The organism is Microvirga zambiensis WSM3693 (assembly GCF_016735695.1).
GTDB lineage: Bacteria > Pseudomonadota > Alphaproteobacteria > Rhizobiales > Beijerinckiaceae > Microvirga > Microvirga zambiensis.
The window spans coordinates 1-56356 of record NZ_JAERQD010000009.1 but is presented as its reverse complement, the minus strand read 5'-3'; the positions used below and the strand labels follow the sequence as shown (position 1 = coordinate 56356).

The 56356-nt window shown below is 64.6% G+C and carries 54 protein-coding genes (1 of these 54 cut by a window edge); 30 read left to right on the top strand and 24 right to left on the bottom strand.

Features of this window, described 5'->3' with window-relative positions; all coding sequences use genetic code 11:
• Nucleotides 1–629, bottom strand: partial view of an HlyD family secretion protein gene (locus tag JKL46_RS09470; protein ID WP_201832237.1) — the 5' portion only. The gene continues 622 nt to the left of window position 1, outside the view; only the first 629 of its 1251 coding nucleotides appear in the window; the start codon lies at nucleotides 627–629; the stop codon falls past the left edge of the window.
• Between the two features lie 360 nt (nucleotides 630–989).
• Nucleotides 990–1367, bottom strand: a complete 378-nt coding sequence (locus JKL46_RS09465; RefSeq protein ID WP_246529222.1) for a hypothetical protein — start codon at nucleotides 1365–1367, stop codon at nucleotides 990–992.
• A 215-nt stretch (nucleotides 1368–1582) separates the two neighbouring features.
• Between JKL46_RS09465 and JKL46_RS09460 the strand changes: the two genes are divergently transcribed.
• From JKL46_RS09460 to JKL46_RS09440, 5 genes are all read left to right on the top strand, one after another.
• On the top strand, nucleotides 1583–2047 hold the full coding sequence (locus JKL46_RS09460) for a MarR family winged helix-turn-helix transcriptional regulator (RefSeq protein ID WP_201832235.1): 465 nt from the start codon (nucleotides 1583–1585) through the stop codon (nucleotides 2045–2047).
• Nucleotides 2048–2102: 55 nt separating this feature from the next.
• Nucleotides 2103–2501, top strand: a complete 399-nt coding sequence (locus JKL46_RS09455; protein WP_201832231.1) for a DUF1398 family protein — start codon at nucleotides 2103–2105, stop codon at nucleotides 2499–2501.
• A gap of 973 nt (nucleotides 2502–3474) precedes the next feature.
• On the top strand, nucleotides 3475–5283 hold the full coding sequence (gene aspS / locus JKL46_RS09450) for an aspartate--tRNA ligase (RefSeq protein ID WP_201832433.1): 1809 nt from the start codon (nucleotides 3475–3477) through the stop codon (nucleotides 5281–5283).
• On the top strand, nucleotides 5280–6152 hold the full coding sequence (locus tag JKL46_RS09445) for a glycosyltransferase family 2 protein (protein ID WP_201832228.1): 873 nt from the start codon (nucleotides 5280–5282) through the stop codon (nucleotides 6150–6152). The genes aspS and JKL46_RS09445 overlap by 4 nt, the downstream gene beginning before the upstream one ends.
• Nucleotides 6149–7246, top strand: a complete 1098-nt coding sequence (locus tag JKL46_RS09440) for an acyltransferase family protein (protein ID WP_201832226.1) — start codon at nucleotides 6149–6151, stop codon at nucleotides 7244–7246. Before JKL46_RS09445 ends, JKL46_RS09440 begins: the two co-directional genes overlap by 4 nt.
• Here JKL46_RS09440 and JKL46_RS09435 read toward each other — a convergent pair.
• Nucleotides 7218–7838, bottom strand: coding sequence for a CatB-related O-acetyltransferase (locus tag JKL46_RS09435; RefSeq protein ID WP_201832223.1), 621 nt, complete (start codon nucleotides 7836–7838; stop codon nucleotides 7218–7220). The two genes, JKL46_RS09440 and JKL46_RS09435, sit on opposite strands and share 29 nt — an antisense overlap.
• 99 nt (nucleotides 7839–7937) lie before the next feature.
• Between JKL46_RS09435 and JKL46_RS09430 the strand changes: the two genes are divergently transcribed.
• On the top strand, nucleotides 7938–10241 hold the full coding sequence (locus JKL46_RS09430) for an NADP-dependent malic enzyme (RefSeq protein WP_201832220.1): 2304 nt from the start codon (nucleotides 7938–7940) through the stop codon (nucleotides 10239–10241).
• A gap of 173 nt (nucleotides 10242–10414) precedes the next feature.
• On the opposite strand, the gene JKL46_RS09425 is transcribed toward JKL46_RS09430, so the two are convergent.
• Together JKL46_RS09425 and erpA are read right to left on the bottom strand one after the other, a co-directional pair.
• Nucleotides 10415–12274: a hypothetical protein gene (locus JKL46_RS09425; protein ID WP_201832217.1), complete on the bottom strand. Its 1860-nt coding sequence runs from the start codon at nucleotides 12272–12274 to the stop codon at nucleotides 10415–10417.
• 31 nt (nucleotides 12275–12305) lie between these two features.
• Complete coding sequence (gene erpA, locus JKL46_RS09420; protein ID WP_201832215.1) at nucleotides 12306–12632, bottom strand: iron-sulfur cluster insertion protein ErpA; 327 nt, start codon at nucleotides 12630–12632, stop codon at nucleotides 12306–12308.
• An 88-nt stretch (nucleotides 12633–12720) separates the two neighbouring features.
• Between erpA and JKL46_RS09415 the strand changes: the two genes are divergently transcribed.
• The 14 genes from JKL46_RS09415 to JKL46_RS09350 all read left to right on the top strand — a co-directional run bounded on the left by JKL46_RS09415 (nucleotide 12721) and on the right by JKL46_RS09350 (nucleotide 27117).
• Nucleotides 12721–13935, top strand: coding sequence for a deoxyguanosinetriphosphate triphosphohydrolase (locus JKL46_RS09415; RefSeq protein WP_201832432.1), 1215 nt, complete (start codon nucleotides 12721–12723; stop codon nucleotides 13933–13935).
• A 199-nt stretch (nucleotides 13936–14134) separates the two neighbouring features.
• A complete protein-coding gene (gene argS / locus JKL46_RS09410) occupies nucleotides 14135–15895 on the top strand; it encodes an arginine--tRNA ligase (protein WP_201832213.1) in 1761 nt (586 codons plus the stop codon).
• Nucleotides 15896–16002: 107 nt separating this feature from the next.
• Nucleotides 16003–17427 carry an SPOR domain-containing protein gene (locus tag JKL46_RS09405; protein WP_201832211.1) on the top strand — a complete coding sequence of 475 codons (1425 nt, stop codon included), beginning with the start codon at nucleotides 16003–16005 and terminating at the stop codon, nucleotides 17425–17427.
• 70 nt (nucleotides 17428–17497) lie between these two features.
• Nucleotides 17498–18517, top strand: a complete 1020-nt coding sequence (gene nagZ, locus JKL46_RS09400) for a beta-N-acetylhexosaminidase (RefSeq protein WP_201832210.1) — start codon at nucleotides 17498–17500, stop codon at nucleotides 18515–18517.
• Nucleotides 18518–18556: 39 nt separating this feature from the next.
• The gene (locus JKL46_RS09395; protein WP_201832209.1) at nucleotides 18557–19357 is read left to right on the top strand and encodes a segregation and condensation protein A; all 801 of its coding nucleotides are present in this window, start codon (nucleotides 18557–18559) and stop codon (nucleotides 19355–19357) included.
• A 13-nt stretch (nucleotides 19358–19370) separates the two neighbouring features.
• Entirely contained in the window at nucleotides 19371–20096 is a 726-nt protein-coding gene (gene scpB / locus JKL46_RS09390) for an SMC-Scp complex subunit ScpB (protein ID WP_425493248.1), read from the top strand.
• Entirely contained in the window at nucleotides 20093–21217 is a 1125-nt protein-coding gene (locus JKL46_RS09385; protein ID WP_201832206.1) for an ABC transporter ATP-binding protein, read from the top strand. Before scpB ends, JKL46_RS09385 begins: the two co-directional genes overlap by 4 nt.
• A gap of 57 nt (nucleotides 21218–21274) precedes the next feature.
• Nucleotides 21275–21529, top strand: coding sequence for a twin-arginine translocase TatA/TatE family subunit (locus tag JKL46_RS09380; protein ID WP_201832205.1), 255 nt, complete (start codon nucleotides 21275–21277; stop codon nucleotides 21527–21529).
• A gap of 74 nt (nucleotides 21530–21603) precedes the next feature.
• A complete protein-coding gene (gene tatB / locus JKL46_RS09375) occupies nucleotides 21604–22209 on the top strand; it encodes a Sec-independent protein translocase protein TatB (protein ID WP_201832203.1) in 606 nt (201 codons plus the stop codon).
• Nucleotides 22206–23009, top strand: a complete 804-nt coding sequence (gene tatC / locus JKL46_RS09370) for a twin-arginine translocase subunit TatC (RefSeq protein ID WP_201832201.1) — start codon at nucleotides 22206–22208, stop codon at nucleotides 23007–23009. The genes tatB and tatC overlap by 4 nt, the downstream gene beginning before the upstream one ends.
• A gap of 100 nt (nucleotides 23010–23109) precedes the next feature.
• On the top strand, nucleotides 23110–24471 hold the full coding sequence (serS, locus tag JKL46_RS09365; RefSeq protein ID WP_201832197.1) for a serine--tRNA ligase: 1362 nt from the start codon (nucleotides 23110–23112) through the stop codon (nucleotides 24469–24471).
• Between the two features lie 3 nt (nucleotides 24472–24474).
• Nucleotides 24475–25239 (top strand): 5'/3'-nucleotidase SurE, encoded by a 765-nt coding sequence (surE, locus tag JKL46_RS09360; protein ID WP_201832195.1) that lies wholly within the window; start codon nucleotides 24475–24477, stop codon nucleotides 25237–25239.
• A 13-nt stretch (nucleotides 25240–25252) separates the two neighbouring features.
• On the top strand, nucleotides 25253–25936 hold the full coding sequence (locus tag JKL46_RS09355; protein WP_201832188.1) for a protein-L-isoaspartate O-methyltransferase family protein: 684 nt from the start codon (nucleotides 25253–25255) through the stop codon (nucleotides 25934–25936).
• 170 nt (nucleotides 25937–26106) lie between these two features.
• A complete protein-coding gene (locus JKL46_RS09350) occupies nucleotides 26107–27117 on the top strand; it encodes a peptidoglycan DD-metalloendopeptidase family protein (protein WP_343074034.1) in 1011 nt (336 codons plus the stop codon).
• A 1078-nt stretch (nucleotides 27118–28195) separates the two neighbouring features.
• Here JKL46_RS09350 and JKL46_RS09345 read toward each other — a convergent pair.
• Together JKL46_RS09345 and JKL46_RS09340 are read right to left on the bottom strand one after the other, a co-directional pair.
• Nucleotides 28196–28708, bottom strand: a complete 513-nt coding sequence (locus tag JKL46_RS09345; RefSeq protein ID WP_201832429.1) for an RNA pyrophosphohydrolase — start codon at nucleotides 28706–28708, stop codon at nucleotides 28196–28198.
• Nucleotides 28705–29823: a M20 family metallopeptidase gene (locus tag JKL46_RS09340; RefSeq protein ID WP_201832186.1), complete on the bottom strand. Its 1119-nt coding sequence runs from the start codon at nucleotides 29821–29823 to the stop codon at nucleotides 28705–28707. The genes JKL46_RS09345 and JKL46_RS09340 overlap by 4 nt, the downstream gene beginning before the upstream one ends.
• A 197-nt stretch (nucleotides 29824–30020) precedes the next feature.
• Between JKL46_RS09340 and JKL46_RS09335 the strand changes: the two genes are divergently transcribed.
• Nucleotides 30021–31451, top strand: coding sequence for a calcium-binding protein (locus tag JKL46_RS09335; RefSeq protein ID WP_201832185.1), 1431 nt, complete (start codon nucleotides 30021–30023; stop codon nucleotides 31449–31451).
• Nucleotides 31452–31504: 53 nt separating this feature from the next.
• Here JKL46_RS09335 and JKL46_RS09330 read toward each other — a convergent pair whose 3' ends face one another.
• Together JKL46_RS09330 and ssb are read right to left on the bottom strand one after the other, a co-directional pair.
• Nucleotides 31505–31732, bottom strand: a complete 228-nt coding sequence (locus tag JKL46_RS09330) for a DUF6894 family protein (RefSeq protein WP_201832426.1) — start codon at nucleotides 31730–31732, stop codon at nucleotides 31505–31507.
• 297 nt (nucleotides 31733–32029) lie between these two features.
• Nucleotides 32030–32569 carry a single-stranded DNA-binding protein gene (ssb, locus tag JKL46_RS09325; RefSeq protein ID WP_201832184.1) on the bottom strand — a complete coding sequence of 180 codons (540 nt, stop codon included), beginning with the start codon at nucleotides 32567–32569 and terminating at the stop codon, nucleotides 32030–32032.
• A gap of 228 nt (nucleotides 32570–32797) precedes the next feature.
• On the opposite strand from ssb, the gene JKL46_RS09320 reads away from it, so the two are divergent.
• Nucleotides 32798–34132 (top strand): calcium-binding protein, encoded by a 1335-nt coding sequence (locus JKL46_RS09320; protein ID WP_201832183.1) that lies wholly within the window; start codon nucleotides 32798–32800, stop codon nucleotides 34130–34132.
• A 110-nt stretch (nucleotides 34133–34242) separates the two neighbouring features.
• Here the strand turns inward: JKL46_RS09320 and JKL46_RS09315 are convergent, their stop codons facing one another.
• The gene (locus tag JKL46_RS09315) at nucleotides 34243–34593 is read right to left on the bottom strand and encodes a hypothetical protein (RefSeq protein ID WP_201832181.1); all 351 of its coding nucleotides are present in this window, start codon (nucleotides 34591–34593) and stop codon (nucleotides 34243–34245) included.
• A 235-nt stretch (nucleotides 34594–34828) separates the two neighbouring features.
• Here JKL46_RS09315 and uvrA point away from each other — a divergent pair, with 235 nt between their 5' ends.
• Entirely contained in the window at nucleotides 34829–37816 is a 2988-nt protein-coding gene (gene uvrA / locus JKL46_RS09310) for an excinuclease ABC subunit UvrA (RefSeq protein WP_201832180.1), read from the top strand.
• A gap of 67 nt (nucleotides 37817–37883) precedes the next feature.
• Here uvrA and JKL46_RS09305 read toward each other — a convergent pair whose 3' ends face one another.
• Complete coding sequence (locus JKL46_RS09305; protein WP_201832177.1) at nucleotides 37884–38072, bottom strand: hypothetical protein; 189 nt, start codon at nucleotides 38070–38072, stop codon at nucleotides 37884–37886.
• Between the two features lie 282 nt (nucleotides 38073–38354).
• The gene (locus JKL46_RS09300; protein WP_201832175.1) at nucleotides 38355–39470 is read right to left on the bottom strand and encodes an NADH:flavin oxidoreductase/NADH oxidase; all 1116 of its coding nucleotides are present in this window, start codon (nucleotides 39468–39470) and stop codon (nucleotides 38355–38357) included.
• Between the two features lie 231 nt (nucleotides 39471–39701).
• On the opposite strand from JKL46_RS09300, the gene JKL46_RS09295 reads away from it, so the two are divergent.
• Together JKL46_RS09295 and JKL46_RS09290 are read left to right on the top strand one after the other, a co-directional pair.
• On the top strand, nucleotides 39702–40487 hold the full coding sequence (locus JKL46_RS09295) for a DUF4336 domain-containing protein (RefSeq protein WP_201832173.1): 786 nt from the start codon (nucleotides 39702–39704) through the stop codon (nucleotides 40485–40487).
• A gap of 95 nt (nucleotides 40488–40582) precedes the next feature.
• Nucleotides 40583–41392: a class I SAM-dependent methyltransferase gene (locus tag JKL46_RS09290; RefSeq protein ID WP_201832171.1), complete on the top strand. Its 810-nt coding sequence runs from the start codon at nucleotides 40583–40585 to the stop codon at nucleotides 41390–41392.
• A 61-nt stretch (nucleotides 41393–41453) separates the two neighbouring features.
• Here the strand turns inward: JKL46_RS09290 and JKL46_RS09285 are convergent, their stop codons facing one another.
• From JKL46_RS09285 to JKL46_RS09270, 4 genes are all read right to left on the bottom strand, one after another.
• Nucleotides 41454–42383, bottom strand: coding sequence for a hypothetical protein (locus JKL46_RS09285; protein ID WP_201832168.1), 930 nt, complete (start codon nucleotides 42381–42383; stop codon nucleotides 41454–41456).
• A gap of 266 nt (nucleotides 42384–42649) precedes the next feature.
• A complete protein-coding gene (locus tag JKL46_RS09280) occupies nucleotides 42650–42892 on the bottom strand; it encodes a DUF6894 family protein (RefSeq protein ID WP_343074033.1) in 243 nt (80 codons plus the stop codon).
• A gap of 67 nt (nucleotides 42893–42959) precedes the next feature.
• Nucleotides 42960–43391, bottom strand: coding sequence for a hypothetical protein (locus JKL46_RS09275; RefSeq protein WP_343074032.1), 432 nt, complete (start codon nucleotides 43389–43391; stop codon nucleotides 42960–42962).
• Between the two features lie 266 nt (nucleotides 43392–43657).
• Nucleotides 43658–44782 carry a GGDEF domain-containing protein gene (locus JKL46_RS09270; RefSeq protein WP_201832163.1) on the bottom strand — a complete coding sequence of 375 codons (1125 nt, stop codon included), beginning with the start codon at nucleotides 44780–44782 and terminating at the stop codon, nucleotides 43658–43660.
• Between the two features lie 205 nt (nucleotides 44783–44987).
• On the opposite strand from JKL46_RS09270, the gene JKL46_RS09265 reads away from it, so the two are divergent.
• The gene (locus JKL46_RS09265; RefSeq protein WP_201832161.1) at nucleotides 44988–45275 is read left to right on the top strand and encodes a porin; all 288 of its coding nucleotides are present in this window, start codon (nucleotides 44988–44990) and stop codon (nucleotides 45273–45275) included.
• A 30-nt stretch (nucleotides 45276–45305) separates the two neighbouring features.
• On the opposite strand, the gene JKL46_RS09260 is transcribed toward JKL46_RS09265, so the two are convergent.
• On the bottom strand, nucleotides 45306–45626 hold the full coding sequence (locus tag JKL46_RS09260; protein WP_201832160.1) for a hypothetical protein: 321 nt from the start codon (nucleotides 45624–45626) through the stop codon (nucleotides 45306–45308).
• An 87-nt stretch (nucleotides 45627–45713) separates the two neighbouring features.
• A complete protein-coding gene (locus JKL46_RS09255; protein ID WP_201832159.1) occupies nucleotides 45714–46520 on the bottom strand; it encodes a hypothetical protein in 807 nt (268 codons plus the stop codon).
• 279 nt (nucleotides 46521–46799) lie between these two features.
• On the opposite strand from JKL46_RS09255, the gene JKL46_RS09250 reads away from it, so the two are divergent.
• On the top strand, nucleotides 46800–47684 hold the full coding sequence (locus tag JKL46_RS09250) for a calcium-binding protein (protein WP_201832158.1): 885 nt from the start codon (nucleotides 46800–46802) through the stop codon (nucleotides 47682–47684).
• A gap of 267 nt (nucleotides 47685–47951) precedes the next feature.
• Entirely contained in the window at nucleotides 47952–48107 is a 156-nt protein-coding gene (locus JKL46_RS09245; protein WP_201832157.1) for a DUF1127 domain-containing protein, read from the top strand.
• Between the two features lie 164 nt (nucleotides 48108–48271).
• On the opposite strand, the gene JKL46_RS09240 is transcribed toward JKL46_RS09245, so the two are convergent.
• Nucleotides 48272–49030: an SDR family oxidoreductase gene (locus JKL46_RS09240; protein WP_201832156.1), complete on the bottom strand. Its 759-nt coding sequence runs from the start codon at nucleotides 49028–49030 to the stop codon at nucleotides 48272–48274.
• A gap of 85 nt (nucleotides 49031–49115) precedes the next feature.
• Here JKL46_RS09240 and trmFO point away from each other — a divergent pair, with 85 nt between their 5' ends.
• Nucleotides 49116–50534 (top strand): methylenetetrahydrofolate--tRNA-(uracil(54)-C(5))-methyltransferase (FADH(2)-oxidizing) TrmFO, encoded by a 1419-nt coding sequence (trmFO, locus tag JKL46_RS09235; protein ID WP_201832155.1) that lies wholly within the window; start codon nucleotides 49116–49118, stop codon nucleotides 50532–50534.
• A gap of 218 nt (nucleotides 50535–50752) precedes the next feature.
• On the opposite strand, the gene JKL46_RS09230 is transcribed toward trmFO, so the two are convergent.
• The 5 genes from JKL46_RS09230 to yajC all read right to left on the bottom strand — a co-directional run bounded on the left by JKL46_RS09230 (nucleotide 50753) and on the right by yajC (nucleotide 54919).
• Entirely contained in the window at nucleotides 50753–51598 is an 846-nt protein-coding gene (locus JKL46_RS09230; RefSeq protein WP_201832153.1) for a phytoene/squalene synthase family protein, read from the bottom strand.
• A 1-nt stretch (nucleotide 51599) separates the two neighbouring features.
• Nucleotides 51600–51986 (bottom strand): Mth938-like domain-containing protein, encoded by a 387-nt coding sequence (locus JKL46_RS09225; protein WP_201832151.1) that lies wholly within the window; start codon nucleotides 51984–51986, stop codon nucleotides 51600–51602.
• Nucleotides 51987–51990: 4 nt separating this feature from the next.
• Nucleotides 51991–52932, bottom strand: coding sequence for a protein translocase subunit SecF (secF, locus tag JKL46_RS09220; RefSeq protein ID WP_201832150.1), 942 nt, complete (start codon nucleotides 52930–52932; stop codon nucleotides 51991–51993).
• Between the two features lie 12 nt (nucleotides 52933–52944).
• The gene (secD, locus tag JKL46_RS09215; protein ID WP_201832149.1) at nucleotides 52945–54552 is read right to left on the bottom strand and encodes a protein translocase subunit SecD; all 1608 of its coding nucleotides are present in this window, start codon (nucleotides 54550–54552) and stop codon (nucleotides 52945–52947) included.
• 88 nt (nucleotides 54553–54640) lie between these two features.
• A complete protein-coding gene (gene yajC / locus JKL46_RS09210; RefSeq protein ID WP_201832422.1) occupies nucleotides 54641–54919 on the bottom strand; it encodes a preprotein translocase subunit YajC in 279 nt (92 codons plus the stop codon).
• Nucleotides 54920–55253: 334 nt separating this feature from the next.
• Here yajC and JKL46_RS09205 point away from each other — a divergent pair, with 334 nt between their 5' ends.
• Complete coding sequence (locus JKL46_RS09205) at nucleotides 55254–56144, top strand: ATP-binding protein (protein ID WP_201832148.1); 891 nt, start codon at nucleotides 55254–55256, stop codon at nucleotides 56142–56144.
• The last annotated feature ends 212 nt before the right edge of the window (nucleotides 56145–56356 follow it).

Genomic DNA, 56356 nt, shown 5'->3' with positions numbered 1-56356 from the left:
GCCAGAGCCTGCCGCCGGGCGAGCAGGGCCTCGTCCTGCTCCTGCAGGGCGGTGCGGGTGGAATGGCCCTGCTGCGTCAAGCGGGCGACGGTGCGGCGCCTGTCTTCCGTCACCTGGACGCGTTCGGCCATGAGACGGCGCTGGGTTCCAAGCGCCTCCCGCTCCGTCGTCACAGAGGCGATCGTCGCGTCGAGACGCCGGATCTCGTTGGCGACGCGCTCAGGATCGGCCGCGATCTGCTCCTTCAGAATCCTGATCTGGGTATCGAGGGAGGCGAGGACCGCGCCGTCGAGGGTGCCGCCGGCCTCGAGGCCCTGGCGCGAGGCGATCGTGAAGAGCGGCTGGCCCGCAACCACCCGGTCGCCTTCCTGCACCCTCAGCTCGGTGACCACGCCGCCGCGCAGGGCGCTGACGCGCACGGCGCCACCGGCCGCGACGAGCGCCCCGCCGGCCGTCTCCTTGCGCGCATATTCCGCCGTGCCGAGGAAGATCACGACCGCAACGACGCAGGAAAGGATGAAGCCGCCCAAAACCTGCCAGGACATCGGCGCAACCGGCAGCGACACGGACGAATGCTCGCCCGAGGCAGCCGTCACGGCCTGCGGCCGGAACAGGGATTGCAGCGCCAATTCGATCCCTCAACGCAACTTTGTATCATTGCTATGTTGCAGAAAGGGCAGGTCGGCACAAGGAAAAGGGGAACGAGGCGACCGGCCTCTGTGTCGCAGAACGCGGCAATCCAGTGCTAGCCGTAGATCCGCTCATCAATCCGTATCCCACCCTGAGAGGCTGGCTCATAGATCTCTCGCCTCATCCTGAGGAGGTCGCGCAGCGACCGTCTCGAAGGAGGGTCCAGAGAGCACTGGAGACGCCATCGTCCTTCGAGACGCCGCCTTTGGCGGCCCTCAGGATGAGGGCTCGGGGATCAGCAACGTGATGAGTCGGACTTTGAGAAGGCCTCAGAGGACGAGGACGTATCGGACCGTCTTTCAGACGCCAGGTTGGAAGCGGGCGAGATATTTGCGCCGCTCGCGGGCTTGCCGCTCGGCGCGCTTCATGAGCCAGTCGAGGATGTTGCGGTCGACCACGAGGCCGGTCTCCGCATCCTCCAGCCGCTCGATGCGATCGACCCTGAAGCCGCGATAGCCGTCATCGGCCATATCGATGCCGCCGAGCAGCATCTTGCCCGGTCCGACCTTCAGCTCGCGCGCGATCAGCCAGCGCCGGCTCTGGTTGCCGGCCTGATCCATGTAGTCGAGCTCCAGCGCGCCCTCCAGCGGATAGACGCGCCAGTTGCCCTCGACCCGTTCCTCGACAGGAGCATTCCGGGCCGGTTTCAGCAGGGATGTGGCGAGAGTGCTAACCATAGGAAGTATATGGATATTCATGCTTTGTTCTGCAAGGTGCCCGTCACCTGGAAATGCAGGGAATATGTTGAAAATTAAGGGTTTGTATGCGCCCAAGCCGCGACCGCCGGATTTAGGGCCGGCGCTCGTTCGCCAGGGCATCGAACAGGCCGGAGAAATACGGTTGACTAGGAAACTAGATCGATCTAGTTTCCTAGTCAACAAATGAGGAGCCGATGCCGAACGATCCTGCCTCCGTGAGCCCTTTGGAGGCTCATCTGGGTTATTGGCTGCGCTTCGTCTCGAACCAGGTGTCGCATGCCTTCAGCCTCAAGCTGGCGGTCCACGACGTCACCGTTGCCGAGTGGGTCGTGATGCGCGACCTGTTCGATGCGAAGGCCGTCGCGCCGAACAAGCTCGCCGAGCGGCTCGGGATGACCCGGGGGGCGATCTCGAAGCTCGTCGACAGGCTCGCGGCCAAGGGGCTGGCGGTTCGGAAGGCCGACGACGAGGACCGGCGCGCGCAGCGTCTCGCGCTGACGGAGGAGGGCCGCACCCTGCTGCCCGTTCTCGCTGCGCTTGCCGACGAGAACGACAAGGAATTTTTCGGGCATCTCGACCACGCCGAATGGACTGCCATCGAGACAGCCATGAAGGAGATCGTCCGGCGGCAGGGATTACGAAGCGCCCCGGTCGCGTGAGCGGATCGGCCGTTTCGGACAACGAGCGAAACTGCAACGTGGAAAGGAGCACCTCATGGAGACCCGTGGGAAGGATGTCGTGCGCGCGATGACGGAGGCCTCGGATGAGGAGCGGATCACATTTCCGGAGGTGGTCACGGCGCTCTCGGAGATCGGGATCGAGCGCTATCACGCGGATCTCGTCTGTGCGACCAAGACCTATTACCAGGCGGACGGATCGTTCGAGACCGTGCCCTGTCGCTCCGTGAGTTCTCCGGCCAAGGCTTTCTCATCCGAGGGTGTCGAGGCCGCAATCCGCGCCAGCCAGGGCGGGGTGATCAAGTACCGGGAATTCTGCGAGCGCATCGCCGCCGCCGGCTGCGTCGGTTATTTCGTCACGCTCGCCGGCCGCCGCGCCGTCTATTACGGCCGCACGGGCGACAGCCACACTGAATGGTTTCCTGGCGCGAGCTAGCACCTTACTGTGCCAGGACGACGCTACCCTTCATGCCAATCTCCACGTCATCACCGGCCCTGTGCCGGTGATCCCGATACGGTGAAGCGCGGCGCTTGTTCGATCGGGATGGCCATGACGCGCCGCGCGAACCCTCCCCCCTCTGCGGGGGAGGGTGGCGAACGCCAGTGAGCCGGGAGAGGGGGCGTTGGACGTCGAGCACGGCCCCTCTCCCCGCCCCCTCTGCCGTCATGCCCGCGCTTGTCGCGGGTATCCACGTCTTGTGCAGCGTCGCGGTTCTTAAAGACGTGGGTGGCCGCAACCAGTGCGGCCATGACGTGGAGGGTGTCATCCCCGGCGGCCGCAGGCCGGGAATGACAAGGCCCCTCACGGCACCCTCTCGGTCATGCGACCCTCTGCTGTCATCCCATCCGCCGCCGTCGTGATATCCACCGCGTCATGCCCGGGCTCGTCCCGGGCACCCACGTCTTGGGAGGCGCGGCGCCTCACCGCATTGAGGTCACCGGCACTGATCCCCGGAACAAGTCCGGGGAGGTGACGACATGGGAGGGCGAGGATTCCGGTCTCGAAGACGTGGGTCCCCGGGACAAGCCCGGGGATGACGAGGGAGGATGTGATGACAGCGGAGGGAAACATCCTCCCGGGAGGAGTGTCGTACTGTCATCCCGGACGAAGCGGAGCGGAGATCCGGGATCCATAGCCGCCGACGCTGCAGAACCATGCGCGACACGGATCGTCTCGTCCTGAGACGGCGTGGGTCCGGATCCCCGCCCGCGCGGGGATGACAATGTCGAGGATCAAGGACCTCGTTCTAAGAACGATCCCGGATCGCCTGCGGCGCCCGGAATGACGGCGGCCCCGCCCCTAGGAGCACCCCGTGTGGCCCCATTTCCTCCTTCGTCCTTGACTTCCCTGGCCTCCCATGGATGTTGCGCTTCAAATCGAACCAGCAGGCTTGCCCATGTCCGCCTCCATGCACCGTTACCGCTCCCACACCTGCGGCGCGCTCCGCGAATCCGATGTCGGCCAGGTTGCCCGGCTCTCCGGCTGGTGCCACCGCATCCGTGACCATGGCGGCGTGCTGTTCATCGACCTGCGCGACCATTACGGCATGACGCAATGCGTGATCGATCCGGATTCCCCGGCCTTCAAGCAGGCCGAGGCGGCCCGTTCGGAATGGGTGATCCGGGTCGACGGCAAGGTGCGCAAGCGTCCGGCCGGAACCGAGAACGCGGAACTCCCCACGGGCCTGATCGAAGTCTACATCACCGATATCGAGGTGCTGGGCCCCGCGGCCGAGCTGCCGATGCCGGTCTTCGGCGACCAGGAGTATCCGGAGGAGACCCGTCTCACCTACCGCTATCTCGACCTGCGCCGCGAGAAGCTGCACAATAACATCATGAAGCGCGGCGCGATCATCGATGCGCTCCGCTCGCGCATGAAGTCGAGCGGCTTCTTCGAGTTCACGACGCCGATCCTGACGGCCTCGTCCCCGGAGGGCGCGCGCGACTTCCTGGTGCCCTCGCGGATCCATCCCGGCAAGTTCTATGCTCTGCCGCAGGCGCCGCAGCAGTTCAAGCAGCTGATCATGATCTCCGGCTTCGACCGGTATTTCCAGATGGCTCCCTGCTTCCGCGACGAGGACCCGCGCGCCGACCGTCTGCCGGGCGAGTTTTACCAGCTCGACGTGGAGATGAGCTTCGTCACGCAGGAAGACGTGTTCCAGACCATGGAGCCCGTGATCCGCGACACCTTCAAGGATTTCGCCGACGGCAAGCCGGTGACCGAGGTCTTTCCGCGCATCCCGTATTTCGAGTCCATGCTGAAATACGGCAACGACAAGCCGGACCTGCGCAACCCGCTGATCATCGCCGACGTGTCGGAGGTGTTCACCCGTGAGGACGTGACCTTCAACGCGTTCAAGAACGTGATCAAGTCGGGCGGCGTCGTGCGTGCGATCCCGGCGACCGGTGCCGCCTCGCAGCCGCGCTCCTTCTTCGACAAGCTCAACGACTGGGCCCGCACGGAAGGCGCGCCCGGCCTCGGCTACATCGTGTTCGAGGAAGAGGGCGGGCAGATCCAGGCCAAGGGTCCGATCGCCAAGTTCATCCCGGAAGCGGCGCAAGCCGTGATCCGCGAGAAGGCCGGCATCAAGGCGGGCGACGCGGTGTTCTTCTCGGCCGGCGCCGAGGACAAGGCGGCCTCGCTCGCCGGCAAGGCGCGCACCCGCATCGGCGACGAGCTCGGCCTCATCGACAAGGACCGCTTCGAATTCTGCTGGATCGTCGACTTCCCACAATACGAGTGGAACGAGGACGAGAAGAAGATCGACTTCTCGCACAACCCGTTCTCCATGGCCGATTACGACCACGACGAGTTCATGGCGCTCGACCTCTCGGACAAGGACAAGATCCTCAAGATCACGGCCTTCCAGTACGACATGGTCTGCAACGGCTACGAGATGGCGTCGGGCTCGATCCGCAACCACCGTCCCGACCGGATGGTGAAGGCCTTCGAGATCGCCGGCTACGGCGAGAAGGAGGTCATGGAGCGGTTCGGCGGCATGTACCGTGCGTTCCAGTACGGCGCGCCGCCCCACGGCGGCATGGCGGCGGGCGTGGACCGCATCGTGATGCTGCTCTGCGGCGCGCATAACCTGCGCGAGATCACGCTGTTCCCGATGAACCAGAAGGCGGAAGACCTGCTCCTCGGCGCGCCCTCCGAAGCGACTCCGAAGCAGCTGCGCGAGCTGCACATCCGGACGAATTTGCCGGAGAAATGAGAAGCGACGACGTCACCGCCATCGTCGTGACCTTCGACAGCGCCCATGCGCTGCCGGAGTGTCTCGGCGCATTGCAGGCGGATGGCGTCCCCGCGCTCGTGGTCGACAACGCCTCGGCGGACGCCACCCCCGCGATGGCCGAAGGGCAGGGGGCGCGGGTGATCCGCAATGCCCGCAACGAGGGTTATGGCCGCGCCAACAACATCGGCGCGCGGGCGGCAGAGAGCGAGTTCCTGCTCGTCGTCAATCCGGACTGCGTCGTCGAGAACGGCGCGGTCGCGTGCCTCGTCGATGCGGCGCGGCGCTATCCCGATGCGGTGCTTCTCGCGCCGCAGATCGTCGAGCCCGACGGGCGCGTATTCTATCAGCCGCGTTCGCTGCTCGCGACCTCGCTGACCAATCCCGACGGCAAGCTCGTGCTCCCCGAGGGCGAAGCCTGCGCGCCGTTCTTCTCCGGCGCCTGCTTCCTCATCCGCCGCGACGTGTTTCTCGCGCTCGGCGGTTTCGACGAGAGCATCTTCCTGTTCTACGAGGATGACGATCTCTGCCGCCGCATCGCGGATTCCGGCGCCGCTCTGGTCTATGTGCCGCAAGCCATCGTGCGCCATGGCCGTGGGCGCTCGAGCGGCGAGAAGCGCGGTCGCATCTTCACCTCGCGCTGGCATCAGGCCTGGTCGCGGGCCTATGTGAGCCGCAAATACGGGTTGCCGAACCCGGCGCCCGGCATGTTCGCGATCAATGCGTTGAAGGCGGCGGCTGCGAGCCTGACCTTCCGGCGCAAGCTCGTCGAACGCTATGCCGGCTCGGCGGCGGGGGCACTCGCTTTCCTGAAGGGCGAGAAGGCGCTGGAGCGCGAAAATCTGTCATGAGCATATTGGCATTTCTCAACGGCGCTCCCAGCGTCTCGACAGCCTTAGGCCACGAGAAGAACAATTTCGGCCTGATCAGGCTCGCCCTGGCGCTCGCCGTCGTCCTGTCCCATGCATTCAGCGTCACCACCGGCACCATCACCGACGAGCCTCTGACCACCTCCACCGGCTTCACCCTCGGCGAGCATGCGGTGAACGGCTTCTTCGCCATCTCCGGTTTCCTCGTCACCATGAGCTTCGATCGGCGCGGCTGGCGTGATTATGCCATCGCCCGAACCCTGCGCATCGCACCGGGGCTGATCGTGGCGGTGCTCGCGGTGTCGCTTCTCCTCGGCGCCGCAATGACCACGCTGCCGGCCGAAGAATATTTCGTCAGCCCCGGCCTGCGGCGCTTCATCCAGTCGACGCTTCTGAGCTTCAAGACCAACATCGCCCTGCCGGGTGTGTTCGCCGATAATCCCTTCTCGTTTCCCATGGGCACGGTGTGGACCCTCAAATACGAGGTCATGTGCTATGCGGGCGTCTTCCTCATCGGCCTTGTCGGGCTGCTGCGGTCCCGCATCGCCGCGCTCGGCCTCGTGGTCGGGCTGGCGCTCGGTCTTGCCGGGCTGGATCTTCTGCGGCCCGATGCGCCGAAGGGCATGGAAACGGCGCTTCGCCTGCCGCTGATCTTCGCCTTCGGCGGCGCGCTCTACGTCTGGCGCGACCGGGCTCGCCTCTCGGGTTCGGTCGTGCTGGCGCTGATCCTCGTCACCTGGCTGAGCGCCGACACCTTCCTCTATAAAACGCTGCTCTTCACCGGAACGGCCTATGGCATCCTGTGGCTTGCCCTGGCGCCCGCGGTGACCCGCTTCGCCTATGAGCCCAAGGCCGATCTGTCCTACGGCACTTACCTCTACGGCTGGCCGATCCAGCAGAGCCTGCACGCGCTCTGGCCGAGCGCCGCCGCCGGTCTGCTGCTGGCGCCTTCGCTCGCGATCACGCTTATGGTCGCGGCCCTGTCCTGGACCCTGATCGAGAAGCCGGCTCTCGGCTTGAAAGCCAAAGCGCTCGGCCGCCGGACGCTCAGGACGGTTGAGCCCGCAGCACCCTGACCGCCGCGACCAGTTCGCGGATCCGGTCGCTCTGCAGCAGTGGGATCAGGGTCGCGATCTTGTCGCGCGGCAGATCCCACCATTGAGCGTCGAGCAGGGCGGCGACGGTCTCCTCGTCGAAGCGATAGCGGATGACCTTGGCGGGGTTGCCGCCGACGATGGCGTAGGGCGGCACGTCCTTCGTCACGACGGCATGGGCTGCCACGACGGCGCCATGCCCCACCGTCACGCCAGACATGACGATCGCGCCTGAGCCGAGCCAGACGTCGTGGCCGATGGTCACGTCGCCGCGGGAGGTGTGATAGTCCTCGCTCCGAGGCGCGGACGGCCAGAGATCCGGGAAAGCGGAGAAGGGATAGGTCGTGCCCCATTCGGTGCGATGGTTGCCGCCGAGCAGGATCTCGACCTTGTCGGCGATGGAGCCGTAGCGGCCGATGGTGAGCTTTTTGCCCGACTCGGGAAAACGCACCTTCGGCTTGCCGTAGGTATATTCGCCGATCTCGTAGCCGTAGCGGCCGGCCATGCGGGCGAGATGGACGCGGGTCTGGTTGTGCGGGTTGCGCCAGTTCTTCAGGCGGTGCCGAAGCTTCATCGTGCGGCCTCGAAAGGCCGGAGAAGAACATTGACGAAGGGGGGCAGCACGCGCACAAGGGCCTCCGGATTGGTTTGGTCGTTGCAAGGAGCGTCGGGGATGGGAGACAACATCTCGCAGGATCTGAAATCGGGTGCGATGTTCTACCATCAGTATCCGCGCCCCGGAAAGCTTGAGATCCAGCCGACCAAGCCTCTCGGCAACCAGCGCGACCTGGCGCTGGCGTATTCCCCAGGCGTCGCCGCCCCCTGCGAGGCCATCGCCGCCGATCCGGCCGAGGCCGCCAACCTCACCTCGCGCCAGAACCTGGTGGCGGTGATCTCGAACGGCACGGCCGTTCTCGGTCTCGGCGATATCGGCCCGCTCGCCTCCAAGCCCGTGATGGAGGGCAAGGCGGTCCTGTTCAAGAAATTCTCCGGCATCGACGTGTTCGACATCGAGGTGGCCGAGACCAACGTCGACAAGCTCGTCGAGGTGATCGCGGCGCTCGAGCCGACCTTCGGCGGCATCAATCTCGAGGACATCAAGGCGCCGGAATGCTTCGAGGTCGAGGAGCGGTTGAAGGCCCGCATGGGCATCCCGGTCTTCCACGACGACCAGCACGGCACGGCGATCATCGTCGGCGCCGCGGTGACGAACGCGCTCGAACTCGCCGGCAAGCGCATCGAGGACGTGAAGATCGTCACCTCGGGTGCAGGCGCCGCAGCGCTCGCCTGCCTCAATCTCCTCGTGTCGCTCGGCGCCAGGCGCGAGAACATCTGGGTCACGGACATCAAGGGTGTGGTCCATGAGGGCCGCAACGAGCTCATGGACCGCTGGAAATCGGTCTATGCGCAGGACACCGACGCCCGCACGCTCGCCGACGTGATCCCGAACGCCGACGTTTTTCTCGGCCTCTCGGCCGGCGGCGTGCTGAAGCCGGAACTGCTCGCCCAGATGGCGCCGCGCCCGCTCATCATGGCGCTCGCCAATCCATACCCCGAGATCATGCCCGAAGAGGCGGAGGCCGCGCGTCCCGACGCGATGATCTGCACCGGGCGCTCGGATTATCCGAACCAGGTCAACAACGTCCTGTGCTTCCCCTACATCTTCCGCGGCGCGCTCGATGTCGGCGCGACCACGATCAACGAGGAGATGAAGGCGGCGGCCGTGAAGGCCATCGCCGGGCTCGCCCGCGAGGCGCCATCCGAGGTGGTCGCCCGCGCCTACGGAGGCGAGGCGCATCCTTTCGGCGCGAAGTCCCTGATTCCGAGCCCGTTCGATCCGCGCCTCATTCTGCGCATCGCGCCGGCGGTGGCGAAGGCGGCGATGGATTCCGGCGTCGCCACGCGGCCGCTCGCGGATCTCGAGGCTTACGCCGAATCCCTCGGCCGCTTCGTGTTCCGCTCCGGCTTCATCATGAAGCCCCTGTTCTCGCAGGCGAAGGCCGATCCGAAGCGCGTGATCTATGCCGAGGGCGAGGACGAGCGCGTCTTGCGCGCGGTGCAGGTCATCGTCGAGGAGGGCATCGCCAAGCCGATCCTGATCGGCCGCCCGAGCGTCGTCGAGGCACGCATCAAGCGCTTCGGCCTGTCCATGGAGATGGGTAAGCATTTCGAACTGGTGAATCCGGAGGACGATCCGCGCTATCGCGACTATGTCGCGACCTATGTGGAGGCGGCGGGCCGCAAGGGCATTACGCCGGATGCGGCAAAAACCCTGGTACGCACCAACTCCACCGTCATCGGCGCGCTCGCCGTGCGGCGAGGGGATGCGGATGCTTTGATCTGCGGCATGGAAGGGCGCTTCCAGTCCCGCGTCAAGCACATCAAGGACATCATCGGGCTGGCGCCCGGCGTGCACGAGATGGCGGCCCTGTCGCTCGTCATCACGTCGAAGGGCGCGTACTTCCTCGCCGACACCCATGTGCAGTTCGATCCGACGGCGGAGGAGATCGCCGACATGACGATCGCCTGCGCCAGCCATGTGCGCCGCTTCGGCATGGAGCCCAAGATCGCGCTGCTCTCGCATGCGGATTTCGGCGCCGCCGACACCCGCTCGGCGGTGAAGATGCGCAAGGCGCTCGCCTGCATCAACGAGCGTGCTCCCGAACTCGAGGTCGACGGCGAGATGCAGGCGGATGCGGCGCTGTCCCAGATGATCCGCGACCGCATCTATCCCGGCTCGCGCCTGAAAGGCGAAGCGAACGTGCTGATCATGCCGAACCTGGACGCTGCCAACATCGCGTTCCAGTTCACGAAGGTTCTCGCGGATTCGCTGCCCGTCGGCCCGATCCTCATCGGTCCGGCCAAGCCCGCGCATATCCTGACGCCGTCGGTGACGGCGCGCGGCATCGTCAACCTCACGGCCATCGCGGTCGTGGAGGCGCAGGCGGCGGAAGCGGATCAGCCGACGCTGATTTGATGTCTTGACGCTCTGCGGCGCTCCTAGATGGAGGTCCCACCACCACGTCATCACCGGCCTCGTGCCGGTGATCCCGATTGAATGAGGCGCGGCGCTTTTCCGTATCGAGATGGCCGGGACAAGCCCGGCCATGACATCTAAACAGAGTGAAGCGTGCTTGCGCGAAGCGGTTACTACTCCGCCTTCGCGCTCACATTCAGCTGATCGAAGATCGCCTTCGGATCCGGCATCAGTACCGCTTCCACGATGCCGAAACCTGACGGGTCCTTGGGCGTGGCGTTGATGGTGAGCTTGCCGGGCTTGGCGATGAAGCGGGCGATGGCCTGGCTCAGATTGCGGGCGGGCTCGGAGCTGCCGATCATGGCCGGCACCACGAAGGCCGCGCCGGCGGCATAGGTGCGGCGCAGCGATTCCGGCTTGGTCTTCTGCTCCTTCGCGGTCTTGTCGAGATAGCGCTCGAACAATCCCTTGTTCTCGACCGTGATATCGAGCGCCTTCGCCCGCGCTCCTGCAAGCGCCACGGCCGCGATGGCGGTGTCGGCATCGAAAAGGTCGCGGCCGACATTCCCGATGATTCCGGTCACGGCGAAGTTGCCCATGTCCTGGCCCTGGAACGAGACCTCGCTCAGGGCGATCTCGTTCGCGGCCTCGTTCCACGTAGCGGCGGCGAGAAGCGAGACGTCGATGTTCTTGTAACCGAGGGCAACCAGTTCCTTGATGCCGTCGTCCGTGCTGCTCGACGGCAGCGCCATCGTGAAGTTCTGAAGCCCGATCCTGATATTGGTCGGAACCGCATTCACCGGCTTTTCCGCCGTGAGCTCGAGGCCTTTGAAGGCGGCCTGGACCTTCACTTTCTTGCCGTCATCGTCGCTCGTCCCGTCGAGGGAGAAACCGGAGAGCTTCACCGTGCCGAGCGTCGGGACGAGGCTGCGGGCAGTGGTGGGATCGAGGTCGTCGAGGGACTTGCCCGGCAGGTTGCGCAGACCCTCGATCGTCTGGCGGAACGAGAACCCGGTGAAGCTTAACGAATCGAGCTTCGCGCGGTTGTCCTTGTCGGAAAACTCGAAGCCCTCCCAGCGCACATCCGCGGGCTTGCCTTCCGCACCGCCCGTATAAGCGATGTGGGCGATGCGAACCTGACCGGGAGAATCGCTGCTCTTCGATGTCGCCTCGATGCCGGAGGCTTCCATGGAGCCGATCTGGAAGGCTTCCAAAAGGTCCGCGATGGCCGGGAGGAGGCGGCCCTGTTCTTCGGCCGAGAGATCTTTGCGGTCGGCCATCTCGGTCAGGATGCCGGCCGTACCGGTCCAGGAATCCTTCGTCGGACGTGCCAGGAAATCCCTGCCGCCGATGCGGGCGACCTTGAAGACCGTATCGGTTTCATTGTCCGCGAACTCGACGTTGTCGATCGCGAAGGCGCCGTAGATCCTGGTGAACGGGGGCGAGGCGCCCTCCGCCTTCGTCTCGTAGAGCCTCGCCAGCGCCGGCAGGTCGAAATCGTCCATGGACGCGCGCCCGGTGCTGATCAGCACGTTACCTTTGGCGCCGCTCGCCTGCGTGGCGCTCGTCTCGAACAGCGCCGAGGCGATCCGGCCGTTGGCGACGTCCTTCAAGACGGTGTTCTTGTACGTGGTCGTCTGGCTTTCCTTGCCCAAAACCTGCGTCACCCGGGCTTCGGGGATCGTGATCTGCTTCGCGGTGATGCGCTTCAGCCGGCTTTCCATCGGCTCCGTCGAGGACGAGGACAACAGCGCCTCGATATCGGCGCGCGACGAGGACGTGCCGGTCAACTCGATGCGCTTCGCTTCATAGGTGGTCGGCCCGATGGTGAGGCGCACATCGTCCAGGCTGACGCTGTCGGCGGATTGCGCGAAGGCCGCGCTCCAGAGCGAGACCTTGACGGCTCCGATCGTCAGCCGTTCGCCGTCGTGGCCGAAGTCAAGGTCGCGAACCACGGCGGGTTCGAACTGCAGCGCCGCCGTACCGGCGATCAGAGCGAGCGCGCAGATGCCTGCGCGGGAGCGATATCTCATGGTGAATCCCCGAGCCGGGCTGGAAAAGGCTTTATAGCGAGAACGAGGTGCCGCAACCGCAGGAGGCGGTGGCGTGAGGGTTCTCGATCTTGAACGATTGGCCGATCAGATCGTCCACGAAATCGATGACGGAGCCGTCCATATACTGGATCGAGACCTCGTCCACGACCACCGTGGCCCCGTCCCTCTCGATCACGAGGTCGTCGTCCTGCCGGGTCCGGTCCACGTCGAAGGCGTATTGGAACCCGGAGCAGCCGCCTCCGTTCACGCTGATTCGCAAGTGCGAGCCGTCAGGCTCGGCGGCCATGATCTCGTTGATGCGGCGGGCGGCGCGGTCGGTCAGGGTGATACCGGTCATGAACACTTCCAGTCCATTCAAGGACGCAATTCTTGCATATGATCTCAAGAGCAAGGTAAGTGCCCTCTGACAAGGCTTCAACCCGGTGATGATCGTGCGGCCCTTTGGCGAGAGATGGCGAGCTTCCTACGCCTGCGACCCATGGGGAAGCCGCGGGCGCCTTTTTCCCGAGGCCGTTTCCCCGACCCGCAGCGAGTTCCAGCGCGACCGGGACCGGATCATCCATTCCTCGGCCTTCCGCCGGCTCAAGCACAAGACTCAGGTCTTCGTCTATCACGAGGGCGACCATTTCCGGACCCGGCTGACCCACACCATCGAGGTGAGTCAGATCGCCCGGGCGCTGGCCCGCTCCCTCGGGCTCGACGAGGATCTCGCCGAGGCTTTGGCGCTCTCCCACGACCTCGGCCATACGCCCTTCGGCCATACCGGCGAGGACACCCTCGACGAGTGCATGGCGGGTTTCGGCGGCTTCGACCATAACGCCCAGGCCCTGCGCGTCGTGACCCGCCTCGAGCGCCGCTACGCGGAATATGACGGGCTGAACCTGACCTGGGAGACCCTGGAGGGGCTGGTCAAGCATAACGGGCCGCTGCTCGATGCCGAGGGCAATCCGACCCTGCGCTATGCCGCCCGCGGCGTTCCCCTGGCGATTCTCGAATACAACGCCCTCCAGGACCTGGGACTCGCCACCCATGCCGGGGGAGAGGCCCAGGCCGCGGCGATCGCCGACGACATCGCCTATGACGCCCACGACATCGACGATGGCTTGAGGGCGGGGTTGTTCCGGATCGAGGATCTGCGCGAGGTGCCGTTCCTGGCCGCGCTGCTTGAGGAGATCGAGGCGCGCTATCCGAATCTCGACCTGTCGCGCCGCATCCACGAGCTGACCCGACGCGTCATCACGCGCTTCGTCGAGGACGTCGTGGCGGAGGGCGAGCGCCGGATCGCGGCGCTGGCGCCGCAGAAGGCCGAGGACATCCGGCAGGCGGGCGAATCGGTGATCTGCTTCTCGAGAGGCATGAATGAGGCCGATGCTTCGATCAAGCGCTTCCTCTATGCCCGCATGTATCGCCACCCCGACGTCATGCGGGTGCGGGCCCAGGCCGACGACGTGCTGCGCGACCTGTTCCGACGCTTCAAGGCCGAGCCGGAGACGATGCCGGAGGAATGGCAGACCGATCTACCGAAGGACGACGAGCCGCGGCTTGCCCGGCGGGTGGCCGACTACATCGCCGGCATGACGGACCGCTATGCGATCCTCGAGCACCGACGCCTGTTTGACGCGACGCCGGACTTGCGTTAGGCGCGGCTGAGCCTTCGCGAGCCAAACGACGCAGCCCTCATCCTGAGGAGCCGCGCAGCGGCGTCTCGAAGGAGGATCCAGAATGCACTGGAGGCGCCCTGATCCTTCGAGACGGCCTGACGGCCTCCTCAGGATGAGGGCTTAAGTGAGCGTTGGTTGGCTGAGATCGGGGCCTTATCGCCCATTGAGATGAAGTACCATGAACATTTTCGGGCTGTTTGAGAAACGGGTTGCGGATGCGCTCGGCCGGTTGGCCGAAGGGGCCAAGATCCCATCGGGGCTGGATGTCAGCCGCGTCGTGGTCGAGCCGCCGCGCGATCCCTCCCATGGCGATCTCGCCACCAACGCCGCCATGGTGCTGGCCAAGGAGGCGCGCATGAATCCGCGCGCCCTGGCCGAGCTTCTGGTCGCCGATCTGCAGGACGATCCGCGCGTCACCAAGGTCGAGATCGCCGGGCCCGGCTTCATCAATATCCGGCTTGCGCCATCGGTGCTGCACGAGGTTTTGCGCGCGGCCGTCGTCGATACGAACGGCTTCGGCCGGAGCGGGCAGGGGGCGGGCGCTCCCGTCAACGTGGAATACGTCTCGGCCAACCCGACCGGTCCGATGCATGTCGGCCACTGCCGCGGCGCGGTCTTCGGCGATGCGCTCGCCGGCCTGCTCGATTTCGCCGGCTACAAGGTCACCCGCGAGTACTACATCAACGACGCCGGCGCGCAGGTCGACGTGCTCGCCCGCTCGGCCTATCTCCGCTACAGGGAGGCTCTCGGCCACGATATCGGAACGATCCCGGAAGGCCTCTATCCGGGCGATTACCTGAAGCCGGTCGGCGAGCGGCTTGCCAAGGAATACGGCCCGAGCCTGCTCGACAAGCCGGAGGCCGAGTGGCTGCCGCTCGTCCGCGAGGCTTCCATCGCCGCCATGATGGACATGATCCGCGACGACCTCGCGGCGCTCAACATCCACCACGACGTGTTCTTCTCCGAGCGCTCCCTGCAGCTCGGTCCGGCGGATCAGGTGAAGGAGCTCATCACGGAGCTTCGCGGTCGCGATCTCGTCTATATGGGCCGCCTGCCGCCGCCCAAGGGCCAGAAGGACGAGGATTGGGAGGACCGGGAGCAGCTTCTGTTCCGCGCGACCTCCTTCGGCGACGAGGTGGACCGTCCGCTGCTGAAATCGGACGGCTCCTACACCTATTTCGCCTCCGACATCGCCTATCACCGCTCGAAGTTCGAGCGTGGCTTCGCTTCCATGATCGACGTGTGGGGCGCAGACCATGGCGGCTACGTGAAGCGCATGCAGGCGGCCGTGAAGGCTGTCTCGGACGGCAAGGCCGATCTCGACGTGAAGCTGTGCCAGCTCGTGAAGCTGTTGCGTGGCGGCGAGCCGGTGAAGATGTCCAAGCGTTCGGGCGATTTCGTCACCCTGCGCGAAGTGGTCGACGAGGTGGGCCGGGATGCAGCCCGCTTCATGATGATCTTCCGCAAGAACGATGCGACCCTGGATTTCGACCTCGCCAAGGTGGTGGAGCAGTCCAAGGACAACCCGGTCTTCTACGTCCAGTATGCCCATGCCCGCTGCGCCTCGGTGTTCCGGCAGGCGGCGGAGGCGTTCCCGGGCGCCGATTTCTCGGCGGCGGAGCTGGCGAAGGCCGACCTGTCGATTCTCAGTGACGAAGCGGAAATGGACCTCGTCCACCGCATTGCCCAGTTTCCTCGCACCATCGAGGCCGCGGCGGAGGCTCACGAGCCGCATCGGGTCGCGTTTTACCTTTACGATCTGGCCAGCGCCTTCCATAGCTTATGGAATAAGGGCAAAGACTTGCCGCAATTACGCTTTGTTAATCTAACTGATAAAGATTCAACGAAAGCGAGACTCGCTCTGGTGCATGCCCTGAAGGGCGTGCTTGCATCTGGTCTCGCAATCCTGGGCGTTATGGCCCCCGACGAAATGCGATAGTGTTCTCTGAGGCGATTCAAGCGCTTAGGGAGATTCTTCGTCGGGTCCTGTCACGTCGTGCCGGCGGAGCAACGGGTGCTCCTGTCGCGTAACTGGAGATCCGGCGCATGAGCGAATCAGTAAAGCCCCGTTTTGCCGTCGACTTTAACGAGATCGAACGGCAACTCGCCCAGGCGGGCAATCCGCAGACCCAGCAGACTTCCGTCGGACGGAGCGATCCGCTGGCAGAATTGGCCCGGATCGTGGGGCAGGACGACCCATTTCAGTCGATTCTGGCCAATGACGGCTCGCCCCGTCAGCGCCAGCAGGGCGCTTCCATCGACGACCTTTTCGCCGTCCGCGACACTATGACGCCAGCTCCGGCCCGCGCTCCGCAGGCGGTGCACCCGGCACAGTCCTATGCCCATGACGCCTATCCCCAGGCCAATGTCCGTCACCATGAGCCGGCCTATGCGCAGGCGCCCGCGCCGCAGCACCAGGACGCCTACGGCAACGAGGCCTATGCCCAGGACTACTACGCCGATCAGGCCGCGCAGTACCCGGACCAGGATTACGAGCAGGATCAGGATTATGCGCCGGTCGAGAGGCCTCGCTCCCGCAAGGGCGCAATCGCCATCGCGGCCGTCATCGGCGCCGTGGTGCTGGGCGGCGGCGGGGCCTACCTCGCCTCCGGTTCGGCTGCGATCACGGGTGGCGAGCCGCCGCTGATCAAGGCCAACAACGAGCCGACCAAGGTTCAGCCGCAGAACCCGGGCGGGGTCGAAATCCCGAACCAGAACAAGCAGATCTACGAGCGTGCCGCCCAAAGCGGGGCCACCAAGGTGGTCAACCGCGAGGAGCAGCCGGTCGATGTCCAGCAGGCCGTGCGCATGAACGGCAACGCCGTGGCCGACGCCACGGGCGGCACCGTGCCCGGCGTATCGGTGAAGCCGCACCAGACCGCGAGCCTGAACCTCGGCGAGCCGCGCAAGGTCCGCACCGTCACCATTCGCCCTGACGGCACCGTTGCCGGCGCCGAGCCTCCGGCCGCGCAGCCGGTCGCGACTGCCGCCGCCGGAGCCATGACCCTGCCGCCGCAGGCGCAAGCCGCGCCAGTCGCCCATGCGACGCCTGCCCAGGCGACGCCGTCCCAGCCCCGCCCTGCGGCGAGCACGCCGGTCGCGGCGCCGTCCACGCCGGCTGCGACCCCCAAACCCGCTCCGGCGGCCGCAACGCCTGCCAGCGCGCCGGCTCCGGTTCAGGTTGCCTCGGTACAGCCGACCGCTCCCGCCACGACGGAGACCACCTCGACCGGTGGCTTCGCCGTCCAGCTCGGCCTCGCCAATTCGGAAGCCGCTGCCCAGACCGCCTTCGCCTCGTATCAGCGCAAGTTCCCGGATCTGCAGGGCAAGCCGGCAATGATCCGCAAGGCCGAGGTGAACGGCAACACGATCTACCGCGTCCGTGTCGGACCGCTGCCGAAGGAGGAGGCCTCCTCCCTCTGCTCCAAGCTGCAGGGCCAGGGCGGCCAGTGCTTCGTCGCCAAGAACTGATTACAGAACCGCTTAAGCGTGGCGGGTGAGATTCCTTGACCCTGCCGAGCAGGGGACGTAAGGCGCGGGTATGACAATCCGCGCCTTTATTGCTGGATGCTCCGGCTTCGAACTCACCCCGGACGAGGTCGCTTTCTTTCGGGAAGCGAAGCCGTGGGGCTTTATCCTGTTCCGCCGCAATGTGGACAACCCGGAGCAGGTGAGGGCGCTCTGCGACTCCTTGAGGGAGACGGTCGGGCGCACCGATGCCCCGATCCTGATCGATCAGGAGGGCGGCCGGGTTCAGCGCATGGGGCCGCCGCACTGGCCGAAATACCCCTCCGGAGCAACCTATGGCCGTCTGCACGCCAACGATCCGCTCGTCCGGCGCGAGATCGTACGCCTCGGAGCGCGGCTGATCGCCCACGATCTTCGTGCGGTCGGGATCACGGTCGATTGCCTGCCGGTGCTCGACGTCCCGTCGCCCGGCGCCCATGACGTGATCGGCGATCGGGCCTACGGCAAGACGCCCGGCGAGGTGGGAATCTTGGGCCGTGCCGCCGCAGAGGGATTGCTGGCCGGCGGTGTCCTGCCGGTGGTCAAGCACATGCCGGGCCACGGCAGGGCCGGCGCCGACAGCCATCTGGCGCTGCCCGTGGTCGAGGCCTCGCGGGAGGAGCTGGAGCGGCACGATTTCGCCCCCTTCCGCATGCTCACCGACATGCCCCTCGCGATGACGGCCCACGTGGTCTACACCGCGCTCGATCCGGAGAACCCCGCCACGACTTCGCGTATCGTCATGGACGAGATCGTCCGAGGCCATATCGGCTATGACGGGCTGGTGATGACCGACGATCTCTCCATGCATGCCCTCTCGGGCTCGTTCCGCGACCGGACCGAGGCCGCCTTCGCCGCCGGCTGCGACATGGGTCTCCACTGCAATGGCCGGATGGAGGAGATGGCTGGAGTCGCAGAGGCCACTCCGGCTCTCGAAGGGGACGCGCTTCGCCGCGCTAACGCAGCGTTAGCTCGGATCACCCATGATCCGGAGCCTCTGGATCCTGTGGATGCAAGGTCCAGGCTCGATTCCGCGCTTGCGATGATCGCCTAAAGCTTATGAAGCTCGAAATGCGATGAGTTGAGTACGTCGATGGCAAAGCCCTTACCTTTCGAAGACGTCGAGATGACCGAGCGGTCCGAAAGCGAGCCCGCTCTGCTCGTCGACGTGGACGGGTTCGAGGGGCCGCTCGACCTCCTGCTCGAACTGGCCCGCCGCCAGAAGGTCGACCTGCACCGCATCTCGATCCTGGCGCTCGCCGAGCAATACATCGCCTTCATCGAGGCGGCCCGCCGCATGCGCCTCGAACTGGCGGCGGATTACCTCGTGATGGCGGCTTGGCTCGCCTATCTCAAGTCGCGCCTCCTGCTTCCCGAGCCGCCGAAGGGCGAGGAGCCGAGCGCCGAGGATCTCGCCTCGGCCCTGGCCCTGCGCCTGCGCCGCCTGGAGGCGATCCGCGAGGCCGCCAAGAAGATGGGCGAGCGCGCCTGGCTCGGCCGCGACGTCTTCGCCCGCGGGGCGCCCGAGCCCGTGATCGTCAACCGCAATTCCATTTACGAGGCGAGCCTCTACGACCTCCTCAAAGCCTATGCCCACCAGCGGCAGATCCAGTTCAACGCCAGGGTGTCGCTGCACAAGCGGAACGTCTGGTCGCTGATCGACGCGCGCGAGGCTCTGGAGCGCCTGGTCGGGCACTTGAGCGACTGGGTGACCCTCGACACCTATCTCATGGAATACATGGTCGAGCCCTCGATGCGCTCGACCGTTATGGCCTCGGCCTTTTCCGCCACCCTGGAAATGGTGCGCGAGGGCAAGCTCACGCTCCGGCAGGACGAGGCCTTCGCTCCGCTCTGGGTCAAGCCGATCGCCGACCCGGCGGAGGCAGGAATCTAGGATGCTGCCCGACATGCAGGACGAAGAAGAAACGATCGATACGCCCGAGGCCGACGAGTCCGAGGTCAGCCAGGAGCCGGATCATGTGCCCGATCACGGCGAGGCCATGCGCATCGCCGAAGCCCTGCTGTTCGCAGCCGCGGCGCCCCTGAGCGCGGAAGATCTGGCCGGCCGCCTGCCGGAAGGCGCGGATGTCGACAGGATCCTGCAGGACCTGAGCGAGCTCTATGCCTTGCGTGGCGTCAATCTCGTCCGGGTTGCCGGGAAATGGACTTTCCGCACTGCCAGCGACCTGTCCTTCGTGCTGGCCCGCGACGTGGTCGAGCAGCGCAGGCTCTCCCGCGCCGCCATGGAGACGCTCGCCATCATTGCCTATCACCAGCCGGTAACCCGCGCCGAGATCGAGGAGATCCGTGGCGTCGCAACGTCGAAGGGCACCGTCGACACGCTTCTGGAAACGGGCTGGATCCGCCTGCGCGGCCGCAGGAAGGCGCCGGGCCGCCCCGTCACCTATGGCACCACCTCGGGTTTCCTGGAGCATTTCGGCCTCGATGCCATCGAGGACCTCCCGGGCCTGGAGGAGCTCAAAGGGGCGGGCTTCATCGAAGGCCGCGTTCCCTCCGATTTCTCGGTGCCTGTTCCCTCCGATGCGGATGCCCTGCGTGAGGACGAGGATCCCCTCGAGGACGAGCCGCAGCAGCCCCTGGACATGCACCGGAGCGAGGCGGGAGAGGAATGACCTCAAATCCCGCCGGCTCCGCCCGCGACCGGTTTCGGCTGCCTCGCTGGGGGCAGCGCGGCACCGCGGGCGCCTCGATCCCGGCCCAGCTCGCCTTCGAGAATCTCGTTCAGGCCTATGACAGCCTGCGGGCACTCGACGGTGTTTCGCTGACCATCGAGCCGGGAGAGATCATCTGCCTGCTTGGCCATTCCGGCTGCGGGAAGACCACGCTGCTGCGCATCGCCGCAGGGGTCGAAGCACCGACCTCCGGCCGGGTGCTGATGGACGGACGCGAAGTCAGCGGGCCGAGGACGTTCCTGGAGCCCGAGCGGCGCGGCATCGGCCTGATGTTCCAGGACTATGCCCTCTTTCCGCACATGACGATCCTGCAGAACATCATGTTCGGTCTGAAGGATCTTTCCGCGGCGGAGGCGGGCGTCGCCGCGCGCCGGGCACTGTCCCGCGTCGGCCTCGAGCATTACGCCGGCGAGTATCCTCATACCCTGTCCGGCGGCGAACAGCAGCGTGTCGCGCTCGCGCGCTCCATCGCGCCGCGTCCCGGCGTGCTGCTGATGGACGAGCCGTTCTCGAATCTCGACCGTCGCATGCGCGACGCGATCCGCGACGAAACCGTCGCAATCCTGAGAGAAACGGGCGCAACGACCATCGTCGTGACGCACGATCCGGAGGAGGCGATGCGGATTGCCGACCGGATCGTGCTCATGCGCGCCGGCAGGATCATTCAGCAGGGGGAGGCCGAGGAGATCTATCACCGGCCGGCGAACCTCTTTGCCGCACGCTTCTTCTGCGACTTCAACGAGCTTGAGGGCGTCGTCCGCAGCGGTCGGGTTTCCTGCGCCGTCGGCGTCTTTCCGGCGCCGCATCTGGAGGATGGTCCGGCCATCGTCTGCGTGCGGCCGCAGGGCCTGAAGCTCAGGCCCGCGGGCTTCTGCCTTCCGGGGCGTGTGGTGTCTCGTCGCTTCCTCGGCGAGGTCGATCTCGTGCATATAGACGTGCAGGGAATCGACCGTCCTCTCCAGGCCCGCGTTCACGATCCCGTTGGCGTTGCCGAGGGACAGGATGTCGGAGTGGAGGTCGATACTAAGGATGTCCTTGTTTTCGCCGCGTCCGACGCATAGGTTGGCGGCGAGATCGAATTGAAATATGGCGCCTTTTCGGGCGCAGGAGGAATTGCCATGGGTGGCACGAGTATTTGGCACTGGATCGTTGTCGGTCTGATCGTTGTCCTGCTGTTCGGACGCGGCAAGATCTCCGACATGATGGGCGATGTCGCGAAGGGCATCAAAGCCTTCAAGAAGGGCATGTCCGAGGACGAGACCACGGCGGCGACGCCTGCGCAGCCCTCCGAGCCCGTTCGTACGATCGACCATCAGCCCGGCACTCCCACGAGCACCGCAACCACCGCAACCACCGATCACAAGGTCGGTTAAGCTTTCATGCACAGCCACTTGTCGTGGCATGTCAGTATGCGTGAGTACCCAAGGGGCAGGTTCGAGGCCGCGTCATGTTGGACATGAGCTGGGGTGAGATCATGGTGATCGGTGCCGTCGCACTGATCGTGATCGGCCCGAAGGATCTGCCGAAGGCTCTGCGCACGGTCGGGCAGGTGACCGGCAAGCTTCGGCGCATGGCGGCGGAGTTCCAGGGCCAGTTCAACGAAGCCATGCGTGAGGCCGAGCTCGACGAGGTCAAGAAGCAGCTTCAGGGCGTGAACGACTCCGTGAACTCGGTCGGCAGCACGAACTTCAACCCGATCCAGACGATCCGGGACGAGCTGAAGACTTCCATCGAGGCCCCCGTGCCGGCCCCAGCGGCTCCCGAGGCGATCCCATCGCCAGAAGCCGCTCCGGAGATCTCTCCGGCGGAGGTCGTGCCGTCGGCTCCTCAGGAGGTTGCGGAGGCATCCGACGCATCGATCCAGGCTGCGGTGGAAGGTCGGGCTCCGGCTCCGGTCGATCCTCTGACCGAGCTGCCGCCCCCGCCAAGCGTCGATCCTGCCGTGGAAATCGCCGAATCCCTGCGGCGTGAGGCGGAATACGAGGCCCAGCAGGCCGCTCTCGCCGAACACCTTTCCAAAGAACCACAGAAATCGGACGCGAAAGCCGGATGACCACCGCCGTTGACGACGATGAGGTCGAGGCTTCGCGCGCGCCTCTGATCGAGCACCTGACCGAGCTCCGCTCGCGCCTGATCAAGGCGCTCGTGGCGTTCGTGTTAATGTTCTTCATCTGCTTCGCCGGCGCGAAGTACATCTACAACGCGCTCGTCTGGCCCTATGTGCTCGCGGTCGGCTCGCCCGAGAGGGCGCATCTCGTCTACACGCACGGCCTGGAATACCTGTTCACGCAGATCCAGGTGGCGGCTTTCGGCGCGGGCTTCCTCGCCTTCCCGATCATCGCGATCCAGATCTACAAGTTCGTGGCTCCGGGCCTCTATAAGAACGAGCGCCGGGCCTTCGTGCCGTATCTCGTCGCGACGCCCGTGCTCTTCGTCATCGGTGCATCCTGCGTCTACTTCATCGCGATGCCGCTGCTCATGCGCTTCTCGGTCGGCATGCAGCAGCTCGCGACGGATTCCAGCCCCGCCATCGAGTTCCTGCCCAAGGTCAGCGAATACCTGTCGCTGATCATGACCCTGATCTTCGCCTTCGGCATCTGCTTCCAGCTGCCGGTAGTCCTGACCCTGCTCGCCCGCGCCGGAATCATCGATTCGCAATTCCTCAAGGACAAGCGGCGCTATGCCATCGTGATCGTCTTCGTGCTCGCGGCCGTGCTTACCCCGCCGGACGTGATCAGCCAGTTCGCCCTTGCGATCCCTACCTTGCTTCTTTACGAGGCATCCATCTTCTCCGTCCGCATGGTCGAGAAGAAGCGTGCGGAAGCCGAGGCCGCGCGCGCGGCGGAAGGGTAGGAGGCCGAAAGGTCTCCCCATCGACCGCCTTCCTCGGCAAGAGTTGAAGGGGCGGTCATGTCGAAGGGCAGGGCCGCTTCACGAAGCAGGTCTTAATCCCATGCACGACATCCGCTCCATCCGCGACAATCCCGCGGCGTTCGATCAAGGCCTCCGGAACCGGGGCATGGAGCCCCTGTCCGCTGAGCTGATCGCCCTCGACGACAGGCGCAAGAGCGCCGTCTCCGCCCTGCAGGCGGCCACGGAGCGCCGCAACGCCCTGTCCAAGGAAATCGGCCAGGCCAAGGCGAAGAAGGACGAGGCGCGGGCGCAGGAGCTGATGGCCGAGGTCGCCCGCATCAAGGAGACGATGCCGGAGCTGGAGGAGGGCGAACGCGCCGCCGAGAAAGCTTTGTTCGAGGCGCTCGCTGCCATCCCCAACATTCCGAAAGTGGACGTGCCGGTCGGAGCCGACGAGCACGGCAACGTGGAGCGTCATCGCTCCGGCACACCGCCGACCATGAACAGCGCCAAGCAGCATTTCGAGCTCGGCGAGGCTCTCGGCCTGATGGATTTCGAGACGGCGGCGAAGCTCTCGGGCTCGCGCTTCGTCGTGCTCAAGGGCGGGCTTGCACGCCTTGAACGCGCGCTCGGCCAGTTCATGATCGACCTGCACACGAACGAGCACGGCTACACGGAAGTGAACCCGCCGCTCCTGGTGCGCGACGATGCCATGTTCGGCACGGCGCAGCTGCCGAAGTTCGAGGACGATCAGTTCTGGGCCTTCCCCGGCAATTCACTCGAGCAGGTCGTCGCGGCAGCCCTCGACGGTCAGCCGCGCGATGCGATCGCCAAGATGATCAAGGATACCCGCTACGGCATGATCCCGACGGCGGAGGTGACGCTCACCAATCTCGTGCGCGAGCAGATCCTCTCCGAGGAGGAATTGCCCCTGCGTTTCACCGCGCTGACTCCGAGCTTCCGCGCCGAGGCGGGCTCCGCCGGCCGCGACACGCGCGGCATGATCCGCCAGCATCAGTTCGTGAAATGCGAGCTCGTCTCGATCACGACGCCGGAGACTTCCGCCGACGAGCACGAACGCATGCTGACCAGCGCCGAGAACGTGCTGAAGAAGCTGGAGCTGCCGTTCCGCACCATGACGCTCTGCACCGGCGACATGGGCTTCTCCTCGACCAAGACCTACGACATCGAGGTGTGGCTGCCGGGGCAGGGGATGTATCGCGAGATTTCGAGCTGCTCGGTCTGCTCCGACTTCCAGGCGCGACGCATGAATGCCCGCTATCGCGCGGCCGGCGAGAAGCAGCCGCGTTTCGTGCACACGCTCAACGGCTCCGGCCTCGCCGTCGGCCGCACGCTCGTTGCCGTGCTGGAGAACTACCAGAACGAGGACGGCAGCGTCACGATTCCGTCGGTGCTGCAGCCCTATATGGGCGGCATGACCCGTATCGAGCGGCAGGCTTAGACCATGCGCATTCTCTGCACCAACGACGACGGCATCCATGCGCCGGGATTGAAGACCCTGGAGGCGATCGCCCGCGCCCTGTCGGACGATGTGTGGGTGGTGGCGCCGGAAACGGATCAGAGCGGCGTCGCGCATTCGCTGTCGCTCAACGATCCGTTGCGCCTGCGCGAGATCTCCGAGCGGCATTTCGCCGTGAAGGGCACGCCGACCGATTGCGTGATCATGGGCGTGCGCCACCTCATGAAGGGCGCAAGGCCCGACCTCATTCTCTCTGGCGTCAACCGCGGGCAGAACGTGGCGGAGGATGTGACCTATTCCGGCACCGTGGCCGGCGCAATCGAGGGCACGATTCTCGGGATTCCCTCCATCGCACTGTCGCAGGCCTACGGCCCCGGCACACGCAACGCGCCGCGCTGGCAATGCGCCGAGCATCACGGCCCCGGGGTGATCCGCAAGATCCGCGAAGCGGGAATGGACCGGGGCATCCTCGTCAACGTGAATTTTCCCGATTGCGAGCCGGACGAGGTCGAGGGAACGGCCCTCGTCAACCAGGGCCAGCGCACGCAGGAGCTCCTGCGCCTCGACGAGCGCCAGGACGGGCGCGGCAATCCTTACTTCTGGATCGCCTTCGAGCGCCGCCCTTTCACGCCCGGCAACGGCACCGATCTCTGGGCCATCGCCAACCGGCGCATCGCCGTCACGCCTTTGCGCGTCGACATGACCGACGAGCCGACCCTGACGCGCTACGCGCAAGCCTTCGGCGGGTAGGGGTGCGGACGCCATGAACGAGGATGTGCCTGACCTGCCTGAAGCGGAGAACCGCATCGAGCAGCAGGCGATCGGCGCCGCGTCCTTCATTCTGTCCTTACGTGCGAAAGGCATCCGCGACACGGCGCTGTTGCGCGCCATGGAGCTCGTTCCGCGCGAGGTTTTCGCCCCGCGCCGCTTCACCGATCTCGCCCGCACGGAGGTTGCGCTGCCGCTGCCCTGCGGCCAGACCATGACGGGACCCGGGACGGTTGCGGCGATGCTCCTGGCGCTTAGCGTCAGGCCGGGCCAGAGGGTGCTCGAAGTGGGCACCGGGAGCGGCTATGTCACGGCGCTGCTCGCGAAGCTCGAGGCCGACGTGACTTCCGTCGAGCGCTTCAGCACCCTTGCGGAGAGCGCGGCCCAGCACCTCAGGATCGTCGAGGCCGGGAAGGTTCAGCTGGAGGTCGGGGATGGTCTTGCCACCCGCGTCCGCGACCGGTTCGATCGCATCCTGCTCAACGGAGCCTGTACGGAGATACCGGAGGCCGTGAAATCACTCCTTGCACCGGGCTCACGGCTTGTAGGCGCCCTGACGGTCGAGGGAGTGCCGCATCTCGTGCAGATCGAACGCGACGCGGCAGGCGAGCTGACGCAGACGCTCGGTGCGCCGCTGCGCATTTCGCCCCTCGTGACGGGCATTGCGGCAACTCTCTGAACCGTTCCAAAAAAAATCTCGGACAAGGTTACGAAAAAGTACGCAGCATCAACCGTTGCTTAACCTGAACAGGCTTTTAATGGCTCCATCGAGTTGCGTTCGGTTGGGGTTGAGTGATGCGGTTTCGTGTGTGTTCAGGGCATTGGGTTGCGGTGTCGCGGATCGCTCTGGTGGGTTTGATCGGCAGTGCGGCTGCCGCCTGCAGTACCGACAGCGCTCGGTTTGCGGAAAACCCGTTCTCCAATCCCTTCGCGGCCAGCGAGCGGATCGATACGACCGCGTCGGCCCCGCAGCCCCAGAGCCAGCAATCCTATTCCGCGTCTCCGATGCCGACCCCTTCGGTTCATGCGCAGGCCCTGCCGCCCGTGCAGTCGCAGCCCCTGTCGCAGCCGACCCGCATCGCTTCGGCCCCCGCTCCGATCCAGCCGCGACCCGTGCCGGTCGCTCAGACGGCGCAGCCTTCCGCCCAGCCCAAGTTCCGCCTCGTCGACACATCGAAGGTGCCGGCCGCTACGACCCCCGTCGCCGCTGCCGAACCGGTCAAGCGCGTTCGCCCCGGCATGACCTCGACGGCCCAGGCTCCTGCTCCGGCTCCGGTGAAATCGGCGCCGATGCAGGTCGCTTCCGCAACGAACGAGCCGCTCGTTTCCGCTCCCAAGCCTCTTGTCTCCGCCCCGAAGCCGGTCGTCGAGCAGCCCAAGGTGGCGGCGCTGACTCAGCCGGAGGCGGTAAAGCCTGCCGTGATGCAGCCCGCCGCGCCGCAGCCTGAGGCCAAAGCTCCCGCGCCGGAGCCCGAGGCAACCGCCAGCGTCTCCGGCGACTTCCGCTGGCCCGCCCGCGGCCGCGTCATCGCCGGCTTCGGCGCCAATGGCGGCAACGAGGGCATCAACATCGCCGTTCCCGAGGGCACGCCGGTCAAGGCGACCGAGGCCGGCACCGTGACCTATGCCGGCAGCGAGGTGAAGGGCTACGGCAACCTCGTCCTCATCCGCCACGAGAACGGCTACGTTTCGGCCTATGCCCATAACGGCGCGCTCAGCGTCAAGCGCGGCGAGCAGGTCAAGCGCGGTCAGGTGATCGCAACCTCCGGCCAGACCGGCAACGTGACCTCGCCGCAGCTCCACTTCGAGATCCGCAAGGGCGCGCAGCCGGTCGACCCGATGAAGTATCTCGGCGGCTGATCGGGCCAAAGATTTAGGTCGGCGCCCGACCTTTGGAGCTGACCCAATGAGGGGACGGTGGAGCTCAGCCACCGTCCCTTTGTTTTTTGATCGCGAGTCTCATGCCACCCTCTCACGTCATCACCTCCCCGGACTTGTTCCGGGGATCAGTGCCGGTGATCGCGATCCCAAAGGCGCCACGCTCGCCGTGACCGGACCGGGAATGACCCCCCGCGCCGTCATGCCCGGGCTTGTCCCGGGCACCCACGTCTTGGCAGCGCGGCGGTTCTCGAAGACGTGGGTGGCCGCACCAAGTGCGGCCATGACGGCGCAGGGACGAGGGGGGCGAGGCGGCAGGACGGAAGCGTGATGTTATGTTCTCACTTTGTTCTTGACATCATTCCCAATCTTGGCTATATCGTTGCCTCAAGACCTGCCTCTGACGAGGGGCGCGCTCGCGAGGCGTCGCAGTGTGGAGGCAGGCACGGTCCCATGGCAGGCCTCGCACGCCTGTCGATGCGAGGCCCAGGATGCGGGCCGGTGGTCGGAATCGGTTCAAGGCCCCCGTCGAGCAGACGGATCCCGCCTTGAACGGTCACCGGGCCGGCCTCTCCTGTCCGCCTAAAGAAGCCGTGCGCGAAGAGACAGTTCGGCTCATCGCATTTCCATCCATCATCGAGCCGGGCTGCCATTCGCGCCACCCTCGATCCACCCAAAGGCTCGGAGCCGCAAGCTCCGGGCCCCAAGGTGCTGGCTCTTTGACAAAGACAGATTGAACACCCTCTCGCGTCATCCCCTCTGGCGTCATGGCCGCACTTGGTCCGGCCACCCACGCCTTGGGAGCCGCGCCGCTGCAAGACGTGGGTGCCCGGGACAAGCCCGGGCATGACGGCGAGGGGGCGGGGATGACGGCAGAGGGTGGGATGACAGCGAGGGAAGCGTGACCCCGGGAGAAACGTGGCGCTGTCATCCCGGCGCAGGCCGGGATCCATAACCGCTGACGTTGCGGAACCATGCGCGACGCGGATCGTCCCGTCCTGAGACGACGCGGGTCTGGATCCCCGCCTGCGCCGGGATGACAATGTCGCGGTGAAAGCGCCTATCCCACCGCGGCGAAGGGCGTGAACGCACGGACCACATGCTCGTAGACGGCGCGCTTGAACGGAACCACCAGTTCCGGCAGGCGCTCGAGCCGTTCCCAGCGCCACTCGCCGAATTCGGGCACCGCGCCGCCGCGGATGCCGGCGACCTCGATCTCGCTGTCGTCCCCCGTGAAACGGAACGCGACCCAATGCTGGCGCTGGCCGCGAAACGGCGACAGCCGGTGCGGCGGGCCGTCATAAGGCGGGAAATCGTAGGCGACCGCCTCCGAAGTCTGCCCGAGAACCACCGCGCTCGTGACGTTCGTCTCCTCCCAGAGCTCGCGCTTCGCCGCGGTCGGAAGATCTTCGCCTTCGTCCACACCGCCCTGGGGCATCTGCCATTCGTGGCCCGGTGCGATCACCTCAGGCCCATCGTCGCGCAATCGCCGGGCGATCAGCACCAGGCCGTCCCGGTTGAACAGCGCGATGCCCACATTCGGGCGATAGCGGGGTTCGGGCGCAGCGGTCAGCGCAGCGTCTCCAGCAGCCGCGTCATGAGCTTGCGGCGTGGGGCGATGGAGGAGATCACGGCGTATTCCTGAAGCGTGTGGGCACCATCGCCGTCGATGCCGAGGCCGTCGAGGGTCGGGGTGCCGAGAGCCGCGGTGAAATTGCCGTCCGAGCCACCGCCGACCCGGGGCGCGGAGACGAGGTCGAAGCCGATTTCGGCAGCGAGCGACCTGGCATGGTCGAAGAGCTTCGAGGTCGCCTCGGTGCGCTCGTAGGGAGGCCGGTTCATGCCGCCGGTGATGGTCACCTTGAAGTCGGGTTTCTGCGGCTTGAGCCCGAGCAGGCGCGAAGTCACCGCCTCGCCGTCGGCCACGGTCTCGACCCGCAGGTCGACGGGAAAGCGGCAATGCTGCGGGATCGTGTTCACCGCCGTGCCGCCGGAAATCATGCCGACCGTGGTGGTGATGCCGCGCGCATAATCCGTCATCGCCTCGACGGCGAGGATCTGGCGGGCCGCCTCGTAGATGGCGTTGCGCCCGTCCCTGTGGCGCGAGCCCGCATGGGCGGGCCGGCCCTCCACATGCACCTCGAAGCGCCCTACCCCCTTGCGGGCGGTCACGATCTGGCCACCATCGCGGGCGGGTTCGGTGACCAGGGCGCAGGCCGAGCGACGGCCGAACGCCTCGATCATCGGCCGCGTGATCGGTGAGCCGATTTCCTCGTCCGGTGTCACGAGAAACACGAGCGGCCGCGCCGCCGTGCCCCGGCGCGCGACGTCCTTGAAGGCCTCGAGGCAGAACCAGGCGCCGCCCTTCATGTCGTAGACGCCCGGGCCGTAAAGCCGGTCGCCCTCGATCCGCAGCGGCAGATCGCTCTCGACGGTTCCGACCGGATGGACCGTATCGAGATGCGACATCACGAGAATGCCGGGCTCGCCGGTCTGGGGCCCGGCCCGCAGGATCAGCACATCGCCGAGGCCATCGGTGCCGGCGATGCGCTCGATCGCCACCGGCGAATCCTGCATCTGCGTGACCACGAGGTCCATCATCAGGTTGACCCCGGCCCGATCATGGGTCGGGCTTTCCGTGCGGATCCAGGTGAGAAGCGTTTCGAGGTCTGGCGAGGAATGGGTCATGATCTTCTCGTTCGGACGGGAGGTTGCGATGGCTAACCACTCCCGACCTGAAACATCAAGCCTGCACCGGCATTTCGACAGCGCCAGGCGATACAGAGATACGTCCTTATGACGCAGCAGCACTTTTACGATATCCCGTAACAGGAAAATAAGCTACTTGCTCCACGGTAACGTTCTTACCTTAGGCATTGTAAAAAATGGCACGAAAGATCGGTTCTCTGGGCAGGAATTTTCTCGAAGGCGGCAGCGTCTCAGACATTATCTACGGCGACAGTGACGGCACGCTGCAGTCGCGCACAGCCGGAGGCGATGCAATCCACGGCTACAACGGAGCCGATTATCTCTACGGCGACGCGAGAACGTTGAGGTTCTCGGCCCGCGGCGGCAGCGATTCGATCTGGGCCGGATTCGATGGCGACACCGTCTACGGCGATGCCTACACGATGAGTTATTCGTCGGCCGGAGGTGCGGACAGGATCTATGGCGAGAACGGCTACGACAGGCTCTACGGCGATGCCCGCAGCATGTCGGGTTCGGCGCGCGGCGGCGCCGACAGGATCTATGGCGGCTACGACAACGACAGCCTTTTCGGCGATGCCTATTCCATGTCGTCGACGACGACCGGCGGCGCCGACCGGCTCTACGGCGACCACGACAACGATACGCTCTACGGCGATGCGTATTCGATGACCGGGTCCGCGCGCGGCGGCGGCGATTACCTCTATGGCGGCAATGACGACGACAGGCTCTACGGCGACGCTTATAGCATGAGCAGCGGGACCGTCGGCGGATCGGATACCTTAAGCGGCGACAACGGTCGGGACACGCTTTTCGGCGATGCGCGTACGCTCCTCCATTCCGCCATGGGTGGACACGACACCCTCAGGGGCGGCGCCTCGGACGATATCCTCTACGGCGACGGATACGAGATGCGCCATTCCAGCGTGGGTGGCGCCGATAGGCTCTATGGCGGCTCCAGCAGCGACCGGCTCTTTGGCGATGCCTATGCCCTCTTCGACTCGGCTATCGGCGGAGCCGATTATCTGGCGGGAGAGAGCGGCAACAACATCCTCTACGGCGACGCCTACATCATGTGGGGCTCATCCGCCGGCGGCAACGACAGCCTCTATGGCAGCACGGGCTCAGACACGCTCTATGGCGATGCCGTTACCCTGAACGACCAAAGTCGCGGCGGGCATGATTATCTCAACGGCAGTTCCGGTAACGACGTTCTTTACGGCGACGCGCAGGTCACGAGCGCCAATGCGGGCTACGGCAATGATACGCTGTTCGGCGGCTCCGGCAACGACCGCCTGATCGGTGATTCCGCCTATGGCGGCACCGGTGCCGATTACCTGAATGGCGGCAGCGGAAACGATACGATGGATGGCGGAGGCGGCCGCGATCTCTTCGCATTCGATCTCGCCTCCGGCAAGGATACGATTCAGTACTTCCGTCCTGGAGAGGACCAGATCGACCTGAGAGCCTGGCGTTTTACCTCGTTCACTGATCTCAGCATCGCTGACAGGAGCGGCTATTCCCTCATCTATCTCTCGGGATCGAGCCATTACATCAAGCTCGAGAACGTGCAGAAGGCACAGCTCTCGGCCACCGACTTCATCCTCTGAATGAAATGGGCCCGGAAACTTTCCGGGCTCTTCTCACCACAGTCCGGGCTGCGTCAGTGCTGTGATGTATCCAGCGGGATGGACAGCAGGATTTTTCCGGATTCGTCCACGACTTCCAGCTGCCAGCCGCGCCAGTCGATCTCGTCGGATTCACCGTCCTGCCGCAGTTCCTGAATAGCCTTCAGCGCCTGATAATGGGCTGCTTCGATGTCCGACACCTCGATGCCCGTCTCATCCAGGATACGTTCATGCGTGTGCACAAGATGAAAGTAACAATGCACGCAAGGCAGCCTTAAACAATCGTCATCCAAGTGCCCGGATTCGAAGCGATCCCGCGGCGGCTTCGTACATGAGCAGGTTCTCTGCACCCACGCAAGGCAGGTTTTGGGCTTTACAACCGATATCGGCCCGCTCGACCGGATAGCGAAAGGCCATCATCTGCCTTTGCAGGAAACAGCGTGACATTAACGTCGTGCGATTTGGTTCATCCATGTGCGAATGCGTGACAATGCTGCGAATGCCCCAACGAAAAAGGCCGCCAGAAACTGGCGGCCTCCGAAACTGCAACTCGTGACTTCCTAGAACGGGATATCGTCGTCGATGTCGCTGTAGCGGGAACCTCCGCCTCCGCCTCCACCGCCGCTGTTGCCGCCGCCGAAGGACGGCGCCGGACGACGCTCCTGGGAGGGCGAGCGTCCGAAATCGCCGCCGCGGGCGATCTGGCCCGGCTCTTCGTCGCCGCCATACTCCGAGGCGCCGCCACCGCCGCGGCTGTCCAGGATCGTCAGCTCGCCGCGGAAGCGCTGCAGCACCACCTCGGTCGAGTACTTCTCGACCCCGCTCTGGTCCTGCCACTTGCGCGTCTGCAGCTGGCCCTCGATGTACACCTTCGAGCCCTTCTTCAGATATTGCTCCGCCACCCGGCCGAGATTCTCGTTGAAGATCACCACCGAGTGCCACTCGGTCTTCTCCTTGCGCTCGCCCGTGCCCTTGTCCTTCCAGGTCTCGGACGTCGCAATGCGCAGGTTCACCACAGGCTCCCCGTTCGACAGCCGTCGAACCTCCGGGTCACGCCCGAGATTGCCCACCAATATCACCTTGTTCACGCTGCCTGCCATCGGGGCGCTCTCCTCATTCACATGAGGCTGTTCTGGGGCCCTGGCGGCTCAGGAGCAAGATGGGCGAGAGGTTCTGCACAGGGCTGTCCCCAACTCACGACTGCCGCAGCCGGTTGCCGAGTTCTGAAAAATTGCTCTACCCACCCGGCGAAAACCAGGATTCAATCGATCACCGGTTGATTGCAACTATATAACATGCAATTTCAAAGGAGAGTTCTGGAGGAAATCATGGCTACTTACCGTCTCACCAAAAAGCAGAAAGCCCTCAAGGGAACCAAGTCGGAGGACCTCTTCTTCGGCTCAAGGTTCGCAGACACCTTCGATGGCCTCGGCGGCGACGACTACATCTATGGGGCCGATGGCGGTGATAAGCTGACCGGCGGCGAAGGCGACGACACCATTAGTGGCGGTCTGGGATCCGATAAGGCCTACGGCGGCCTCGGCATAGACTATCTCTACGGCAACCTCGGCAACGACAAATTATATGGCGGGGAAGGCCGGGACTACCTTTTCGGTAATGAAGGCAACGATAGCCTATATGGCGATGCCGGTCATGACCAGCTCAATGGTGGAGAAGACAACGACAAGCTCTACGGCGGCGAGGATGACGATTTCTTGCGAGGCGACGAGGGCAATGATCGCCTTGACGGCGGCAAAGGCGACGACAGCCTTTACGGTGGAGCCGGCAATGACAATCTGTCCGGCGGCGACGGCGACGACCTCCTCGACGGCACAGACCCAATCCCCAGCACAGATCCCGCAAATCCGATCCCGCCGAGCAAGGATAAGCTGCTCGGTGGCAACGGCAATGATGTGGTCACTGTCGATGGTGGGGACTACGCCTTAGGGGGCAAGGGGGTCGACACACTTCAGCTCAGTCTTCGTTCCAATTCGACCGATGACATTATTTATTCGCTCAACCTCTCAAAAATTACCGGGAATAGGGCCGCGGATATCGGCTACCAGGGCATCAAAGCGGGGCAGTTCGAAAAGGTAAGTGCCACTATCCAAGACATGAACATCGGGAGTGTTGTCACAGGCTCGAAGGGCAAGGACACCATCAATGGCTATGGCAAATCCGGCGTAATCAACGGCGGCTCGGGCAACGATATCCTTTTCGCGAGCGGGGATAACGATGAAAACCCGGCCAATGGGATCGTGGTCATCGGAGGTGCTGGCGACGACAGGCTGAGTGGCTCCGGCGATGTAACGCTCGCAGGCGGCCGCGGCGACGACCAGTTCGTCCTATCGCTAAGCTCCGTATGCACCATCGCGGATTTTTCAGGCAAGGAGGATTACTTCCGCATCTCTGAAAGCGGCTTCCGCTTCTGGGATCCCACGCTGAATGATTACGTCTTTCCCGCCTTCGACTTGACCAACCTTCTTGTTATGGGAGCCGACCCAAAGGCGACTTCGACCCTGGCGCAATTCCTCTACGACACGGATGACGGCAAGCTTTATTATGATCGCGATGGGATAGGAGAGTTGTACGGCCATAGTCTCGTGACGACACTGGCGAACAAAGCCGCCCTCAAGGCCTCGGACTTCATCATCCTTATGTGAAGTCGACATTCAACCATTTGACAGGCCCGCCACCGGCGGGCCTTTTCCTTGGCCAGGGCCGAAGCTTAACACTGCGCATTCGGCCTATCTCAAATCAAACTCGGTACACACTAAGGACCGATGGCCTGTTGGGCCTCCGCCAAGGCCTGGTCGCATGCCGGCTTGTTGCCCGCATCGTCCGCGGCGCGGGCACGGGCCAGGGCCGCGATGGCCGTATCCATCGACCGGCCCTCCCCCAGCCTCTGCTCTGCCGTCGCGAGCGAACCCGGGGTCGGCTGCCGGTGAAGCTGAGCGCCAACCGACTCGGTTCCGGTGCGCCCGGCCCCGGCGATTGCGTCGATCTTCGCATCGACCTGAGACTGAATGCGGACGATATCCTGAGTGCAGGGCCCTGCCAGCGCGGGCCCGACGGAACAGATCAGCAGAAACGCGCCACCAGCCAAGACACCCCGATGGGCCATGATCCGTACTCCTTGGAGGCGAAACCGCTACGTAAGCTTAACCCAAGGCGGATGCGAGGAACACGACTTTTGTTGTGAGCTGTGTTTAGAAACAACGGAGGCCATTGCCTGACGTACCCTTTTTGTTCTAGTTTTACCCTGGAATCATCCGCCGCATTGCGCCGGCAGGTGAGGAACCACATATGCGGGAACCACCCTGACGGGGTCGGAACTCCTCAAAAGGCTTAAGCTGGTCATGGCTAAACTCGACGACCTGTTCAACCGCGCCAAGGCGGGCGATCCGAATGCGCGCGTGATCTCCGTGCGCGGGGCGCGGGAGCACAACCTCAAGAACGTCGACCTCATGGTCCCGCGAGACCAGCTCGTGGTGTTCACGGGGCTTTCCGGCTCCGGCAAGTCGTCGCTCGCCTTCGACACCATCTACGCCGAGGGGCAGCGCCGCTACGTCGAGTCCCTCTCTGCCTATGCCCGCCAGTTCCTGGAAATGATGCAGAAGCCGGATGTCGACCAGATCGACGGCCTCTCGCCCGCCATCTCCATCGAGCAGAAGACCACCTCCAAGAACCCGCGCTCGACGGTCGGCACCGTCACCGAGATCTACGACTACATGCGCCTGCTCTGGGCGCGCGTCGGCATTCCCTATTCCCCCGCCACCGGCCTGCCCATCGAGAGCCAGACGGTGAGCCAGATGGTGGACCGGGTGCTGGACCTGCCGGAGAAGACCCGCCTCTACCTGCTGGCCCCCGTGGTGCGCGGCCGCAAGGGCGAGTACCGCAAGGAGATCGCCGAGTTCCAGAAGAAGGGTTTCCAGCGCCTGAAGATCGACGGCGAATACTACGCCATCGACGAGGCCCCTGCCCTCGATAAGAAGTTCAAGCACGACATCGACGTGGTGGTCGACCGCATCGTCGTGCGCGCCGACATCGCCGCGCGCCTGTCGGAATCCTTCGAGACCTCGCTCGAGCTCACCGACGGCATCGCCGTGATCGAATATGCCGACGAGAAGGACGAGAAGGGCAAGCCGAAGCGCATCGTGTTCTCGTCCAAGTTCGCCTGCCCTGTCTCCGGCTTCACGATCCCCGAGATCGAACCGCGCCTGTTCTCGTTCAACAACCCGTTCGGCGCCTGCCCGACCTGCGGCGGCATCGGCCACGAGATGCGCATCGACGAGGCTCTCGTCGTGGACGAGACGCTGTCGCTGAAGCGCGGCGCGATCATGCCGTGGGCGAAATCCACCTCGCCCTATTACGGCCAGACGCTGGAGGCGCTCACCCGGCACTACAAGGCATCCATGACGAAGCCTTGGACCGAGCTGTCGGACAATGTGCGCGACGCGATCCTCTACGGCTCGGACGGCGAGAACATCCGCATGGCCTATGACGACGGCATGCGCGCCTACGAGGTGAGAAAACCCTTCGAGGGCGTGATCCCCAACCTCGAGCGCCGCTACAAGGAGACCGAGAGCGATTGGGCCCGCGAGGAGATCGGCCGCTTCATGAGCGAGACGCCCTGCGAGTCCTGCGGCGGCAAGCGCCTGAAGCCGGAAGCGCTGGCGGTGAAGATCGCGGGCTCCGATATCGGCGACGCCACCGCTCTCGCCGTCAAGGACGCGCATATCTGGTTTTCGGACCTGTCCAAGAAGCTCACGAAGAAGCAGAACGAGATTGCCGGCCGGATTCTGAAAGAAATCCGCGAGCGCCTGACCTTCCTGGTCGATGTGGGCCTGGAATACCTGACGCTTGCCCGTGCCTCCGGCACCCTCTCGGGCGGCGAGAGCCAGCGCATCAGGCTGGCATCCCAGATCGGCTCCGGACTGACCGGCGTTCTGTATGTGCTCGACGAGCCCTCGATCGGCCTGCACCAGCGCGACAACGAACGCCTGCTCGGGACCCTGAAGCGCCTGCGCGACCTCGGCAACACGGTGATCGTCGTCGAGCACGACGAGGACGCGATCCTGCAGGCCGATTACGTGTTCGATATCGGCCCCGGCGCCGGCATCCATGGCGGCAAGATCGTGGCCGAGGGCACGCCGGACGAGATCCTGGCGAACCCGAAATCGCTGACCGGCAAATACCTCACCGGCGAGATGCAGGTGAAGGTTCCGGCCAAGCGCCGCAAGCGCGATCCGAAGCGCATGCTGAAGGTCGTGGGCGCCAAGGGCAACAACCTGAAGGACGTGACGGCGGAGATCCCGCTCGGCACCTTCACCTGCATCACCGGCGTCTCCGGCGGCGGCAAGTCGACGCTCGTCATCGACACGCTCTACAAGGCGGTCGCGCGCAAGCTCAACAACGCGCTGGAGCACCCGGCGCCGCATGAGCGCATCGAGGGCCTGGAGCATCTCGACAAGGTCATCGATATCGACCAGTCGCCGATCGGCCGCACGCCGCGCTCGAACCCGGCCACCTATGTCGGCGCCTTCACGCCGATCCGCGAATGGTTCGCCGGCCTGCCCGAGGCGAAGGCGCGCGGCTACCAGGCCGGGCGCTTCTCCTTCAACGTGAAGGGCGGCCGCTGCGAGGCCTGCTCCGGCGACGGCGTGATCAAGATCGAGATGCACTTCCTGCCCGACGTCTACGTCACCTGCGACGTGTGCAAGGGCAAGCGTTACGACCGCGAGACGCTGGAGGTGAAGTACCGCGAAAAGTCCATCGCCGACGTGCTCGACATGACGGTGGAGGAAGCCCGCGAGCTGTTCAAGGCCGTGCCGTCGATCCGCGAGAAGATGCAGACCCTCGCCCGCGTCGGCCTTGACTACGTCCATGTGGGCCAGCAGGCCACCACCCTCTCCGGCGGCGAGGCGCAGCGCGTGAAGCTTTCGAAGGAGCTCTCCAAGCGCGCCACCGGCCGCACCCTCTACATCCTCGACGAGCCCACCACGGGCCTTCACTTCCACGACGTGGCAAAGCTTTTGGAGGTGCTGCACGAGCTCGTCGACCAGGGCAACACGGTCGTGGTGATCGAGCACAACCTCGAAGTCATCAAGACCGCCGACTGGGTCATCGACATGGGCCCCGAAGGCGGCAACGGCGGCGGCCAGATCGTCGCCCAGGGCACGCCCGAAGAGATCGCCGAATCCAAGGCCAGCCACACCGGGCGTTTCATGAAGGAAGTGCTGGAGCGCAGGCCGTTGAAGAAGGTGGCGGCTCCGAAGGAAGCGGCCAGGAAGGCGCCGGCGAAGAAGGACAAGAAGGTGACGGCGCGACGCGAGGCGGCGGAGTGAGGTAACTGGCTTTCGCGATTGAGAAGGCAAATGGCTCGCTTAAAGCACGAGCGCTCTCCCAATTTCTCTAGACGTCCCTGTCAAGACATCTGCGGCCGCGCGAAAGCCCCACAATCTCGCACACCCCCCGCATCACCAGCCACGTCACGCCCAAGACCGTCGCCGCGCCGGTGACGAGCCACAATGCTTGAATCCATTCGGACGAGGTGTGGAACTTGTTGAGCCAGTCGGCCCATGCGCTGTAGGGCTGGTCCATCGCTAAAAACTCCCCTTGCGTGAAGCGACCACCAGCGAGAGGCGCTGGTGGCCGGGGAGTTGAGAAGCCGCGCAAGGACGACCGCGATGACCTTTAGGCCTTTCGGCCCTGGACATGCGCCACCGCCTCCCCGGCCATAAGGCTGGGAAGGCATCGATGACGGCCGATACCAGCCGCCTTACGAGGGGTTCTCACGCCCCAGAGCCAGGTCCCCCGGCTCCGGAAACGAGATAACACGTGAAGGCGGTGCGGGGTCAATGGGCGCAGCCCCTTCACGGACCCTCAATCGTCCGCCCGCATATCGAACAGATGCGGGAACTGCCGGGGCTGCGAGCGCAGGTACTGGCTCGGGGCCTTCACGGCGGCGCCGAAATGGGCGGCGGCGTGCCAGGGCCAGCGGGGGTCGTAGAGGATGGCGCGGGCGAGAGCGATGAGATCGGCATCGCCCGTGGTGAGAATGGCCTCCGCCTGGACGAAATCGGTGATGAGCCCGACGGCGATCACGGGCATGGCGGTCGCGGCCTTGACCGCGCGGGCGAGCGGCACCTGGTAGCTCGGCCCCACCGCAATCCGTTGGGCCGGCGCCAGCCCGCCGCTCGAGACATGGACGCCGCTGCATCCGCGCGCTTCGAGCGCCTTGGCGAACTCCACCGTCTCCTCGATCGTCCAGCCGCCTTCGACCCAATCCGTGCCCGACACGCGCACCGTGACGGGACGATCCGCGGAGAACGCGGCGCGGACCGCGTCGAACACCTCGAGCGGGAAGCGCATGCGGTTCTCGAGCGATCCGCCGTATTCGTCCTCACGCCGGTTCGACAAGGGCGAGAGGAACTGATGCAGCAGGTAGCCGTGAGCCGCATGGACCTGCACGGCGTGGAGGTCGAGCCTCGCCGCCCGCCGGGCCGCATCGGCAAAAGCATTCCGCACCCGTTCGAGCCCGCTTTTGTCCAGCGCCGTCGGGGAAGCCTCGCCTTCGGAATGAGGGATCGTCGAGGGCGCCTCCGTCTGCCATCCGTGGGACCGATCCGGCGGAATCTGCGCGCCGCCTTTCCAGGGCACCTCGGTGGAGGCCTTGCGTCCGGCATGGGCGAGCTGAATGGCGATCGGCATGTCCGACCAGCGGCGGATCCCATCCAGGACACGCCGCATCGCGGCTTCGCTTTCGTCCGAATAAAGGCCGACATCCGCGTAGGTGATCCGCCCCTCCGGCGTCACGGCCGTGGCCTCGATGGTCAGGAGCGCGGCCCCGGACAAGGCGAGCTGGCCGAGATGGATCATATGCCAGTCGGTCATGCATCCGTCTTCGGCGGAGTATTGGCACATCGGGGCGATCACGATGCGGTTGGCGAGCTCGAATTTCCCGATCCGGAACGGCGTGAAGAGTTTTGCTTGCGTCATCGGCTGTCTCCACCATCGAGGATGATATGCGCGTTCGCCTGCCGCCATCCCTCAAACGCACGGTAGGTTCAAAAGGTCGGTAACAGCGAGATTCATAACCGGCGCCCCACGGCTCCGGTGCACGAGTTGTCAGGTGTAAGAGCATCTTCCGTCAATCGCGGAAAAGGCAAGCGAACCTTCAACCCTTGGCGAGGCATTGTAACGAGTAGAATGTTCGAAAAAGAGGCGCAGATGGCCGGTGAAGACGTCACCTATCCCCCCCTCGATGTGCTCAAGCCCGTCGCCGAGAATCTCTGGATCGTCGACAGCGGGCCCCAGGACGCGATGGGCTTGGACCTGCCGGTGCGGATGACGGTGATCCGCCTGGGGAACGGCGACGTCTGGCTGCATTCCCCGACGCGGTTCAGCGCGGAGCTGCGGCGAGAGATCGAGACCCTCGGCCCCATCCGTCACCTCGTCGCGCCCAACATCGCTCATTGGACGCATCTCAAGGGGTGGCAGGGGAGCTGTCCGGCGGCAAAAACCTCCGCCGCTCCAAAGCTCCGGGAGCGTGCCCAGGTGCGGAAGGAAGGCCTGCGCCTCGACCGCGACCTGACGGACATACCGCCCGCAGAGTGGAACGGCGAGATCGAGCAGGTCGTCGTGCCGGGCGGCGCGGGCTTTCGCGAGGTCGCCTTCTTTCACAGACCCACGCGCACGCTGATCCTGACGGACCTCGTCCAGAACCTGGAGCCGGAAAAGCTGTCGTTCGGGACGCGACTTTTCGCGAAGCTCACAGGCGTCCAGGCGCCCAACGGCAAGGCTCCCGCCTATCTGCGCCTCGTCGTTCGCCTGCGCCTCAAGGAAGCAAGGGAGGCCCTCGCACGGATCGTGGCCTGGAACCCGGAGCGGGTCATCTTCAGCCATGGCCGCTGGTTCGAGCGGGACGGCGCGACCAGGTTGAAACGTTCCTTCGCATGGCTCCTGGGGCGACCGCGCGATAGTGCTGAACTGACGTCGTCCCCAAAGCGGACCTGAGACCCGTCGCAGGTGGCGGATGCCACCCCTTTTGAGGCTCTTGCCTGCCTTCCTCATCGGCGCGATCATTCTGCCCTTTCACGGTGGAGGAGGCGATGAGCGCCACCGATGCTGCCTTTGCGGGCTCGATTCCGGCGATCTACGAGCAATATCTCGGGTCGCTGCTCTTCCAACCCTTTGCCGAGGACCTGGCCTCCCGTCTGAGCGGGGTCAGAGAGGGACGCATCCTTGAGACGGCGGCGGGAACGGGCATCGTCACCCGCGCCCTGGCGAAGGCTCTGCCGCAGCAGGTGGAGATCGTCGCCACCGATCTCAATCAGGCCATGCTGGACCTTGCGGCCGGCAAGCTTCGGGCCCCGAACGTGCGGTGGCAGCAGGCCGATGCACAGCAGCTGCCGTTCGACGATGCATCCTTCGACGCGGTTCTGTGCCAGTTCGGCGTGATGTTCTTTCCCGACAAGCTCGCCGCCTACCGCGAGACGCTGCGGGTGCTGAAGCCCGATGGGCGTTTCATGTTCAACGTCTGGGACTCTCTCGACCGCAACGAGGTCAGCCGCATCATCTCCGATGCCGCCGGCAAGGCGTTTCCGGACGATCCTCCCCGCTTCATCGAACGCGTGCCCTTCGGCTATTGCGACCGCGACCGCATCCGCGGCGAGATTCAGCAGGCTGGTTTCGAGAATGTGGAGATCGAAACCGTCGAGAAGATGAGCACGGCTCCCTCATCGCGCGAGCCGGCAACGGGGCTCTGTCAGGGCTCTCCGCTGCGCAGCGAGATTGAGGCGCGCGGGGCTGATCGACTCGAGGAGGTCACCGCACAAGTCAGCGAGGCCCTTAAGGCCCGCTTCGGCCCGGGGCCGATCGAGAGCCGCATGAGTGCGCTTGTCGTCACGGCGTGGCGATAAGGTTCCGCAAAAGCAAAGGGCGCGGCCGTGATGCCGCGCCCCTGCCTGCTTACGCGATCCGTTAAAGGGCGGACATCCGGCTCATCAGACGACAGAGCGCCTGCATGTCTGAGTCGAAGCCGTCCGGAGAAGCTGCGACCGTGGCGCAGCTGCGCCGCAACTTCACGATCTCGTCGTCTCTCATATTGCGCAGTTCTGCCCTGAGACGTTCGGTCTGCGCTGGCGCGCTCGGATTGACGGTGCCCGTGGTCGGAGGATTGCGCACGCTTGCGCCAGGAGAGCGCGGATTGGCGAGCCCACCGGTGCTGCCGATGCTGCCGGTTCCTCCCGTTCCCCCACCGACCGATCCGCCACTGGAGCTGCCCCTCCCGCCAATTCCGATTCCGGCACCGATATCGACGCCGTTCGAACCGCCAATTCCGGCGCCGACACCGGCCGTCACTCCGCCCGATCCGCCGATGCTGGTGCCAAGTCCAGCGGTCACGCCGTCCGAACCTCCGACGCTGGCGCCGAGACCGGCATTGACGCCGCTCGATCCACCAATGCTCGCCCCGAGACCGGCATTGACGCCACGCGATCCGCCGATGCTGGCGCCACCGCCGGCATTGACTCCCGAGGAACCGCCGACACTGGCACCAAGGCCCGCACTGACGCCACTCGAGCCACCGACATTCGCTCCAGCCCCGGTAGACACGCCGTTCGAGCCGCCGACATTGGCGCCGAGCCCGGCATTGACCCCACCTGAGCCTCCGATGTTGGCTCCGAGACCGGCCGACACGCCATTGCTGCCGCCGAGCCCCAGCCCGAGTCCGGCCGAGATTCCGTTGTTGCCGCCTATGCTGATGCCGAGTCCACCCCCTGAGTCGTCGGACCGCCCAGGACGATCCTGCGCCGAGACGGGATCACCCATAAAACCTGAAATCAGAAGAACAGCCGCACTGTAGAGAAAAGCCTTGCGGCCAAGGCTCACTGAACGTCCACGCGAATCCATTTTATACTCCTTTGGAGCTAACCCGGACGGGGCTATCGCGAGGAAAGACTCAGTTTCCAGGAAATAAGTTCCACAACCTTTGATAAATATCGCAAGCAACGCCTACAATTCGTTTTATATTACGCTACAACGTAATTTCATATAAACATATGACATGCTGATCTCGTGATATATCGTTAGATTAAGCGCACTAAAAATGCTGCTTCTCGAACGAAGGCTGCATGCATGATGTCTTGGCTTAGAGTATTCGCGCCGGAAGCGACCGCTCAATGCACGGTGTTGTTCAGTGCCATGGAGTGCAGGAGCGTCCCTCGGGAGCAGACGATATTGAGCCGCCAACCGGACCAATCGGCGATATCCTCACCAATCTCATGGCGCAACTCGGTGATGGCGAGCTGAGCCTGATCCTTGGCGCTCTCCAAATCGTGGACTTCGATCCCTGTATTGTCGACGATCTCTTCATGATCGTTCACAAGGTGGAAGAAGCAACGCATTTCGGGATTGACCACCCACTCGAACGGGACGGAATCTGCTAGCGCTTTTTGGCGCGGAAGTGAAGGGATCCTGGGGATCCGCTCACTCCTCGCCTTTCGTCGAAGTCTCGGTCTTCAGCGGCATGAGATTGTCCAGGAACACCCAGCCGATATCCGCCCGCGGCGCCGGGACGAGATAGGCACGCCCCTCCTCGACGCGCTCGACCCGGCAGGTAAGCGCCCGCTGATCGCCCGGCGGACGGTAAACCACGGTGGCGCCCGGCCGAATGTCTTCCGGATGTTCCGCAGACTGGCCCTTCGGTGCCGGCTGGCCGTTCGCATCCGCTTCCGGCACCTCGGTGGGGCCGTTGACGGCCCGCAACCGGTCGAGAGCGGCGATCGCCAGCCGCGCCCGATCCCGATAGCGCTCGCTTACCGGGCGCAGGAGTGCGCCGCGCGTACGTCCCGGATACCATGATACGCCTCCGGCCTTCGCCAGTTCTTCTGCGACAACTTCAATCTCTTCGTCTGTCACGCCTGACCCCCCGGACACGGCTGCCATACTCTAGGAACCATTGCACATTCTGCCTTATGAGGAATTAACGCAGAGTAATGCAATGATCTGTTCTTGGCACCCGGCGGTTTCCATTCCCTGAATTCAAGGATTTAGCGCATCTGCCGGGAAAGGGGATACCGCTTTCGGAGCAGGCCTGACCCGCATTTTGTCGGCTACCTGATCGGTCGCGCAGGGCACACGAAAGCGAGCTCAAGCCCCCGGCGCCCCCGTACCCGTCTCCGCCATCAGGCCGCGATGACCGTGTTGCGCCCTCCCCGCTTCGCGCGGTAGAGCGCCTCATCGGCGCGCTGGAGCATGGTATTCGCGTCGAGACCAGCACCTGTGGCGCAACCCACGCTGACCGTCGCCTTGGCGGCGCCGTCGAGGCTTTCCTTGGCGGACGCGGCGAAAGCATGCCGGATCCTGTCGGCCAGATCGGCCGCGGCGCGGGAATCGAGCGAGAGGATCGCTCCGAACTCCTCGCCCCCCAGCCGTCCGAAGCTGCGCTCGGGCAGATGGCTCGCCAGCACCTCTCCGAAGATCGTGAGAACGCGGTCGCCGGTATCGTGGCCGTAGCGGTCGTTGATCGACTTGAAATTGTCGAGATCGAACAGGAGGCAGCTCGCCGCCCTGCCCTCGAGCCCTGCAAGGAGCCGGGACGCATTGCGCATGAAGGCACGCCGGTTCGGGGCACCAGTCAGGGGATCGATAAGAGCGGCCTGCTTGTATTCGAACTCGATGCTCTCCTTGGCCATCGACAGCAGCATGAAGGCCAGGGTGGATCCGAAGACCACCAGGAGGAGCGCCATGGAGGGCGACCAGCGACTGGCGAAAGCATCGATCCAGGATACGGAGGTCAGCGTAACGCCGAGCCCCGCACGAGACAGATTGAAGGCGGCAAGCCCAAGCAGGAGCACGACTGCCACACGTGGCGATGCCAGCGGCCGCTTGGCATGCCTGCCCAACTCCCAGGCGGATATGATCGAGTAGGCACAGGCGAGCAGCGATGCCATGATCAATCGGTAGCCCTGCGAGGACGCAATGAACGGAAAAGCTGCGATCCAGGCAGCAACTCCGGCGAGGGCGCCGCGCGCGGATGCAGGGCGGCCGTTGAAGACCCTGCAGCCGGTGTAAAGAGCGCCATAGCTCAGCAAAGCCAGAGCGTTTGCTCCAAGCAGAACGGCGTAGGCCGGTTGCCCATGCCCGAGATTGGCGGCCCCGATCCCGATCGCAATGAGCCAGAACGAGCTGCCCCACCAGGCAAGCGCCGTCACCTTCCTGTTCAGCGCCCAGGAGAACAGGAGCAACAGGCCCAGCACGGCCGACAGCAGGACGAAGGTGACCGTGAGAGTGGCAGGATCAAGAACCATCGAGGCAGGCAACGCGAGTTCAAAGCGGAGGATCGCAGCACCCTACGATCATTCCGTTACGGAAATGATACCCAGCCTATCCCCTATCATCTCCCTGATGTCCAGAACCCCGCCATGCGGCGGATCGGGGCAGCCGACGGAACCGATCGCAGCTGAGCAGCGATCTTGTCAGCGGTGAAGCGGAGCGACTAAACTTAAGCTCGTCATGACGCGTCTTTCCGCTTTCGCCCTCGGTTTCTTGAGTTTCGCCCTGGCAGGCCAAGCCCAGGCCGCCTCGTCATGCCCACCGGGTTTCGCAATGCTTCAGGCCTCCGACACTTGCGTGCGGATCAGCGGCCGGGTGCGGGCCGATGCGCTCGTCGGCTCGTCCCGGATCAGATCGAAGGATTCCTACGGCACGCAGGCGAGCGGACGTGTGAGGCTCGACGTCAGGAAGCAGACGGAATACGGCCCCCTCCGCGCCGTGATTTCTGTCGGAAACATGAACCGATAAGAGAAAGGGCGCCAGGGCGCCCTTCCAAGGTCAATAACCGTAATCGTAATAGTCTTCCCGGTAATAGGTGCGCCGTGGCGCATCATATGTCCGGTAATAAGGCCGGTCGTAGGTGCGGTAGGCGGGCCGTGAGGTTGCCGCAAGCGCACCGCCGATGATCGCGCCAGTCACGCCGGCGGCAATCGCCGCATTGTTGTTGCTCCGTCTCTGAACGACGTAGCGCTGAGCCTTATAGTTCTTGTAGTGCCCATAGGCATGGCCCCTGCCCTTGCCCGGACGGGCCTCCGCCACGCCACCGAACGACGTAGCGGCAAGAAGAGCGACACTGATCGCTACCAAGGTTTTCTTCATCGTCATACTCCGATCCGAATGAGACGTGGAGGCAAGCTGCGATGGAGAGGTCGGATCCGACCTCTCCATCGCAGTGTCTGGCATCGCCTACTGGTTCATGCCGCCGTTATCGCTCCCAGAGGAGCCGCGCTGCTGCAGTCGCATATTGGTCGAGCTGCTGCCGCCGCTGGACGCGGGTCCATTCACATCCGTCCGGTTGCGGGTCGAAATGGTGCCTGTTGTCTCGGGCGCGGACGAGCGGGTCCGGCTGGTCGAGACGTTGACGTCGTTCGAACGGCGCTGCTCAACGGAAACGCCGATCCGTGGCGAGGTGTCCTGAGTCCGGCGAATCGTCGTGCGGCTTCTTAACGACACGCTCGGCTCGTTGATCTCCTCGTAGCGGCGGACCGTCCGGCGACGCACCTCCACCGGCTGCTCGACCACGTGGTAGCGGCGCTTCTTCGACACGACCTTGTTCGTGCGCTTGGTCTTCTTCACCACAACCTTCTTGGTGGGCTTCTTCTTCACCACGGTGCGGTGGATCTCGGTGTCGGGCTCCTCATAGGTCGTGACGCTCCGGCGACGCGTGACGGACACGCTCGGCTCGTCGACCTCTCGCACCGTACGCGACCGAACAGAAACGCCCGACCGCTCACGGGTCTCGATGCCCACGCCGACGCGCGCACCGCTCTCTTGGCGAGTGCGCACATTGGTCTGCACACCAGAGGACTCGCGCTGCGTCGAACCGGTAGTCTCCGTCCGGCTGCTGCTACCCGATTGGTTGCGGAGCAGCCTGCTCGAATCCGGCGACGATTGAGACTGGGTCGTCGTGCCGGTATTGGTCTGGGTCGATGTCTGGGCATAGGCCGCACTGCTCAGCAAGAGAAGAGCGGCTCCAAGAGCAACTGTCTTCACGGATCCATCTCCATCACAGTAAAAGTGGGGAGTGAACGCCAGCCCGTGCAGACTGTTCCCAATAACTTTAAGTAACTGATTTTATAAGCCTCATCGGGTTCGAAGATGAACGTTTGTTCAAAAACTCACAGAGGACGGGCGGGCTGGAGACAATGACCTGAGACCTCAACAAAGTCTTTACCATTCACCTGAACGTCATTCTGTCGCCCCATACAGCTTAAGTTCACGTTCACCGTTCTAGCTTAGCGCTATCGATTGTTAGCGGGGATCGGTGCAGCCATGGCAGTTTTCGAGGCGTTCAATGCGGCAGGCGTGGGCTTCAACATGTCCAGCACCAGCAGCTCCGGCTGGACTTTCATCGGTGCCAATCCGCACGTCTCAATCGACCTCGTCTTCGACGATGGCGAAACGGCGGAGTACGAGATCTTCGGCAGCAGCCTCGTCGATTATTTCACGGCCAATTACTGGACCGATGGCTACAACGTCATCATCGACGATCTCTTCTACGAGAACAACGATCAGGCCATCCTCACCATCAAAAGCCTCGATCTCCACACGAATGTGGACGAGATGCAGGGCTATGCCTGGTACGTGACGCTCAATAGAGGTCACGACACCTTCTACGGCAATGACTACGACGACATCATCCGCGCCGGCGCCGGCAACGACGTGGTGTATTCGTATGACGGCGACGACATCGTCAGGGGAGACGCCGGATCCGACCGGCTGTACGGCCTGCGCGGGGACGACGATCTCTATGGCGGCACCGGCCGGGATACCCTGAACGGCGGGGCGGGCAGCGACTATCTGAGTGGAGGCGCCGAGAGCGACCACCTGACCGGCGGCAGCGGCCAGGATTACTTCGTCTTCGACACGCGCCCCTCCCTGAACAATATCGACCGGATCGTCGATTTCCGCCCGGTGGACGATACGATCATGCTCGACAATGCGGTCTTCACCCGGGTCGGGCGGGATGGCTGGCTGGCGGGCAGCGCCTTCACCACGGGCACCAAGGCCAGAGATGCCTCTGACCGCGTCATTTACGACAAGGCGACCGGCGCCCTGTTCTACGACGCCGACGGGACCGGCGGCGGCGCCGCGGTCAAATTCGCACAGCTGAATGCGGGCCTGACGCTGACGAAGAACGACTTTTTCGTGCTCTAGCTCCGCGCAATCCCTGTCGGACAAAACGGCCCCGCAACCGGGGCCGTTTCTGTTTTCAGGCATCTCATCCTGGGTGGTTCCCCGGCCAAGAGCCATGAGCGATTCGCAGCACGGTTAACGTGGCATTAGGACGTCATGCTACCAAAGCATAACAGACCTACATTATTACCACTCCTCTTCGGCACCGCACAGACGTATATACCGCACTGCAAACGCAAGAACAAAGGCACCGGTCAAAACGGGCCGGCAACTAATCAGGAGTCACCAATGTTCGTTTCCTATATCCTCTCTAAGGTCCGCTCTTACATGCGTTATCGCGAGACCGTCCGTGAGCTTTCCCTGCTCTCCGACCGCGAGCTCGACGATCTCGGCATCTCTCGCTTCCAGATCGAGAGCGTCGCCCGCCAGAACGCTTTCGCGTAAAACTTCGCTGCATTGCAGCAAAAGGCCCTCGCCCGCCCCTTCAGGCGGGCGTTTGCTTGTCTAGGGCTGTTTCCACTGGCGTGGAAACAGCCCTCTTCTTTGCTTTGCCGCATTTTTTGACGGCAAACCGGATCCACTTTGCCGAAAAATGCTCCCGTCACCCGTCACCGCCCGCCCGAGACGGGGATATTGGCGCCGGTGATGTAGGACGCCGCGTCCGACATCAGGAACAGCACCGCCTCGGCGATCTCCTCCGGCTCGCCGATCCGGTTCAGCGGAATATGAGGCCGCAGGCGCTCCAGGCGTCCGGCATCCTGGGTACTGCGCTCGTGGATGTCGGTCTTGGTCATGCCGGGCGATACGGCGTTGACCCGAACCCCCTGCGGGGCAAGCTCCTTCGACAGCCCGACCGTCAGCGAGTCGATGGCTCCCTTCGAGGCGGCATACCAGACATATTCATTCGGGCTGCCGAGGGAGGCGGCAACGGACGAGATGTTGACGATGCTCCGCGCGATGTCGCCCGGGCTGCCCGGCAGCCGGCGAGCTGCCTCCCGCGCGACCCATAGGGCGCCGAGGACGTTGACGTCGATGCAGCTGCGGATCGCCTCGACCGAGGCCTCAGCCAGCTTGGCGGATTTTCCAGTAATGCCCGCGTTGTTCACCACGTGCGAGATCGGCCCGAGAACGGCCTCGACCTCGTCGAACAGGCGCGCCACGTCGCCCTCCACCGCCACGTCGCCCTGGCATGTGACAGCATTGGCGCCTGCGGCACGGCATCTTTCCACGATCTGCTCGGCAGCTTCGCGCTCCGAGCGGAAGGTGATGGCGACATCGTAGCCGCGAGCTGCTGCGAGCTGCGCCACCGCAGCCCCTATGCCGCGGCTACCACCTGTAATAAGGACGACGGGACGCCTGGATTGCATGGCGTTTGAGGCCTTTCCGAATATCACTGGCTCAGCTTGACCAGCGCTCCCGAGGGAGTCAACAAAGCCGCTCGGGAGAATGATTATGAGCAAGATCGAACCCATTCACGTCGTCGGCGGCGGCCTTGCCGGCTCCGAAGCGACCTGGCAGATCGCCCAGGCGGGTGTGCCGGTCGTTCTCCACGAGATGCGTCCCGTGCGCGGCACCGACGCACACAAGACGCAAGGTCTCGCCGAGCTCGTCTGCTCCAACTCGTTCCGTTCGGACGATGCCGAGACCAATGCGGTCGGCCTTCTGCATCAGGAGATGCGGACGCTCGGCTCGCTCATCATCGCGAAGGGTGACGCCAACCAGGTGCCCGCCGGCGGCGCCTTGGCGGTCGATCGCGACGGTTTTTCCGAAGCTGTCACGGCAGCGCTCGAAGCGCATCCGCTCGTCACCATCGAGCGCGGCGAGATCGCCGGTTTGCCGCCGGAGGAATGGTCTTCCGTGATCGTTGCCACCGGTCCCCTCACCTCGCCCGCGCTGGCCGAGGCGATCCTTCAGCTGACGGGCGAGACGTCTCTCGCCTTCTTCGATGCCATCGCGCCGATCGTCTACCGCGAGTCCATCAACATGGAGGTGGCCTGGTTCCAGTCGCGCTACGACAAGGTCGGACCGGGCGGCACGGGCAAGGATTACATCAACTGCCCCATGACCCGGGAGCAGTACGACGCCTTCATCGACGCGCTGATCGCCGGCGACAAGACCGAGTTCAAGGAATGGGAGGCCAACACTCCCTATTTCGACGGCTGCCTGCCGATCGAGGTCATGGCAGAGCGCGGCCGCGAGACCCTGCGCCACGGGCCGATGAAGCCCGTCGGCCTGACCGATCCGCGCAACCCCGATAAAAAGCCTTACGCCATCGTGCAGCTGCGCCAGGACAACGCGCTCGGCAACTTGTTCAACATGGTCGGCTTTCAGACCAAGCTGAAATACGGCGCGCAGACCGAAATCCTGCGCATGATCCCCGGCTTGGAGAACGCCGAGTTCGCGCGTCTCGGCGGCATCCACCGCAACACCTATCTCAATTCGCCAAAGCTTCTCGATCCGACCCTGCGTCTCAAGGCGATGCCGCGCCTGCGCTTCGCCGGCCAGATCACCGGCTGCGAAGGCTATGTCGAGAGCGCAGCCGTGGGCCTGATGACCGGCCGTTTCGCCGCCGCCGAGCGTCTGGGCCGTCCGATCCAGTCGCTGCCGCATACGACGGCGCTCGGCGCGCTCGTCAACCACATCACGGGTGGCCACATCGAGACCATCGACGAAGGCCCGCGCTCGTTCCAGCCGATGAACGTCAATTTCGGCCTCTTCCCGCCGCTGGATTACGCCCCGAAATCCGAGGACGGCAAGCGCCTGCGCGGCCCTGCCAAGGCTGTTGCGAGGAAGAAGGCGCTGACCGACCGCGCTCGGGCCGATCTCTCAGCTTGGCTATCGGGCGGCGTATTGCCGGCGGCGGCGGAGTAACGCTCTCACTGTCCCGGAGTGCGCAGCCGATCCGGGATCGCTTTCAGATCAAGCACCCGAGGCCCGACATTGTCATCCCCGTGCAGGCGGGGATCCATAACCACGATATTCCAAGAAAGAGTGAGGAGTGTTTCGCCTCTTTCTCGACTGTTAGCGGTTATGGATCCCGGATCTTCGCTGCGCTTCGTCCGGGATGACACGGAGGAGCGGGAGTCTTCCTAAAACGGCCCGCGCCAGAGCGCCCAGACGCGGCGCCATTGCGGGATGTCGACAATCGTGTGGAACGGATCGTAGTCCCGCCGCTCCATGGCCTTGAGATAGGGCTGGACCAGACCAAGCGGCCGGAAGCCAGGCTTCGCGGTATCCGGAATCGTGGTCCGAAGGGTGCGCACCTGCTCCAGATGCCGGCGGGCGACGGCGCGCAGGTCGGCAAGCGCGCCCTTCAGCCCCGGCCCGCCGCGTCCGGTGACGATGTCCTCGCGGACCACGCCATGCCGGGCGAGAATGTCGGCCGGAACATAGACCTGCCCCTGGCGGGCATGGAGCGGAAAGGCGCGCAGCAATCCGGTGATCGCATAAGCCACGCCCGCATGGCCGGCGGCATCGGCCGTGCCAGGGTTCGAACCGTCGGAGAGGATGAGGCTCGAAAGCTGGATCAGGCTCGACGAGGTCTCGCCGCAATAGCCTTCCAGGTCGTTCAGGTTCGGCATCGGATCATCGTAGAGATCGAAGATCCTTGCATCGATCAGGTCGACGAACGACTGACGCGGCAGGCGGAACTGAACGATGGTGTCGTCGAGGGCGGCCGCGATCGGATTGGCCCGCACATCGCCCCTCGCCTCGCCCTGGAGGGCATCGCGCCACCATTGCAGGCGGATCTCGCCGACGAGCGCCTCGCGCACGGATTCACGAACGCGGGCGATCTCGAAATTGAAGGCGTAAAGCGCGTGAAGATGCGGACGCTTGTCGGCCGGCGCGAAGAGGCTCGCCCAATAGCGGTCGGGATCGGCCTCGCGCACGAGGGCTTCGCAATGCGCGAAGTTGGAGATTGCCTGCGGTTCCATGTCAGGGAACGGCGATCAGGGCGGCGCCTACCTTGCGGTTCTCGGCAAGCAGGATGTTGTAGGTGCGGGCGGCGGCACCCGTCTGCATCACGTCGAGGCCGATCCCCGCCTCCCGGAAACGGGTGCGGAACGCAGCCGGTATGGCTGCGATCTCGGCCCCCGTGCCGAACAGCAGCAGCTCGATCTCGCCCGCTTCGGCGAAGACGGGATCGAGCGCCTCGTCGGTGAGCTCGGAGACGGAGTTCACGGGCCAGGCCCGGACCCCCGACGGCAGAGCCAGCAGCGATCCGCGATGCGACATGTCGGCAAAGCGGAAACCGCCGTTGCCATAGGCATCGAACGGATAGCGTCCGGGCAGAAAGCCATCGTAGAGGCGACCATCGCTCATGGTCCTACTCCGCTGCGGCGGCCCTGCTGCCCTCCGGCACCTTGACCGTCTCCGATCCGCGCAGACCGATATAGATCAGCATGGGCGACGAAATGCAGATGGCCGAATACGTGCAGATGACGACGCCGTAGAGCATGACCTGCGCGAAGCCCTGGATCGCCTGTCCGCCGAACAGCACCAGCGCCAGAAGCGAGAGCGCGGTCGTCGCTGCCGTCATCACCGTGCGGGACATGGTGTGGTTGATCGACAGGTTCAACAGCTCCTCGGCCGGCATCGTCTTGTAGCGGCGCATCAGCTCGCGGGTCCGGTCGAAGACCACCACCGTTTCGTTGAGCGAATAGCCCACGATGGTCAGGATCGCCGCGATCGAGGTCATGTTGAACTCGTGCCGGGTGATCACGAAGAAGCCGATGGTGAGCACGATGTCGTGCAGGGTGCCGATGATCGAGGCGATCGCCAGCTCGCGCTCGAAGCGGAACCAGAGATAGAACAGCACCGCGATGACCGAGAGCACGACGCCGATGGTGCCGGACTGGACGAGCTCGCCCGATACGCGCGGACCCACCGTTTCGACGCGGCGGAACTCATAGTCGTTGCCGAACGTGTCGCGCGCCTTCTGCACCACGGCCGCCTGCGCAGCCTCGCCGCCGGACTGGATCGGGAAGCGCAGCGAGACCTCGCCGGCGGCGCCGAATTCCTGCACCTCCACGTCGCCGAAGCCGAAGCCTTCGGCGGTCTGGCGGATCTGGCCGACATTGGCCTGGCCGGATTTCGCCTGGATTTCCATGAGCGTGCCGCCACGGAAATCGATGCCGAAATTGAGGCCGCCGCTGAAGAGCATCAGCGCCGTCAGGATGGAGATGACCGCCGAGAGCGGGAACGAGAAGCGCCGGAAGCGCATGAAGTCGAAGTGTGAGTTTTCGGGCCAGAGGCGAACGAGGCGCACGATACGCACTCCTTAGAACGGAAGAGCTTTGGGACGCATCCAGTGATACCAGAGCGCGATCATCATGCGCGTCAGGGTCACGGCGGTGAGAACCGTCGTCAGGATGCCGAGAATGAACACGACCGCGAAGCCGCGCACGGGGCCGGAGCCGAGGAAGAACAGGATCACGGCTGCGATTGCCATGGTGCTGTTGGAATCCACGATGGTCGCGAAGGCGCGGTCGAAGCCCGCCTGGATTGCGGACACCATGGACCGGCCCGCCTTGAATTCCTCGCGGATGCGCTCGTAGATCAGCACGTTCGAGTCCACGGCGGTGCCGATGGTGAGCACGATGCCCGCGATGCCCGGCAGGGTCAGCGTCGCCTCGAGCACGGACATCAGGCCGAAGATGAGGCCCACGTGGACGAGAAGCGCGATGTTGGCGAACAGGCCGAAGAGACCGTAGGTCGCGAACATGAAGATGATCACGAAGATGCCCGCCACGTAGGTGGCCGTCTTGCCGGCCTGGATGGAGTCGCGGCCGAGGCCGGGGCCGACGGTGCGCTCCTCGACGATGGTGAGCTTGGCGGGCAGCGCGCCGGAGCGGAGCAGAACGGCAAGATTATTGACCTGCTCGACCGTGAAGCTGCCGGAGATCTGACCCGAGCCGCCGGTGATGGGCGACTGGATCGTCGGTGCGGAGATCACCCGGTTGTCGAGCACGATGGCGAGCTGACGGCCGAGATTTTCCGTCGTCGCCTGGCCGAAGCGCTGGGCACCGCGAATATTGAAGCGGAAATTGACGATGGGCTGATGGGACTGCGAGTCGAATGCGGGCTGAGCATCGGTCAGGTCACCGCCCTCGGCGATCACGCGGCGCTCGACGGGAACGCGCTGGCCGCCCTGATCCTCCATGGGAAGCATGTCGACATCGGTCGCGCCGGGCTGAGCCAGCAGGCGGAACTCCAGATTGCCGGTCTCGCCCAGGAGCGTCTTGAGCTGCTGCGGATCCTGCAGCCCCGGGACCTGCACGAGAATGCGGTCCGCGCCCTGGCGCTGGATGCTGGGCTCGGTCGTGCCGCCGAAGTCGATACGGCGACGAACGACCTCGATGGACTGATCGACGGCGCGGCGTATGCGCTCGTTGATGCCGGCCTCGGTATAGGTCAGCGTGATCACGCCGTCGGGCGTGGTGTTGATCTCGACGGCATTGCCGCCGGCCTGACCCAGCATGGCATTGCCGATCGGCTGCGACAATTCCCGCAGGCGCGGCATGAGCCGGTCACGGTCGGCGGCATCCGGCACGCGAATCTGAACGCCCCGGGGGACGGTCTGAATGCCGTTCTGGGAGGAAACGCGCGTGTCGCGCAGGATCCGGCGGACGTCGTCGCGCAGGATCGTGACCTGGCCGCGCAGCAGATCCTGGGCATCGACCTCGAGCAGGACGTGCGAGCCGCCCTGCAGGTCGAGGCCGAGCACGATGGCGCGCGACGGGACGAGCCAGTGCGGAACCCAGCTCGGGATGGCGTTCAGGTAGGCCTGACGCTGCTCGCGATTCATGGCGCTCGGAACCGCAAGAAGCAGGCCGATTACAATGATCGCCACGGTGGCGATGATCTTCGACCTCGAGAAGCGTAGCATCGTCGGCTCAACCTTTCTCACACATCGGGCCGCTCGCTCGAGCGGCGAACCGGCCCGCCCGCAGGCGGAGGGCCGGCCTCTTCATCAATCAGGCCTTGACCGGCTCGCTCTTGGAGCGGACGTCGGAAATCATGGCCCGGGCCACCTTCACCTTCACGCCGTCGGCGATCTCGACCTCGATATCGGCGCTGTCCTCGGTCACCTTGGTCACCTTGCCGATGATGCCGCCGGAGGTGACGACCGTGTCGCCGCGGCGCACGTTCTTGATCATCTCCTGGTGGGTCTTCACCCGGCGCTGCTGCGGCCGAATGATCAGGAACCACATGATGACGAATATGAGGACGAACGGGACGAATTGAAGGATCATCTCCATTCCGCCCCCCGCGGGGGCCCCTTGTGCGAAGGCAGGTGTGATGAACAAGCGGGCTCTCCATGGATAAAGGCGCGTGGCGGGCGTTTTTTTGCCCACCCGCGCCGGACGGGATTCAAAGCGTGGCGGACTATACCCATCGACTCGCCGAAATCAATGAAGTTGCTCGGATTTCCAAAGGCTCGTCGATGGACCCTGCGACGCTTTATGCGCTGGAGCCGTTTCCATTGGCATGGAATCGGCTCTCTTCGTCGGTTTGCCGCATTTTTTGCCGGCGAACCGGATCCACTTCGCCGAAAAATGCTCTAAGCAGGGCCTTTCCGTACTCTGGATGGCCAGCCCGACTATGCCCGCAGATCTCAACTCACCTGAAACCGCGGCGCTTTTGACGCGCATCGCCGATGCCCTCGAGCGCCTTGCCCCCGCCGGGGCCGCTCACGCCGATTTTACTGCTGCCGACGCCTTCGTCTGGCTCGCGGCGGGGCGCAGGCTCTCACCCGTGCCCAAGGTGAACCGGGTCGAGATGAGCCTGCTTCGCGGGATCGACCGCGTCCGTGACCTGCTCGCCGAGAATACCCAGCGCTTCGCCAAGGGCCTGCCGGCCAACAACGCCCTGCTCTGGGGCGCCCGGGGCATGGGCAAGTCGTCCCTGGTCAAGGCCGTCCATGCGGAGATCAATCACACGAAACCTGCGGGATCGCGCCCGCTCAAGCTGATCGAGATCCACCGGGAGGATATCGAGACCCTGCCCGACCTGATGGGCCTCCTGCGGGCCGATCCGCACCGCTTCGTGGTCTTCTGCGACGACCTGTCCTTCGATGCGGACGACACCTCCTACAAGTCGCTCAAGGCCGTGCTGGAGGGTGGAATCGAAGGACGGCCGGACAACGTGATCTTCTACGCCACCTCGAACCGCCGCCACCTGCTGCCCCGCGACATGATGGAGAACGAGCGCTCGACCGCCATCAATCCGGGCGAGGCGGTGGAGGAGAAGGTCTCCCTGTCGGACCGTTTCGGCCTCTGGCTCGGCTTCCACAAATGCAGCCAGGACGAATATCTCGACATGGTCTTCGCCTATGTCGACCATCTCGGCCTTCAGGCCGACCGCGACGCCGTCCGCGCAGAAGCGCTCGAATGGGCAACCACCCGCGGCGCACGCTCGGGCCGCACGGCCTGGCAGTTCATCCAGGATCTGGCGGGGCGGCTCGGAAAGGCGATCTGACCGATCGAGGCCTCGAGCACACACCCGTCATCCCACCCTGCGCCGTCATGCCCGTCCCCTCGCCGTCATGCCCGGGCTTGTCCCGGGCACCCACGTCTTAAGCAGCGTCGCGGCTCCCAAGGCGTGGGTGGCCGCACCAAGTGCGGCCATGACGGCGGAGGGGATGATGAATGTGAATATCAAAGAGCCAGCACCGTGGGGCCCGCAGCGTG

Excerpts from the sequence above, each read along its gene's own strand:
- JKL46_RS09465 (WP_246529222.1), bottom strand. The coding sequence starts at position 1,367 with ATGGTTAGCACTCTCGCCACATCCCTGCTGAAACCGGCCCGGAATGCT.
- JKL46_RS09460 (WP_201832235.1), top strand. The coding sequence starts at position 1,583 with ATGCCGAACGATCCTGCCTCCGTGAGCCCTTTGGAGGCTCATCTGGGT.
- JKL46_RS09455 (WP_201832231.1), top strand. The coding sequence starts at position 2,103 with ATGGAGACCCGTGGGAAGGATGTCGTGCGCGCGATGACGGAGGCCTCG.
- aspS (WP_201832433.1), top strand. The coding sequence starts at position 3,475 with ATGCACCGTTACCGCTCCCACACCTGCGGCGCGCTCCGCGAATCCGAT.
- JKL46_RS09445 (WP_201832228.1), top strand. The coding sequence starts at position 5,280 with ATGAGAAGCGACGACGTCACCGCCATCGTCGTGACCTTCGACAGCGCC.
- JKL46_RS09440 (WP_201832226.1), top strand. The coding sequence starts at position 6,149 with ATGAGCATATTGGCATTTCTCAACGGCGCTCCCAGCGTCTCGACAGCC.
- JKL46_RS09435 (WP_201832223.1), bottom strand. The coding sequence starts at position 7,838 with ATGAAGCTTCGGCACCGCCTGAAGAACTGGCGCAACCCGCACAACCAG.
- JKL46_RS09430 (WP_201832220.1), top strand. The coding sequence starts at position 7,938 with ATGGGAGACAACATCTCGCAGGATCTGAAATCGGGTGCGATGTTCTAC.
- JKL46_RS09425 (WP_201832217.1), bottom strand. The coding sequence starts at position 12,274 with ATGAGATATCGCTCCCGCGCAGGCATCTGCGCGCTCGCTCTGATCGCC.
- erpA (WP_201832215.1), bottom strand. The coding sequence starts at position 12,632 with ATGACCGGTATCACCCTGACCGACCGCGCCGCCCGCCGCATCAACGAG.
- JKL46_RS09415 (WP_201832432.1), top strand. The coding sequence starts at position 12,721 with ATGATCGTGCGGCCCTTTGGCGAGAGATGGCGAGCTTCCTACGCCTGC.
- argS (WP_201832213.1), top strand. The coding sequence starts at position 14,135 with ATGAACATTTTCGGGCTGTTTGAGAAACGGGTTGCGGATGCGCTCGGC.
- JKL46_RS09405 (WP_201832211.1), top strand. The coding sequence starts at position 16,003 with ATGAGCGAATCAGTAAAGCCCCGTTTTGCCGTCGACTTTAACGAGATC.
- nagZ (WP_201832210.1), top strand. The coding sequence starts at position 17,498 with ATGACAATCCGCGCCTTTATTGCTGGATGCTCCGGCTTCGAACTCACC.
- JKL46_RS09395 (WP_201832209.1), top strand. The coding sequence starts at position 18,557 with ATGGCAAAGCCCTTACCTTTCGAAGACGTCGAGATGACCGAGCGGTCC.
- scpB (WP_425493248.1), top strand. The coding sequence starts at position 19,371 with ATGCAGGACGAAGAAGAAACGATCGATACGCCCGAGGCCGACGAGTCC.
- JKL46_RS09385 (WP_201832206.1), top strand. The coding sequence starts at position 20,093 with ATGACCTCAAATCCCGCCGGCTCCGCCCGCGACCGGTTTCGGCTGCCT.
- JKL46_RS09380 (WP_201832205.1), top strand. The coding sequence starts at position 21,275 with ATGGGTGGCACGAGTATTTGGCACTGGATCGTTGTCGGTCTGATCGTT.
- tatB (WP_201832203.1), top strand. The coding sequence starts at position 21,604 with ATGTTGGACATGAGCTGGGGTGAGATCATGGTGATCGGTGCCGTCGCA.
- tatC (WP_201832201.1), top strand. The coding sequence starts at position 22,206 with ATGACCACCGCCGTTGACGACGATGAGGTCGAGGCTTCGCGCGCGCCT.
- serS (WP_201832197.1), top strand. The coding sequence starts at position 23,110 with ATGCACGACATCCGCTCCATCCGCGACAATCCCGCGGCGTTCGATCAA.
- surE (WP_201832195.1), top strand. The coding sequence starts at position 24,475 with ATGCGCATTCTCTGCACCAACGACGACGGCATCCATGCGCCGGGATTG.
- JKL46_RS09355 (WP_201832188.1), top strand. The coding sequence starts at position 25,253 with ATGAACGAGGATGTGCCTGACCTGCCTGAAGCGGAGAACCGCATCGAG.
- JKL46_RS09340 (WP_201832186.1), bottom strand. The coding sequence starts at position 29,823 with ATGACCCATTCCTCGCCAGACCTCGAAACGCTTCTCACCTGGATCCGC.
- JKL46_RS09335 (WP_201832185.1), top strand. The coding sequence starts at position 30,021 with ATGGCACGAAAGATCGGTTCTCTGGGCAGGAATTTTCTCGAAGGCGGC.
- ssb (WP_201832184.1), bottom strand. The coding sequence starts at position 32,569 with ATGGCAGGCAGCGTGAACAAGGTGATATTGGTGGGCAATCTCGGGCGT.
- JKL46_RS09320 (WP_201832183.1), top strand. The coding sequence starts at position 32,798 with ATGGCTACTTACCGTCTCACCAAAAAGCAGAAAGCCCTCAAGGGAACC.
- JKL46_RS09315 (WP_201832181.1), bottom strand. The coding sequence starts at position 34,593 with ATGGCCCATCGGGGTGTCTTGGCTGGTGGCGCGTTTCTGCTGATCTGT.
- uvrA (WP_201832180.1), top strand. The coding sequence starts at position 34,829 with ATGGCTAAACTCGACGACCTGTTCAACCGCGCCAAGGCGGGCGATCCG.
- JKL46_RS09305 (WP_201832177.1), bottom strand. The coding sequence starts at position 38,072 with ATGGACCAGCCCTACAGCGCATGGGCCGACTGGCTCAACAAGTTCCAC.
- JKL46_RS09300 (WP_201832175.1), bottom strand. The coding sequence starts at position 39,470 with ATGACGCAAGCAAAACTCTTCACGCCGTTCCGGATCGGGAAATTCGAG.
- JKL46_RS09295 (WP_201832173.1), top strand. The coding sequence starts at position 39,702 with ATGGCCGGTGAAGACGTCACCTATCCCCCCCTCGATGTGCTCAAGCCC.
- JKL46_RS09290 (WP_201832171.1), top strand. The coding sequence starts at position 40,583 with ATGAGCGCCACCGATGCTGCCTTTGCGGGCTCGATTCCGGCGATCTAC.
- JKL46_RS09285 (WP_201832168.1), bottom strand. The coding sequence starts at position 42,383 with ATGGATTCGCGTGGACGTTCAGTGAGCCTTGGCCGCAAGGCTTTTCTC.
- JKL46_RS09270 (WP_201832163.1), bottom strand. The coding sequence starts at position 44,782 with ATGGTTCTTGATCCTGCCACTCTCACGGTCACCTTCGTCCTGCTGTCG.
- JKL46_RS09265 (WP_201832161.1), top strand. The coding sequence starts at position 44,988 with ATGACGCGTCTTTCCGCTTTCGCCCTCGGTTTCTTGAGTTTCGCCCTG.
- JKL46_RS09260 (WP_201832160.1), bottom strand. The coding sequence starts at position 45,626 with ATGAAGAAAACCTTGGTAGCGATCAGTGTCGCTCTTCTTGCCGCTACG.
- JKL46_RS09250 (WP_201832158.1), top strand. The coding sequence starts at position 46,800 with ATGGCAGTTTTCGAGGCGTTCAATGCGGCAGGCGTGGGCTTCAACATG.
- JKL46_RS09245 (WP_201832157.1), top strand. The coding sequence starts at position 47,952 with ATGTTCGTTTCCTATATCCTCTCTAAGGTCCGCTCTTACATGCGTTAT.
- JKL46_RS09240 (WP_201832156.1), bottom strand. The coding sequence starts at position 49,030 with ATGCAATCCAGGCGTCCCGTCGTCCTTATTACAGGTGGTAGCCGCGGC.
- trmFO (WP_201832155.1), top strand. The coding sequence starts at position 49,116 with ATGAGCAAGATCGAACCCATTCACGTCGTCGGCGGCGGCCTTGCCGGC.
- JKL46_RS09230 (WP_201832153.1), bottom strand. The coding sequence starts at position 51,598 with ATGGAACCGCAGGCAATCTCCAACTTCGCGCATTGCGAAGCCCTCGTG.
- JKL46_RS09225 (WP_201832151.1), bottom strand. The coding sequence starts at position 51,986 with ATGAGCGATGGTCGCCTCTACGATGGCTTTCTGCCCGGACGCTATCCG.
- secD (WP_201832149.1), bottom strand. The coding sequence starts at position 54,552 with ATGCTACGCTTCTCGAGGTCGAAGATCATCGCCACCGTGGCGATCATT.
- yajC (WP_201832422.1), bottom strand. The coding sequence starts at position 54,919 with ATGATCCTTCAATTCGTCCCGTTCGTCCTCATATTCGTCATCATGTGG.
- JKL46_RS09205 (WP_201832148.1), top strand. The coding sequence starts at position 55,254 with ATGGCCAGCCCGACTATGCCCGCAGATCTCAACTCACCTGAAACCGCG.